This is a genomic window from Nonomuraea sp. NPDC049421 (genome assembly GCF_040677005.1).
GTDB classification, from domain to species: domain Bacteria; phylum Actinomycetota; class Actinomycetes; order Streptosporangiales; family Streptosporangiaceae; genus Nonomuraea; species Nonomuraea salmonea.
The window spans coordinates 54704-111211 of record NZ_JBFAQA010000033.1; the positions used below are offsets into that span (position 1 = coordinate 54704).

Below are 56508 nucleotides of genomic sequence, written 5' to 3' on the forward strand. Positions count from 1 at the left end.
GGACTCTCGTCGAGCAGCCCCCACCCCAGCCGATCAAAGGCGTGAGCGCCCTCGACCAGGTGTCGGCCTGGCTGCAGAACCCGCGGCGCGAGCTTTTCACGGTCCGCACCACGTCCGACGCGAACCTGCGCCTGGCCGTACTCGACCGGTTCGACGGCGTGAGCTGGACGTCCAGCGCCGGTTTCCTCCCCACCGGCGGACGCGTCCCCGGCGCGGACGACGCCGCACGCGACACCGTGGAGCAGCGGTTCACCGTGCAGAAGCTGCCGGGGCCCTGGCTGCCCGCCGCCGACCGGCCGCTCGCGGCGACCGGTACGGGCCTCGTGGTCGACCCCGGCACCGGCATGCTGGCCAGCACGCGCACGAGGGAGGGGCTGACGTACCAGGTGACGTCAGGAGTCCGGACATATCCGGCGGCGGAGCTGCGACAGGCGTCACCTGCCGACGACCCGGAACAGCGGCGGCTGCCCGACGGCCCCGACGGCCGTACCCCGCCCCAGCGTGCCCGCCTCGGCGAGATCGCCCGCCGCGCCACCGCCGGCGCCCGCAGCCCGAGCCAGCAGGCCGCCAAACTGGCCGCCTACCTGCGCAAACTCGCCGTTAACGACGTCAACGCGCCGCCCGGGCACGGCTACCGCAGCATCGAGTTCTTCCTGACCGAGTCGAAGCGGGGGACGACCGAGCAGTTCGCGGCGTCGTTCGCGCTGCTGGGGCGGGCGATCGGGCTGCCGACCAGGATCGTCGTCGGGTTCCGTCCGGGGGAGAAGCGGGGCGGCGTCCGGCAGGTGCGCGGCGGGGACGTGCTGGCGTGGGCGGAGGTCGAGTTCGACGGCATCGGGTGGGTGCCGTTCTATCCGACGCCGTCCCGTACGCGCTCCGGCGAGGGCGGGGACGTCGCCGAGGGCGCGCCCAAGCAGGCCAAGGAGATCGAGCAGGCCATCAACGAGGACGCCACCCCGCCCAAGCCCACCAAGACCCCCACCAAGCGCCCCACCCCACCTTCGACCTCCGACAAGGACGCCTCGACCGGGCCGTGGGTGTGGGCTGCGGTGGCCGGCGGCTTGGTGACGGCCTATGTGCTCGCCGCCGCCCTCGTCCCTCTGGTACGCCGGACGCGCCGCCGCCGCGCCGCCGTACCGGCCGCCCGCGTCATCGGAGCCTGGCAGCAGACCCTCACCCGCCTCCGCACCGCCGGCCTCCCCGTCACCTCGGGGACGCTGACGGCGGGCGAGGTGGCCTCCCTGGCCGAACGCTCCCTGGGCCCCGCCGCCCGCGCGCCGCTGACGTCCCTCGCCGCCCTCGCCAATGCGGCCACCTTCGGCGACACCCCCGTGAACGCGGACGACGCCGACCTCGCCTGGCAGCACCACACGACGGTGGACACGCTGGTCAGGCAGAGGGTGGGCCTCCTGCGCCGGGCCGCCGGCCGGCTGTCACCCCTGTCACTGATCGGCTGAGGCCGGCCCGGCGGCCAGGCCGGTCGGTTGGAGGCAATGAGGTCGGGGCTCGTTGGCGTGACGGGTGGAGTCAGCCGGTCGGCGGGGTGACCAGGGGGAGCACGATCGGGGGCTGGACGTCGTCCTCCGCGCCGGTCTCTGCGGCACCTCTGATGCACAGCGCCGACGACCAGGCCACCGAGGACGGACGGCCGAGCGCGACCACCGCGCCGACCTTGAAGCAGTAGCCGGTGCCCGGGTCGAGCTTGCCGACCGTGTACGTGGTGCTGCCGACCGGGGCCGACATCAGGCGGTCGTCGGGGGCCTGCTGAACGATCACCGGGTACTCGGTCTTGCGTGCCGTCTTCCAGGACAACGTCACCGTGGTGCCGTTGTCGGCGACCAGCTTGAGGCTCTTGGGGCGGTAGGCGGTGAGGGTGGCCGGGTCGGGGGTCCTGAGCGTGGCCGGCGGTGAGGTCGCGGGGTCGGCCGTGCTCTGTTCGGGGGCCAGCGACGGCTCGGGCTGCGAACGGTCACCGGTGGCCTGCGCGTCAGGCTGATGGGTCTGAGGCCGCCCGTCCTGAACCTGGCCATCCTGCGGTTGCCCGTCCTGGGCCCGCCCGTCATTGGGGCTGTTCTGCGTGTCGCCCTCGCCAGGCTGTCCGTCCTGCACGCCCGTGTCCGGGGGTTGGGTGCCGGCCGCCTGGTGGTCGGCGGTCAGCGTGACGCCCTGGTCACCGCTCATCGCCAGCGCCACACTGCCCGCACCGGCCAGCACGGCCAGCGCCGACACGCCCGCCACGACCAGCGGCATCCGCCCCCGCCGCCCGCCCTCCGTGGCTGCCGGTGCCTGGGCACCCGGTGCCCGGACGGACGAGCCGGGCTCGGGCGGCGTCGGCAGGAACGGCTGAGGCCCCGCCGGCGGCCTGACCCGAGACCGCTCGGAGCCCACGGTCCACACCAGCTCCCTCGGCCCCGACAGCTCCTGGTTTCCCGGTGACCCGGAGGCGGGGAGGCGCGCCGTGCGGGGAAGTTGAAGACCGGGCTCCGGCAGAGGACCGGGCCCCGAAAGCCGGGCAGTGCGCGGTTGATCCGCCGCCGCTCCAAGCACAGGCCCGCTCGTGAGACCGGCCGAGGGCGCGGCTGTTCCGCCGAACGGGGGAGGCGCCACTGGCGAGCGGCCGGAGGCATCGACGCCGACACGCTGGTCGGCGGCAGAGCCGGCGGGGGCGGCCTGCTGGGCGTGGGGACCGGTCGCGGTGCCCTTCGCAGCAGCGGGAGCGCCCGTGGTGCCCTTTCCGGTGGCGGGAGCGCCGGGGGTGTGAGGACCGCTGGCGAAACGGTGGGCGGTGGTGGCGAGGGTGGTGGCTGTGGGGCGGGTGGTGGGGTCCTTGGAGAGGGCCTGGGTGAGGAGGGCGGCCAGGGGCTCAGGGACTGTGGGAGGTAGGGGTGGGGGTGGCTCGGTCAGGACGGCCAGGGTGAATCTGGCGGTGTTGGTGGCGTCTTCCAGGGGGAAGGCGGGGCGGCCGGTCAGGAGTTCGTAGGTCGTTGAGGCCAGGGTGTAGACGTCGGAGGCGGCTACCGGCGGGCGGCCCTCCAGCTCCTCGGGGGAGGCGTGGACCGACGGTGGGGTGCCGTCCGGGAGTTCGGTGATCGACATCAGGGCCGACATCGCGAAGCCGGTCAGCATCACGCCGTTCGGGGTCATGACGACGTTCGAGGGCGTGACGCGTCCGTGTACGCCGCCCGCCGCATGAGTCGCCGCGACGGCGCCCGCCACCGCGGCCAGCAGGCCGGCGGCCTGCTCCACCGGCATGGGACGGTCGCGGTCCGGGCGTTCCGCGAGGGGGAGGCCGCCGTGGGGAGGCGTCACCAGGTACGGCCGCCCGTCCCCGGTCGCGCCCACCTCCAGGACGGGGATCACCCCGCCGTGCGCGGCCAGCTCATCGGGAAAGGCGAACCCGCGGATGATGCGCTTGAGCGCCCGCTTGTCCACGCGGTGGCAGGCCAGCGTCTTGACCAGGACGTCCGCCATGCTGGCCACTGAGCGCGCCCGATACAGGATCCAGGGGCCGTCCTGACCGGCAGGCCCGAGCAACTGGTAGCCGCGAACCCGTTCGGCGGACCTGAACAAGTGCGGGCCGCGGGTCTGGTGGGCGGGCGTGTGCGGGCCGCGGGCCTGTTGGGTGGGTGGGGGCGGCTGGTTGTCACCGGCTTGTCGGGCAGGCGCGGGCGGCTGGATGTCACCAGCCTGGTGAGCGGGTCCGGGTGGGCGGGTGCCAGGGACCTGTCCGGGTAGGCCAGGGGCCCGGTCGGTGGGTGGGGTCATGTGATCAGGGGCGGGCCGCCCAGGTCATCGCTGTCGAACGGGTCGTACTCGGTGAGCGGCATCTTCATGCGTTCCCGCTCGCGTTCCTGCCCGGCACCCCCGGCGCCGCCCATCGGCGGCATCATGCCCATCGGCCCGCCCGGCAGGCCGCCCGCGCCCGGCAGGCCGCCCGCGCCCGGCGCGCCAGGACCGACCGGCGCGCCGCCGAGCTGGGTGGCCGCGGCGCTGCCGGGGAGCATCGAGGGGCCTGCGCCGGTGGGCGTCCCGGGGACGATCGACTGGGTGGTCGGCACCTGAGGGGTGGGGTAGCTGGACAGGTGCGTGGCCGGGTTCCGCAGGTCGGGCCGGTCGAGCGACGGGTTCTCCAGGGACGGGTTCCGCAGTGCCGGGTCCTGCAGGGACGGGTTCTGCAGCGAGGGGTTCTGCAGCGAGGGGTTCTGCAGGGACGGGTCCTGCAACGAGGGGTCCTGCAACGAGGGGTCCTGCAGTGAGGGGTTCTGCAGTGAGGGGTCCTGCGCCGACGGGTCCGGGGCGGAGGGGTCGCGCAGGGACGGGTCCTGGAGGGACGGGTCGTCGAGGCGCGGCAGGTCCGGCCCGCCGGACCCGGGCAGTCCTGGGCCGTCGAAGCCGGGAGCCGAGCCGAAGCCTCCGTACGGGTCGGCGGTCAGCCCACTCGGCAGCCCCAGCCGCGGATCGAACGACGGGTCGGTGAGCGAGGTCTGCGGCGCCGTGGTCCGCTGCTCCACGTGGTCGTCGATGGAGTGGTAGACGGCCTGGATGAAGCGGTTGAGCTGCTGAAGGTGGTGCCGGGCGAGCGCGTGGGCGTTGGTGTCGGTGCCCACGACGTCGCCCATCCAGTCGTCGAGGTCCACGCTGCCCGTCCTGGGCACGTTGTGGTGGAACCAGGGCAGCACCTCGGCCCCGTACCAGACGAGCGGCTGACCCACGGACCTGGCGGCGAAGCTGAGGCGGGCGAGGTCGCGCTGGAGCTCCCCGATCGTGTCGAAGATGCCGTCGAGCGACTCCCCGCCCAGCGTCTGGGCGATGCGCGCGGCCTCGGTGTGCAGCACCTCCACCGACGTGGCGCACATCTCGGCGATCTCGGTGTACCGGCGTCCCGCCTCGGCCACCTTCTCCGGCTTGGTGGACTGGATGAGGTCGGAGATGCCGTCGCTGCTCTCGGCGTCGCCGCCCAGCGGCTGGGTGCCGTCGATCTGCGGCTCCCGGCTGTCCTTGAGCGTTCCGACCCAGTAGTCGGTCAACGGGCCTCCGTCACTTCTTGACGCCGCCCGCGATGGACCGGTCGGCGTTCTTCGCGGTCTTGACGGTCTCGTCCAGTGCCTGCACCACGGCCTCGTACGCCTGCGTGACGCGCGTGATGACCTGGTCGAGGGTGGTCTGTGCCTGGTCGGTGGTGTATTTGAGGTCGGTGGCGGCCTGCCAGGCGCCGAGGTCCTGTTCGCTGAGTCTGGCCCGCAGGAGGCGGACCTTGAGGCTCTCGCCGGCCGCGCCCTGGAGGCGTTCGAGGTCCTGGCGCAGCCGCTCGATCGGCGACGTCGGCAGCGGCCTGCCGGACGCCGGGTCCTCGTACTCGCCGATCTTGACGAACATCGTCCTGCTCGTCGTCCCCGGGTCCACGCGGTTGGCCGCGAGCAGCTCGTCGAGCTGCGCCTGCGTCGGGGCGGGCGGCGGCTCCGGCGGGTAGTCGCCGTTGCGGTGGTCGTGGATGTGGTCGGCGTAGGCGTCCTCGACGCCGCGCGCCTCTATGTGCTCCTCGTGGGAGGAGATGGCGTCCTCATGGCCGACGGTACTCGTCGGCCGCTGCAGCCGCGACAGCCCGATGCCCGGCCTGGGGTTGCCGTGGGCGTCGCCACCCTCGGCGGCAGGTACGGTCATGCTCACTCTCCGTGGGCCATAGCGCTGGACATGCCAGCACATGCCTACCTGCCGTTACGCCGCGCGCAGCGCCATTTCAAGATATTTCTAAGAGAGCGGCGAAAGCCGGGAATGTCGGCGAGACTCCGTTTTCGTGCCTTTCCTTTGGTACGGCGCCGCCCTCCTCCTGGCGCTGACCCCCGCCCCGGTGACCCCGGCGCCGACGACCAACACGGCCCGTGCGGTCACCTGCGACCCCGAGCCCGGCGTCGCCGAGGTCACCGGCACGCCGTGGCCGCAGGAACGCCTGCGGTTCACCCAGGTGTGGCGGCTCACCAGAGGAGAAGGCGTGCGGGTCGCGGTCGTGGACAGCGGTGTGGACGCCACCCACCCGCAGCTCAGAGGCGTGGTCACCGGCCAGGTGGACCTCACGGGCACGGACGCGCGCGACTGCGTCGGCCACGGCACCGCGGTCGCCGGCATCATCGCCGGCCAGGACCTCACCGGGCGCGGCGTCCCGGTGATGGGCGTGGCCCCGGCCGCGCGGATCCTGTCGATCAAGCAGACCGAGGGACGGTCGGGCGACGTGTCGCGGCTCGCGGCCGGCATCCGGCGGGCCGCCGACCTGGGCGCCGACGTGATCAACGTGTCCGTGCAGGCCCACGACGCGCCCGAGCTGAAGGCGGCGGTGGCGTACGCGCAGGAGAAGGACGTGGTGATCGTGGCCGCCGCCGGCAACGTCGAGCAAGACGGCGGGGCGGCCTCACCGGCGTACCCGGCCGAGTATCCGGGCGTGATCGCGGTCGGCGCGGCGGCCCCCGACGGCGAGAAGCCGGGCTTCTCCAACGGCGCCACCCGCATCTCCGTCACCGCGCCAGGCGCCGGGATCACGAGCGCGTGGACGGGCGGCGGCTACCGTACGGGGCTCGACGGCACCAGCTTCGCCGCCCCCTTCGTCTCCGGCGTCGCCGCCCTGGTCAGAGCCCGGTACCCGGACCTCGACCACTGGCAGGTCAAGCGCCGCCTGGAGCAGACCGCCGAGGGCGGCGGCGCGGCGGGCACCGGCGCCGGACTGGTCAACCCGCTGCAGGCGGTCACCTCGGTGCTGCCCGCGGCCACCATGAGCGCCGCCGGCGCGCCACCCGTCGTGCTGGCCAGGGCGCCCGTACCGGACGAGCGGACGCGGGCGATCGCCGTCGGCATCACCGCGGGAGCTGCCGGGGTGACGGCGCTGGTGGTGTTCGCGGCGCTCATGCTGCCCAGAGCCAGACGCCGGCGTCAGGACGGCGCCAGGACATTTACAGGAAAGTTGAAATCGTAGCCTCGCCCACCAGGGCCCGCCTACGTTGATGCGGGAAAAGCCCGCCGGAAGGAGCAGCGTGGTCAATCAACCGACGACTTATACCGAGGGCAGCCAGCATAGTGCCGCAGAACGCGCACAGCTCGCCGTCGCCAACATCGAGCAGATCTACAACCGGCTCACGCAGATCCCCGAGACGCTCGGCAGCGCCTGGCAGGGCGAGGCGGCCACCGTTTACCGGCAGGTGCTCACGGAGTGGACGCCGCAGTTCAGAAAGGTCATCGACGCGCTCAACACGATCGGCGAGAACCTGAAGGCCACCGGCATCCAGTACAGCGACGCCAACACCCAGGCGAGCGACGTCGCGGTGAAACTCCGGGCCGCGCTCGCCGGCGGTGAACACTCCGGGCCCGTTTCCTAAAAGGAGCCGACTTGACATCCTCCCCCTCGTCAACGAGAGGGAAACCACCGGTCCACGACCAGCAACTAGCGCCGGTACCACCGGGCCTTGTACTGCAGCATGCCGCGCATCTGGCGCCAGGAGGCGTCGGAGATGGCGCGGGCCAGGCTGTGGTTCTTCACCGTGGTGCGAACGGTGAGGTCCTCGATCGCGACCGTTTGGTTTTCACGGACGAGACGAGTGGTGAGCTTGTGCAGAAAATCGGTACGCCGGTCGGTGATGCGGGCATGGACGCGGGCGACCTTCAGCCGGGCCTTGGCCCGGTTCGCGCTGCCCTTGGCCTTGCGTGCCAGGGCGCGCTGGGCTTTGGCCAGCTTGCGGCGGCCGGCGCGCTCATGCTTGGGGTTGACGATCTTCTCGCCGGTCGAGAGCGCCGCCAGTGCGGTGATGCCCGCGTCCACACCGACGCTCCGCCCGGCAGGCGGCAGCGGGCTGATCTTCTCCTCGACCAGGAGGGACACGAACCAGCGTCCCGCGCTGTCACGGGAGACGGTGACCGTGGACGGCCGCGCACCCTCCGGCAGCGGACGCGACCACACGATATCGAGCGGTGTGTCCATCTTCGCCAGCGTCAAGGTGCCCTCACGCCAGCGGAACGCCGAGCGGGTGTACTCCGCCGACGCCCGGGACTTCTTGCGGGACTTGAACGCCGGGTAGTTGGCGCGCTTGGCGAAGAAGTTCGCGTACGCCGCCTGAAGATGCCGCAACGCCTGCTGAAGAGGGACCGACGACACCTCGAACAGGAAGTCGAACTCGCCGCTGCGCTTCCACTCCGTCAGCCGCGCGGAGGACTCCACGTAGGAGACACGGCGGCCTTCCAGCCGGTAGGCGCGGGTGCGCTCCTCGAGTGCCTTGTTGTAGACGAGACGGACGCAGCCGAACGTCCGGGCAAGCTCGCCGGCCTGCTCGGGGGTCGGGGAGAAGCGGTACTTGTAGGCCCGCTTCACGATCTGCGCCACAACCCACAACCTACCGCCGATCACCAACAGGTCGCATGCGTGTTCGATGAATACGGTTCGCCTGACGGCGAACCGGCAGCCCCTGTCCTGCTCCGCAGGGATCCGATTCCTCCCCCGCCTGAAGGCGGGGGTTGCCACGGAGGTATCTGATGAATGACATCATCGTCGCCAATTTCGACGAGATGGAAGAGATCGCGGCCGAGCTGGGCCGCGCGTACACCAATCTCGTCGGCGAGCTGACGGACCTGGAGGCCGATTTCAAGGTGCTGGAGACCTGGGACGGCGCCGCGAAGGGCGTCTACCTCGAGGCCAAGCGCCAGTGGAACGAGGCCGTCGTCACCATGGGCGACACCATGCAGCGCTTCGGGCCGTCACTCCAGGAGGCCACCGGCATCATGCGCGAGGCCGAACACGTCAACATCCGCCGCTGGACCACCTGACCCCGGGTGAACGAGCCGCTCATCGACCCGGCCGCCGCCGGGGACCAGGTCACCTGCCGCCCTGACGCGCTCCTCGACGTGGCGGGCAAGCTGCAGCGGGAGCTGCTGCCGTGCTTGGAGGCGGCGCGGTTCCAGGTGCCCGACCTCACCCCGGGCGCCGCCGGGACGTGGGACGTCGCCCAGGGGTACGCGGACACCGTGCGCAGCGCCCGCGAGGCCACGGGGGAGTCGCTGCAGTTCGTGCTGGAGCAGGTCCAGCGGGTCATCGGCGACCTGGCCGACACCGCGGCCACCGTGCGCGACGCCGACCAGCGGGCCGCGGGCGTGGCGGGACGTACGGACAGATAGAGGAACGCGTGCCGGAACCGAAACCGATCAAGACCGGCTGCCTCCAGGGCGGCGACCCGCAGGGGTACGGCGGACGTGACGCGATCAGGACGTTGGTCATGTCCACCGGACCAGAGGAGTTCGGGCCGGTCGCGGCGGCGTACCGGCAGACGGCCGAGCTGCTCACCACCACGATCAGCACGCTCGGCGACGGCGCGGCCCGCCTGGTGGCCGACGGGAACTGGGGCGGGGAGTCGGCCCGCGCCATGCTCACCCGGATGAACCGGCTCCAGACCTACCTTCAGGCGCTGCGGGACCGGCTGGAGGAAGTCCCGCCCTCGCTGGAGGGCGTCGCCAAGGAGCTGACCACGGCCAAGGAACGTTTCGACCAGGCCACCAAGCCGCAGACCCACTACGCGATGGGCTCGGGCTCGACCGACCCCGCCCATCCCACCAACGACCCCGACGGCGCGGCGCGGGCGTTCATCGCCCGGCTCAACACCGCCTTCCACACCGCGCACACGGCCCTGCCCGACCGGTTGCCGTGGGACGCGGAGCTGGCCTCGCCCGCGCCGTACCTGCCGCCGCCCGGCGAGGCGGGCACGCCGCCGGCCCGGCCCGGCACGTCGCTGGCCGGCACGCCGGGCACCACGGCCGGCACCGCGCCGGGGACTCCGACCTCGCCCGGCCCCACGATGGGACCCGGCGGAACGGCCCTGCCGGGGACCGTCCCACAGCCCGGCACCGCCGGCTTCACGGGCACCGGCCTCGCGGGCACCACCCCCCACCCCGGCGCTACCGGCTCCTTGACCCGCCCCGGCTCACCGGCCATGACCGGTTCGTCGGGGGTGACAGGTACATCCGGCTTGACGGGTATGTCAGGCGTAATGGGTGCCACGGCGCAGCCGGGCACGACGGAGCGCGGCCGCCCCACAGACGCGGGCCGCCCCACAGACGCGGGCCGCCCCACAGACGCGGGCCGCCCCACAGACGCGGGCCGCTCGACAGACCCCGGCCGGTCGACAGGCCCCGGCGAACCGGGAGGCTCGGGCAGACCGGCAGACGTCGGCCGGCCGGCGGAGATCGGCGCGCCGTCGGCGACCCGTCCGGCCGACGTCGGTCCCATCGGCGTCGGTCCCATCGGCGTCGGTCCCACCGGGGTCCTGCCCGAGACCGTCGCTCCGACCCGTGCCGACCCCGGCCCCGTCCCGCACGGCCGGGACACCGCCACCGCCCAGGGTCCCTCCGTGCGGCCGGGCAGCGTCCCGGTGGTGGGCGGGCCGGCGGCGGCGATGGGACCGCCGGGCGGCCTCGGCGGCGAGCCGGGCGCGACCGGGATGGCCGGTGCGGGCGCGGCCGGGATGGCCGGTGCGGGCGGCGTGCCGTTCATGCCGATGGGCGCGGGAGCGGCGGCGGACCGCCAGAGCACCCGCCGCCCCGGCACCCGCCCCGCCGACGACGACTTCTTCCGCCCGTCCGTGGACACGCCACCACCGGTGGTGAGCTGATGACAACGAGAGGGACACCGGGCATGGACGCCGACGCCGTCGCCGTGGTGGCGGACTCCGTCAGGGAGATGGGCCGCGACCTCGCCGACACGCCCATGCGGGACCTGGAGGAGATGACCAGGGCCGTCGCCCGGGTACGGCTCTCCTCCGGCGCGTACGGAGCCTTCGGCCTGCTGGGCGGCGCCCTGGGACGCTCGTTCGACGAGGTCAACGAGGCCGCGCAACGGTACCTGCTGGCCAAGCGCGACCAGGTCGCCGAGCTGCACGACCGGGCGTACGACACCGCCAACGGCTACGTGGACGGCAATGCCGCCTCCGCCTCCGTCGCCGCGACCATGGGGGCGCCGCGATGATGGAGCAGCCGCAGTCCGTCATCGAGGGCTCGGCCATGGCGGCGACCGGCTCCATGCTGCTCGGCTTCCGTCGCGCCCACTACGCGATGCTGATCCTGCCCCTCATGTACGGCGACACCGCCGAGCAGCGGCGGGCCGCCGAGGGCTACGAGACGTTGGCGGCGGGCCTGCGCCGCCACCCCGAGGTCGTGGACACCGCCACCAAGGGCGTCACCTGGACCGCCGCCAGCGCGGAGCTCGCCATGGGCGCCGTGGCGGACTACGCGTCCGACGCCGAGGAGAAGGCCGCGCTGCCTGCGGCGTCCGCCCGCACGCTCAACGTCACCGCCGACGTGTACGACGCCGCGGGCAAGGCCGTCTTCCTCACCGGCGCGAGCATCCTCACGGCCGGCGTGATGCACAAGGTCGCCCAGCTCAACCCGTTCACCAGGGTCGCCTCCGAGGTGGCGGCCACGCAGTTCGGCATCAGGGCCGACCGGCAGGCCGGGGCGATCGCGTCCCGGGTGCGGCAGTTCGTGACGGGCGGGCAGGGCGTGCTCGGCAAGGTGGCCGGGCGGCTCGCCCAGGTCTCGCCGGGCAAGCTGGCGCTCGGCGGGGGAGCGGCGGCGGCAGGCGGCGGGATGCTGGGCCAGCAGGCGGTGGCCGACCGCTTCAGCGCCACGAAGCTGCAACAGACCCCGCCGGGCCAGGCGCCACCCGGCCTGACACCGCAGGGCCTGACACCGCAGGGCCTGACACCGCAGGGCCTGACACCGCAGGGCCCGGCACCGCAGGGCTCGACACCGTTCGACGGTCAGCTGCCCACGACCCACGACCCGAGCACGGAGACGGAGAGATGACGGCTATGTCCGACGAAGGCGCCCTGGACCGGCTGATCGCCCGTTCCCAGCACCCCGCCGACGGGCTGGACGACCTCTACCAGCAGGTCCTGGCCGCCAAGGGCACCGCGAGCGACCCCGACGACCTGGTCAGGGTGGAGTGCTCGGCGGAGGGCGTGACCGGCCTGGACATCGATCCCAGGGCCATGCGGTGGGGCTCGCAGCGCCTGTCGGAGACGATCCTCGGCCTGATCGCCGAGGCGCTCGCCGACCTGCAGACCCGCTCGGCCGAGCTGCTGCGCGACGTGGTGGGCGACGGCCCGCTTGACCTGTCCGCCCAGGACAACCCGGCCGACCTCCGGATGCGCGAGGCGCGGGAGGCGTACGAGTCCGCGATGGACCAGGCGATGGCCGAGCTGTCCCGGATAGAACGCGGCCTGTAGGAAGCACCGCGCAGAGGGCCTGAAAGGCGGCCGGCAGCGCGGGCGTGGCTCTGGACCGGCAGAAGCGGGCGGGGCGCAGGACGGCGGAAGCGGGCGGGGCTCAGGCCGGCGGAAGCGGGCGGGGCTCAGGACGGCAGGTAGGCGGTCTGGATGAGTTTCTCGCCCGCCCGCCGATCCACGTGAACCCCTCGCCCGGCAGGCAGCACACGAGGCCGGACGTTCCCGAAGAGCTGGCCCTCGTCGCGCGGCCCCGACAGCAGCACGGCGGGCGTGTTCATCTCCTTCAGCCGCCGCACCACGGGATCCAGCATGGCCCGCCCCGCCCCGCCCATCGCGCGCGCGAGCACGAGGTGCAGGCCGATGTCGCGGGCCTGGGGGAGCAGCTCGCCGAGCACGGACAGGGGGTTGGCGGAGGTGGCGACGAGGTCGTAGTCGTCCACGATGACGTACAGGTCCTGCCCGGTCCACCAGCTCCGGGTGCGGAGCTGCTCGGAGGTGAGGTCGGGCGGCGGCAGCCGGTCCTGGAGCACCTCCTGCACGCCCTTGAGCAGGGTCGCGGCGGCGGTGCTCGAAGCGGCGTACCCGATGCGGTGCTCGGTGTCGGTGGCGTCGAGCAGCGTACGGCGGTAGTCGATGACGATGAAGCGGGCCTGCAGCGGCGTGCGGGCGGCGGCGATGCCGCGCGCGATCACCTTCAGCAGGTTGCTCTTGCCGCTCTCGGTGTCGCCGAACACCACGAAGTGCGGGTCGGTGTCGAAGTCCAGCAGGACGGGCGCGAGCGCCGCCTCGTCGATGCCGACCGGCACGCGGGTGCCGTCGCCGGGCGGCACGGGCAGCGTGTGGGCGGGCAGCAGGGCGGGCAGCAGCCGTACGGGCGGCGCCCCCTGCTCGGGCCAGGCCGCAGCGGCCGCCTCGACCAGGGCGGACACGCCGTCGGCGAGGTCGTCCACGGTGCCGCGGCCGTCGATGCGCGGCAGCGCGGCGAGGAAGTGCAGCGCCTCGCGGGTGAGGCCGCGGCCCGGGGCACGTTCCGGCACGTTGGCGGCGGCCCGCCGGTCGATCTCGGAGTCGAAGGCGTCGCCGAGCCGCAGTTCGAGCCGGGTGCCGAGCAGGTCGCGCACGCCGGCGCGGAACTCCAGCCACCGGTTGGCGGTGCCGACGACGTGCACGCCGAAGCCGAGCCCGCGCGTGACGAGGTCGCCGAGGTCGGGTTCGAGCTGCTCGTACTCCTGGCGCAGCGTCGCCCAGCCGTCCACGACGAGGAACACGTCGCCCCAGCCGTCGCCCTCGTACCCGCCGGAGGCGACCATGCGCCGGTAGGTGGCCATGGAGTCGATGCCCCGCTCCACGAACAGCCGCTCGCGCCGCTCCAGCACGCCCCGCACCTCGGCGACGGTTCTGCGGACCGCGTCGGCGTCCAGCCGGGTGGCCACGCCGCCGACGTGCGGCAGCCCGGCCAGCGCCGAGAGCGTGCCGCCACCGAAGTCCAGGCAGTAGAACTGCACCTCCCGGGGCGTGTGGGTGAGCGCGAGCGAGGCGATGAGCGTGCGCAGCAGCGTGCTCTTGCCGGTCTGCGGCGCCCCGACGATCGCGACGTTGCCCGCCGCGCCGGACAGATCCAGCCAGTACGGATCCCGCCGCTGGTCGAACGGGCTGTCCACGATCCCCGCGACGGCGTGCAGCCGCCCGGGACGCTCCTGCGCGGTCCCGGCGGCGGTGAGCCCGTGGCGGGGCGTGGCCTCGATGCGGGGCAGCAGCCGGTCGAGCGAGGCGGGCTCCTTCAGCGGCGGCAGCCAGATCCGGTGCGCCGCGGGCCCCTGGCCGGCCAGCCGGGACACCACGATGTCGAGCAGGCTGTCCTGTTTGCCCTTGTCCTCGACGACGGGCGGCGTGTCGGCCACGGGCGGCAGCGGCACGCGTTCCGGGCCGTACCAGACGATCTTCCCGCGGTGGCCCGCGCGGGCCGACGTGGCAGGGCTCTGCGCCGCCGCCTGGTAGGGCCCCGACACGTACGCCGCCTTGAACCGCGTCATCCCGGTCGTCTCGAACATCAGGTACGCGTTGCCCGGCTCGGGCGGCAGCGAGTACGCGTCCGCCACCCCCAGCACGGCCCGGCTCTCGGCGGCGGAGAAGGTGCGCAGCCCGATCCGGTACGACAGGTGCGTGTCCAGCCCGCGCAGCCGCCCCGCCTCCAGCCGCTGGGAGGCCAGCAGCAGATGCACCCCGAGCGAACGGCCGAGCCGCCCGATCATCACGAACAGCTCGACGAACTCGGGCTTGGCCGACAGCAGCTCGCTGAACTCGTCGAGCACGATGAACAGCGTCGGCAGCGGGCTCAGCTCCGCGCCCTGCTCGCGGGCCTGCTCGTAGTCGCGCAGCGAGGCGAAGTTCCCGGCCGCGCGCAGCAGCTCCTGGCGGCGTACCAGCTCGCCGTGCAGCGCGTCGTGCATGCGGTCGACCAGCGGCAGCTCGTCCTCCAGGTTGGTGATGACGGCCGAGACGTGCGGCAGCGCGTCGAGCCCGAGGAAGGTGGCGCCGCCCTTGAAGTCGACCAGCACGAAGTTCAGCGTCTCGGACGAGTGGGTGATCGCCAGCGCGAGGACGAGCGTGCGCAGCAGCTCCGACTTGCCCGAGCCGGTCGCGCCGACCACGAGGCCGTGCGGGCCCATGCCGCCCTGGGCGGCCTCCTTGATGTCCAGCTCGACGGGCCTGCCGTCGGCGCCGAGCCCGATCGGCACCCGCAGCCGGTTGCGCACCGGGCGTGGCTGCCAGGTGGCGGCGGTGGACAGGCGGCGGGCGTCGCCGAGCCGGAGCAGGTCGGTGAGCGTGGTGTTCGTGGCGAACACGTCACGCTCCTCCTCTGGTCCGCCGGTGCCGGTCCGCATCGGCGCGAGCTGCCTGGCCAGCGCGGCGAACGCGGGCGCCGCCAGCCGGTCGGGCCGGCCCAGCGGCGTCCTGACCTCCTTGCCCAGCTCGTCCTCCGCGACCCTGACCACCTCGTCCTGAGTGACTTCCAGGCGCAGCGTGAGCTGGGCGGGCGCCTGCGGCACCCCGCCGCCCAGGTCGATCACGGTGACGCCCTCGATGACGTCGAGGCCGAGCTGGCTGCCCGGCGGCACCGTCCCTCCGTCCACCACGACCACGTGGTACGGCACCGCGTCCGCCGACATGCCCTTGCTGAAGCGCGGCCGGTCCTTCAGCTCGAACCCCAGCAGGTCGTCCAGCTCGCCCAGGTCGCCCGCCACCAGCCGCACCGGCCCCGCGCCGTCCTCCTCGGAAGGGTGCAGCGCGTGCGGCAGCCACTTGACCGGCTCCCACTCCCCGGCCCGCTCGCGGCCCGCGCACACCGAGATCCGCAGGTCGTCGGGCGCGTGCAGGGCCGCGGCCTGGGCCAGCGCGGCGCGTACGAGGTCGCGGGCCGCCACCGGATCCCCGGACACCACGACCCTGGCGAACGAGTGCAGCGCCAGCGCCACCGGCAGCCCCGGCACGGTCGCGTGCGTGCGGACGAACCGGCGCAGCGCCCCCGCCGTCAGCGGGTCGAGGTCCTCGACGGGACGGGTCTCCGGCGGGATGAGCGGCAGCGCCAGCCGCTGCGCCGAGGTGGCGATCCTGACCTGCGCGAAGTCGTCGTCGCGGGGCCGGCGCTCCCAGAGCCTGCTGGTCATCACCAGCGACCACAGCGCGGCCGGGTCGGGGTGGCTCCAGGTCATGGCGCGGCGCTGCTGCGCGGCGGCCGTACGGACGCGTTTCCTGACCTGCTCCAGGTAGCGGTAGTAGTCGCGGCGCAGGCCGTTGAGCTGGTTGCGCCGCTCGCCGGCGTTGCGCATGATCTGGCCGACGCTCATGCCGATCATGGAGACCGCGAACAGGCCGCCGGAGACCAGCATGATCGGGTTGCTCGCCGACCCGCCGGTGAACATCAGCGCCATCGCGCCCGCCCCGGCGATCATCGGCAGGTACGTCAGCAGCTGCGTCAGCCCGCCGCCCGTGACCGTCTCGGGGATCTCCGGCGGTGGCTCCAGGAGCACCTCGCCCCCCGGAGGCTCCGGCGGCCTGCGCCGCTCGGGCCTGCGTACCACGATCAGGCTCCCGCTCACCGGCCCCATGAAAGCCCCTGACGTAGGGATATGTCGGATATTTCAAAATTCCTAGACGTGTCACGGCCGCCGCCGGAGAAGTCCGCTCCCTACACTCGTCCGGGTGAGCGCCACCGGAACCGACCTGTGCCGGGTCACCGTCGTGACCCCGCGCGGCTTCCTGGACCTCGGCCTGCCGCCGGACATCCCGCTCGGCAACCTGCTGCCGACCGTGCTGCGCATCGCCGGCGACGGGCTGGCCGAGGCGGGCCTCGCGCACGGCGGCTGGGCGCTGCAGCGGCTCGGCGGGCCGCCGTTCGACCCCGGCGTCACCCTCGCGGAGCTGCAGGTCCACGACGGCGAGTTGCTGCACCTGCGCCCGCGCGGCCACGAGCTGCCCGAGCCCGTCTTCGACGACGTGGCCGACGCCGTCGCCACCGGCGTCATCGAGCGCACCGGGCGCTGGCAGCCCGCCGTCACCAGGACCTACGGCCTGCGCGCCGCCGCCTGCCTGCTCGCGCTCGGCGCCGCCGCGCCGCCGCTCGCGGGGCCGCCGTGGACGCCCGCCGCCCTGGTCGCGGGCGTCGTCGCGGTGCTGCTGCTGGTGGTGGCCGTGGCGCTGTCGCGCGCGCTGGGCGACCACCGGTCAGGCGCGGTCATCGGGTACGCCGCCCTGCCCTACGGCTTCGTCGCCGGCCTGGTCGCGCCCGCCTCGGGCCCGTCCGTGCTGCAGCCGGACAACCTGCTGGCCGCCTGCGGCGTGACGCTCATGCTGGCCACCGCCACCGGGTTCGCGGTGGCGCAGGGGCTGCCCGGCTTCCTCGGCATCGCCGCCGCCGCGCTCTGCGGGCTGCTCGGCTGCGGGGTCGTCATGGCGTTCGGACTGCCCGCGGCGGGATTGGCGGCGGTGCTGGCCGCGCTCGCCGTGGGGCTCACCACGGTCATCCCCTCGCTGTCGTTCCGGCTGGCCGGCATGCCGCTGCCCGCGCTGCCCACCACGCCGGAGGAGCTGCGGCGCGAGAGCGGCGACCTCGACGGTGAGCTCGTCATCGACAAGACCGTGGCCGCCGACCGCTTCTGCGCCGGCCTGCTCGGCACGGTGGCGCTGGTCGTGCTCGGCGCGCAGGCGCTGCTGGTGCTGGAGGGCACGTGGGCGGCGCTGGTGATGAGCGGCGCGCTGTCGCTGTCGCTGCTCATGCGGGCCCGCGTCTTCGAGGGACGCGGCCAGCGGGCCTGGCTGCTGTCGGCGACCCTGGCCGGCGTCGCGCTGCCCGCCGCAGGAGCCGTGCTGACCGCCGGTGACGCCCTGCTGCTGTACGGGATCGTCCCCGGCCTGGCGGTGCTGGCCCTCGGGGTGACCGGCACGGCGCTGTGGCTGGCCACCGCGCGGCCGTCGCCGTTCTGGGGGCGGGTGGGCGACATCTTCGACATCCTGCTGATGATCGCCCTCATCCCGCTCGCGCTGGCCGTCATGGACCTGTACGAGACCATCCGCGGCCTGGTCAGCTGACCCCCGCCGAACGATCAGAGGAGCGTCTGGAACATGTACTGGCGGTGTGCGCTCCTAGTCCGGGTGCGGCGCCCGGACACCGGGAAGCAGTTCGAGCCGCAGGTCGTCGCCCGGCGTGAGGACGAAGGTGCGGCTCTCCCCGTTCCGCACCTGCTCCTTGGTCACGACCGGCAGCAGGTAGTAGCGGTCCTCGCGGCTGAGCAGCAGGCGGAGGCCGGTGTAGAGGTAGCGGTACTTGCCGGATTTGATCGCCTGGCGCGTCACCCCCGGGGCGTTCAGCGCGAGCGCGTCCTTGGCGTAGAGCGCCACCTGGGTCCGGTAGGGCAGGTTGGCGGCCATCTCCTCCGCCTTCCGCCTGCCCTGCTCCTGGGCGTACACGAAGACCCCCCAGAGCAGGCAGAACGCCGAGGCGACTACGCCGACCGCGAAGGTGATGCCGCTTCCCCTCCTCCTGCGGGCCGGCCAGGTCAGCAGCAGAGGACCCGCGACGGCCGGGGCGAGGACCAGATAGATGCCGATCTGGTGCCGGGTCAGAGCGACGACGGCGAGGACCAGCCCCGCGAGAGTGAGCACGGCGCCGGCGAACCTGGCGTCGGTCGCGACCCGCACGACCCTCCTGCGCCGCAGCCGGCCGATCCCGTGCCGGACCCGCCGGGGCAGCAGCCGCGCGAGCTCGGCGCGGTGAACGACGGCGGCGAACGCGAGAGGAGCGAGCACCAGCCACGGCAGCAGATCGGCCGAGAAGACACTCAGGCTGTGCAGGATGTACTCGTCGGCGCCGAATCGCACGTCGGTCGGCCGCACGTCGAACGTCGTCAGGAAGCCGTCGAGGTAGGCCCACCCCATGTAGAGGAGCACGGCGGCGCTGATCGTGAGCAGCATGGTGATCAGGCTGATGACGTCGACGGGGCGCGGTCCTGGGCCGCTCCCTTCCACCGGTTCCGGCATGCGCGACCGTCAGGGGCCGGAGGTCTCGGGCGGCGGCTCGGGAGCCGGCTCCGACGGCGGCGGCTCCGGACCGCGCTCCGACGGCGGCGGCTCAGAACCGGGGTCCGGGCCGGGGTCGGTGGCCGTGGGCTCAGGCACCGGGAGCGTGGGACCACCGCGTGGCGACCTGCGCACCGGAGGGCAGGCGGCCGGCGCGTCGTCTCCACCGCCCGTGGGGCACGGCCGGCTCCCGGAGCCAGGGGGTTCGCCCGTGGACCGGTCTGGGCCATCGCTCCCGGAATCCTCAGAGGAGTCCGTGCCGTCCACGGTCGCGGGACCGCTGGCGGGCGGGCTCGCGGGAGCGTCCCCGCCGGTGGTCGCGCACGCGCAGAGCGCCCACGTCAGGAGCCCGGCCAGCAGCGGCGCACGCAGCCCGCCGGACGCCTTCCTCGATGCATCCACTCAGCCGACGATAGACAACCATGAGTATGCGAACCACCACAGTACGTTCGTGCGGCACTATTCACCTCGTAATCGGCCGATTCATGCTGCTGTGGGGGGCGTGAGTGCACAGCCAGCGTGACCTTTACCAGGCGTATCGCCTCACCGTGCAGCGCATCGGCCTGGCGCTGCTGCGTGCCCAGCCCAACCAGCCGGAGTGGCCGCTGCGCCGCCAGACCATCGGGTTCCTCGCCGGGATCATGGTGGCGGTGCTGCTCTGCGTCGGCTTCGCCGTGTACGGGCTGCTGCGGCCCGGGGGCACCAAGTCCCTGGAGGAGCCCGGCACGCTGATCATCGAGCGCGAGACCGGCGCCCGCTACGTCTACAGCCACGACCAGCGCCGCCTCGTCCCCGTCGCCAACTACGCCTCCGCCCGGCTCGTCCTGGCGGCCGGGCAGGTCAAGGAGCGGGTCGTGGCGCGCGAGGCACTCACCGCGTACGAGCGGGGCGTGCCCATCGGCATCCCCGGCGCGCCCGACTCGCTGCCCGACCCCGCGCACCTGGCCCGCGGCCCCTGGTCGGCCTGCGTGCAGGAGCGGGCCGAGCCGACCGGGCGCAAGCCGTACATGACGCTCGTCGCCGGGCGTGACGTCGGCGGCACGCCGGTCGCCGAGGGGAGCGCGCTGCTGGTGGACGTCGGCGGGCAGCGGTGGGCCGTCTGGCGCGGCACCCGCATGCGCGTGCCCGCCGGCATCGCCCGCGGGCTCACCGCCGCCGACCCCGCGCCCGTCCCGGTGACCTGGCTGAACGCGCTGCCCGAAGGCCCTGACCTGGCCGCCCCCGCGATCAGCGGGCGCGGCCGGCCGGTCACCGGGCCCGGCGGTGAGGCCGCCGCCGTGGGGCAGGTGTTCCGCGCGGGCGCCGTCGCGGGCGGCCAGGCCCGCTGGTACGTCCAGCTCGGCGACGGCCTCGCCCCCGTCACCCAGGCCCAGGCGGCGCTGCTGCTCAGCGACCCGGCCAGCAGGGCCGCGTACGGGGGCGGCGCGGTCAGGGAGATCCCCGTGGACGCCGCCACCGCCAACGCCGCGCCCCGCTCCCGCACCACCTTGCCCGCCGACGGGCTGCCCGCCACGATGCCGGAGATGACGGCGTACGACCCCGCTCGCCCGCTCTGCGTGGTCTACGCGGAGACGGCCACCGGCTCCACCCGCGTCCGCCTCACCACCGGCGCCCGGCTCCCCGCGCCGCGCGGCGACGCCACCGATCTCGTCCGCCTCCCGCCGGGCCGTGCCGTGCTGGCCGGTGTGCTGCCCGGCGACGGCCAGCTCGGGGCCGTGCGCTCCTACTACCTGATCACCCAGGAGGGCCGCCGCTACGCCGTGCCGGGCAAGGAGGCGCTGAGCAAGCTCGGCTACGCCACCACGCAGGCCACCCCGGTGCCCCTGAACCTGCTCCAGCTCATCCCGGAGGGCCCGGTCCTGGATCCGGCCCGCGCCGCCAGGCCGGCCCTCGAAGACCCTCATTAGCCACCGCGGCTCGCCGCCCCTCAACGGCTCCGTCGGCCCCCGTCGGCCCCCGCCGGCCCCCGAACGGTCCCGTGGGTCAGTAGCCGCGGTACCCGGTGCCGGTCTTCATGCCGACGACGCCGGGGACGTTCGAGACCGAGCCGTAGCGGTCGATGGCGTAGCGGACGCCGGCGATGATGTTGTCCACCGGGTTGTAGATGTCGTCGTGGCCGGGCAGCTTGTGGCGCTGGAAGGTCGGGTCGATCGTCTGCATGAGCCCCTTGGACGGGGTGCCCTTGGCGGCGTTGGAGTCCCAGTTGTTGATGGCGTGGGGGTTCCCGCCCGACTCGTGCTTGATGATCATATAGATGTCGTTCGGGTGCATCTTGTCGGCCGGATAGCCGTGCGCCTTGAGGATCTCGACGGCCTGGTTGATCCAGCCGGCCACCTGACCCTGGGGCGCGGGGCCGCCGCCGGGCGGTGGCGGGCCGCTGGGGCCGTAGCCGCCGAACCCGCCCGTGGTGCCGCCGTGCCCCCCTGCGCCGGTGCCGTGCCCGGCGAGCGAGGTGCCGCCTCCGTCGCCGCGCGACGCCGGTGACCAGCCGAGCGGCTGCCCGGCGCGGGGCGCGAACGGCTGGGCGTCCGGCTCCGGCACGGTCGCGGCCACGTCGGGGATCCCCGCGGTGGCGGTGGTGATCTTGCCCGCCAGGCTCGACAGCGTGGACCCGGTCTCGGTGACCAGCCGCTGCAGGATGCCGCGGGCCTCGTTCAGCGCGGGGGCGGCGCTCCGCGTCAGCTGCTCCTCCGTGGGCGGCGGGGTGGCGGCGCGCAGCTCTCGTACGGCGGAGGCGTACCCCTGGCAGACCTCCAGCGCCTGTGACTCGGCCGTGCGCAGCGTCTCGGCGGCCGAGTCGAGGTGACCGGCGGCCTCCTCCAGCGCCTGCGCCACCCGGTCACCGGCGCGCGTCAGCGTGCTCATGTACCCGGCGAACGCCTCGGCGCTGCCGCCCTGCCAGGCCGTCCGCACGTCACCGGCGGCGGTGGCCAGCGCACCGGTGTGCTGCCGCGCCGTACTCGCCGCCGCCCGCCACGCACCGGCCGCCGCGGCGACAGCCCCCGGATCTCCGATGAGCCGCTCCGCCAGCCCGGCCAGCTCAGCCCCGCCCGGCACCGACCTGACCTCGTCGAGCACGCTCACCTTCTGACCGCCTGGGCGTCGGCGGCGGTGTAGGTGCGGTCGATGGCGTCCAGGGTGCGGTCCATCGCCTCCAGGCGGCTGCCCAGCGTCCTGCTCGCCTGCTCGGCGGCGCCGCGCAGGCCGGCGGTCGCCGTCGCGAGCGCCTCCGAGCCGGAGACGGCGCCGAAGGCCGCCGCCCCGGGGACGGCCGCGCCGACCAGGCCGGAGAAGGCCCCCGAGGCCGACTTCGCCGCCGCGCCGCAGCCCTCCAGCGCCTCGCGGTGGAACGTGAGCGCCATCGGTTCCCTCCTTCCTCAGCGCCGGAACAGCTCCAGCAGCTCCTCGGCCCGGTGGGTGCGGGCGATCCACACCTCGCGCCCCCGGCGCTCCCTCGTGATCAGCCGTCCGGCGCGCAGCCGGTCGCAGTGGTACGTCAGCCCGCTGGGCGCGATCTTCATGTCGGTCGCCAGCATGGACATGGTCATGGGCTGGTCCAGCGCGCAGAGCAGGTCGGCGCGGACCGGCCCGACCAGCGCGGACAGCTCGTCCACCGCGGGCGCGACGGGCCGCCGCCACAGCGAGTCGGCCCCGGGCAGCGGGTAGGCGATCCAGACGGCGTCGGGGTCGTCCAGGCCGATGATGAGCGCGTCCCGTCCGGCCAGCATCGGCACCAGCACGATCCGCCGGTCGCCCAGCTCGTACGTGCCGGCGCCCACGTCGGAGACGACCAGCCCGCGCTCGCCGTACACCATGCGGTCGCTGATCGCGCCGAGCAGCAGTTCAGGCCCGCCGCGCACGGTCGTCACCCCGACCCGCTCGACCTCCCTGTCCAGCAGCGGGCGGGCCCGCTTCCACAGGGGTTCCGTGGCGTTCCAGACGTCGGCCAGGGCGCTGGCGTACCCGCGCAGCCAGTGGCCGGGCCGGTCGGCGGCCGCGCGCCAGTGCGGGGGCGGCGCGCCGGGCCCGTACGTGCGCTCCAGGTCCTTGACCAGGGCGTCGGGCGGCAGGTCCTGCAGGGCGGTGATCTGGGCCTGCACGGAGACGTCGCCGCCGGCGGGGGAGCGCGGCACCAGGCTGTCGGGCGCGAGCGTGGTCCCGGGAGCGGACAGGGGACGTACGGCCTCGTGGCCGAGCGGGCCGACCCGCGCGCCGACCGCCCGCCGCCAGAGCTCGGGCAGGCCGCGGCGGCGGCCGGCGAGCGCGTCGGCGATCATGGCGAGCGCGGTGAGGTTGGTCGAGATCGAGATGGAGAGCTGCGGTGCGGAGCCGATGATCAGCTCGCTCCGCACATTGGTCCTTGTTACTTGGGCCCCCACAGGTAGGAACTGTAGACAGGGAAGACATCGCCGGAGGAATGCTTCAACGAAGCTCGAAACATCAATAAAGCGGGCGATTCACGGGACTAAGTGCCGCTCGTTCCGGCGGCGTCCGACCAGTGGTCAAATGATCTTCATCGGGTGCTCTCTCGCAAAGGCGGCTTATTCGCTGCGCGAAACTACGCCCCCTCGCTAACTGCTGCCTTAAAAGTGGCTTACAACCCCCGTTGCGGCATACGTCCCATAGGCTGCGGGCGCCTCCTCACACTCCGGACGCACCGGCGGAACGCGTTTCTTGCACCGAGACCAAAAGACCGACCACCGCGTGATGCCTTTTTCCACCGCCACCCGGCAGGCTGGTGGCAGCGGGCACCGCAGGGATGGAAGGCTTCCGGCAACCGCCCCGGTCCTCCTGCGAACGGGCGGCCGGGGCGGAGCCCGCATCGCACCGAGAGGAGTGCTGCAGATGACACAAGACGCCGGCCGCGTCGCGGCGAAGCGCATCAACGACCACGTGGAGGTCATCCACGTGGATCACCCGGACGTGGTCCTGGAAGTACCTCGCCGCGACTGGGAGGCGTTCACCGCGGCCGTCAAGTCGGGGGCGTACGACCTCGACGTGCTCCCCCGAGTGGCCGAGGAGAGCGCGGCCTGACCTTCCGCAGCACGACGGCGCCCGCTCCCACCAGGGGGGCGGGCGCTCCGCTGTCAGTGGCGGCCGGTCCAGTACGCCTTCGCGCGCTCCCAGGCCGCCGCGCCGACCGCCCGGCCGAGCGCCCGGCCCTCGAAGTGGATGCCGCCGTACCGGCGCGACAGGCCGGCCTCCTCGGCGGCGGCGCTGAACGTGCTCCAGCGCAGCGTCACGTCACTGGCGGGCGTCACCCCGGGCTCCACCAGCGACGACCCGGCGGCGACCACCGCCCGCCCGCCGAAGGAGGCGACCCGGCCCCAGTGCGGCGCCAGGAACGGCGGCGTCACCAGGTTGCCTGCCGCGTTGACGTAGGTGAGCGGCGCCCACCGGCCGGGCTGGGCGAGCGTGGTCAGCGGCTCGACGGGTCGACCGCCCGCGCCACCATGGGCGGGCCGAGCGTGCGTAAGCGTCTGAGCATCAGGAGACGATCCCGTGTTCGAACATGTATTCGAGCTGTCTTCGGGGTGGCATCGCCCTATCCCGGAACGGCTCAGGGCAGCTGCAGCTCGGCGAACACGCCGCGATGGTCGGTCCCGGGAACGTCCAGCACCTCGAAGTCGCGCACCGCCACCCGCCGGTCCGCCACGACGTGGTCGATGGCGATGATCGGCGGCATCGGCCGGAAGTTCGGCCACGTGGGCGTGAGCCCCTGGCCGAGCTGGTCGGCGGCGTCCACGTACCCCCTGGCCAGCAGCTCGCGGAAGGGGCGGTGGTCCAGGCCGGCGTTGAAGTCGCCGGCCAGCACCCGCACCACCGACGGCGAGGGGCCGGGCAGGGCGCGCAGGGACGCCTTCCACTCCTGCTCCTTGCGGCCCAGCGGCGGGTTGGGGTGCACGGAGACGACTTCCAGGCGGCTGCCGCCGGGCAGCGTCAGGGCGGCGGCCGGCATGTTGTGGCCGATCGGCGTGAACAGGCCGGTCAGCTCCGTGACCGGATGCCGGGCGTAGATGCCGCTGCCGCTCACGTCGGCCTCCGCCTGCAGCACCCGGTACGGCAGGAGCCCGCGCAGCCCGGCCGTGTCGAGCCGGTCCGCCTCGGCGTGGGTCAGCTCGGGGGCACTGAAGACGTCCACGTCGTAGCGGCGGACGGCGTCCACCACGGCGGCGGCGTCCGCCCGGCCGAACAGGTTGATCGACAGCACCCGCAGCGTCGCGCCCCTGGCGGGCGGCTGCTCGGCGGCCACCGTACGCGGCGCCACCAGCGCGATCATCGTCACGCACGCCAGCGCGGCCACCAGCGCCGCCCACCGGTTGCGGCGCAGCAGCGCCACGGCCGCGGTCAGCGCAGCCAGAACCACGCCGTACGGGGTGACGGTCATGAGCTGCGCCTCGAACGAGCCGCGCTCCCACCCGAAGGTACGGACGAGCGCCCACAACGCCAGCAGCACGGCCGCCGTCCACGTCATCCACCTGCGGCGCCGCCGCGGCGCCGGCAGTTCGTCGGCCGCGGGCGGCTCGGCGGTGACCGTCGTCCTCACGTCGTCGTCAGCGCTTGCGGCCGACCCCGGCGTACATCCAGGCCGGCTCGTCGGGGAAGAGCGGCGTCTCGCGCCACTTCGACACCGCCACCAGCCCGGGCTCCAGCAGGTCGAACCCGTCGAAGTAGCGGGAGATCTGCTCGCCGGTGCGCGGCGTCCTGTGCATGGCCTGCGAGCTCGTGGCGGCCACGTAGTCGTCGGCCGTCCGCTTGTCGATCAGGTCGAGCGTCAGGTGGCTCAGCACCAGGTAGCTGCCCGCCGGCAGCGCCTGCGTGTACGCCTTGACCAGGCCCTCAGGGTCGTCGGCGTCGGAGATGTGCATGAGGATCGCCACCATGACGAGCGCGACCGGCTGGGTGAAGTCGAGTGTGGCCAGCGTGTCGGGGTGCTCCAGGATCGTGCGCGGCTCGCGGACGTCGGCCTCGAGGTAGGCCGTGCGCCCCTCGGGCGTGCTGGTCAGCAGCGCCCTGGCGTGCGCCATCACGATGGGGTCGTTGTCGACGTAGACCACCCTCGACTCGGGCGCCTCCGCCTGCGCGATCTCGTGCGTGTTGCCCTGGCTGGGGATGCCCGTGCCCAGGTCGAGGAACTGCCGGACGCCGAGACCGCTGAGATGGCGCACGGCCCGGCCGAGGAAGGCCCGGTTGTTCCTGGCGCTCTCGCGGATGCCCGGCACGGCGGCCATCGTCTGCTCGGCCACCCGGCGATCGGCCTCGAAGTTGTCCTTGCCGCCGAGCCAATAGTCGTAGACCCGGGCGGAGTGAGGGATGTTCGGGTTGATGCCGTGTGGTGCGCTCACATGGACGATCTTACGGGCATACCCGGCCTTCCCGGCGTTCAGGCCGTCACGAACTCCGCGATGATCACCGTGGCGTCGTCCTTGGGCTCCTGAGCGGCCATCTCGTCGTAGATGCGGTCCAGGCAGGACGCCGGCGACGCGCCCGCCGCGAACAGCACCTTCAGCCGCTCCGCCCCCAGCGCGTCGAGCGCCCCCTCGCTCGCGATCGCCACCCGGTCGCCCGGCCGCAGCGCCACCGTGCCCACCTGCGGGCCGAACGGGCCAGGCATGCCGACGCGGCACTCGCCGTACGCGGGGGTCGTCAGCAGCCGCGCCTGCCCGCCCTTCTGGCAGTGCCAGATCGTGCCGCCCCCGGCGTGCACGAACCGCAGCCGCGGCGTCTCCGTACGGTCGAGCACCACCAGGTCCAGGGCGCCGGACAGGCCGTCGCCCGACGCCCGCACCGCGCGGTGGGCGGCCTGCGCGCACTCGTCCAGGTCCTCCTCGCACACTCCGCCGTGCTGCGGCCGGGCCGCCACCACCGTGCCGAGGGTCAGCGCGGCCGCCGTGTGCGCCCCGCCGCCCATGCCGCGGGCCGCGGCGATCATCCGCTCCTGCACGACGTACGCGTCGGACGGGCTCGCCTGCCCGCCCTCGTACGTGCCGCCCACCGCCACCAGCCGCGACCGCGACACCGGCATCCCCGCCGGCCAGTTGCCCTGCCTGCCCCTGACCGTCATCACCGAGAGGCAGCCCAGCAGGAACGTGATCACGAAAACCGTCATGAGGTCCCCTCCCCCTGCCGCGATCACCGCGGCACACCGATCCCAGTGAACGCTTTTTACGCGCGCGGCAACTGACGGCCGATCGACCGTCATGTCGTGACGTCCGGACGGGGACAGATTTCGGGGTGAGGGCCGACACCACGCAGGACACCGCGGCCACCCCGGTGACGAGGATGACACACACATGCCACCCATCACGCGCGACCCCACCGCGTACCCGGCGACCCCTCCGGGAGCGGGCGGGATCTTGACAAGGCCGGAAACCCTGGTGACAACAGGATTTGACGCCTTATGGAGCATCATGCCCTGCGTTATCGTGAGTCCCGTCTTGTGCCCATCTCGCGTGCGGACGGCTCATGGCTCACTCCGGCTCCACGAGATACGACTCGGCCACCAGGCAGCTGGAGAAGGCGGTCGCCCGCACGGCCTCCGGCGCACGCAGCGCGGTCGGGGTGGTGGCGGTGGTCGCCGCGCTGTTCGGCGCCGTACCTCCGGTCTCGCTCGGCTGGCTCGTGCCGATGCTGCTCGTCCACCTGGCCTGGACCGCGCTGCACCTGCGGGTCTTCCTGCGCGCGCTGCCGCTGCCGCACTGGCTGGTGGCCGGTGATGTGGCCGCCACCGTCGCGCTCTGCCTGGCCCAGGTCCACCTGGTGCCGTCTGAGGCGCTCAACACCGGGTCGAGCTTCGTCTCGGGGCTGGTCACGATGACCATCGTCCTGGCCGGCGCCCGATGGCGTCCCCGTCTGGCCGTGCCCGCCGGGCTCGTGGTGGCCGTGTCGTTCGCGGCCGGCGTCCGCATCGCCTCGCCCACGCACGACGTGACGGGCCCGTTCGGGGTCAACATCGTGCAGCTGCTCGCCATCGCGCTGCTGATGGCGCTGCTGCGCCGCTCGGCCGCATCCGCCGACGCCTTCCTGCGGCAGAGCGCCCAGGCCGAGATCGCCCGCATCGTCGAACGCCTGCGCCGCGAGGACGAGCTGCGCCAGGTCAGCAGCATCCACGAGACCGCGCTGCACACGCTCACCATGGTCGGGCTCGGCACGTACGACAAGCCGTCCGCCACCCTGCGCGCCCAGGCCGGCACCGACCTCACCGCGCTGGAGAAGCTGCGCGATCAGCCGACCGCGGACCCCGCGCCCATCGCGCTCGACGCGCTGCTCGACGAGGTCGCCGGGCGCGCCGACGGCCTCCAGGTACGCCGCGACCTCACCCCCGAGACCGTCCCAGGCGAGGTCGCCGAGCGCTTCGCCCGCGCCGTCACCGAGGCGCTCGCCAACGTCGCGCTGCACGCCGGCGTCCGCGAGGCCGAGCTGGTCTGCGGCCGGCGCGACGGCACGATCAGGGTCGAGGTGGCCGACCACGGGCGCGGCTTCGACCAGCACCGCCTGCCGCCCGACCGGTTCGGCGTCCGCGGCTCCATCCTCGACACCATGCGCTCCCTGCCGAACGGCGGCGCCGCCATCACCTCCGGCGACCGCGGCACCCGCGTCAGCCTGTGGTGGCGGCCATGACCGAGGAGATCGAGCAGGTAGCCCAGCGCTACGCCCGCTACACCGCGCTCGGCGCGGTCGTCATCGCCGCCGTCTGGCACCTCGGCTACGACCTCACGGTCACTCTCACCGGCTGGAGCTCCTTCCGCTGGCCGATCGTCGTGCTCGTCGCCTGGGTCGTCTACTCCGTGATCCTGGTGATCGGCGCGCTCGCCCTGGCGCGTACCTCCAGCGGCCCCGCGCGCATCCGCGAGCTCGCCGTCGCCGCGCTCGCCGTGGACGTCGCCGTCATCCTCGCCTGCCGCCCCGGCGAGCTGCTCGGCATCAGCGACTGGGGATGGGGCTCGGTCGGCTGGCTCGCCGTCATGCTGAGCTGGAACCGGCCCCGCTGGAAGGCCGAGATGATCGCCTTCCTGAGCGCCAACGCCGGCATCATGCTCCTCGCCATGGCGCTCTCCGGCTCGCTCGACCGCGTCTCCATCGCCAAATACCTCGTCGTCATCGCCGGCGGCGTCACCATGCAGCTCGGCTACATGGCCGGCTGCCACATGCTGCGCGCCCGCGCCGAGGAGACCGTGCTGCTGGCCCGCAGGCTCGCCGCCGACGACGCCTGGCGCGAGTCCGCCCAGCGCATCCACGCCGACCGGCTGCGCCGCTACGAGGCCATCCGCGACGTCGCCGAGAACCTGCTCCACCAGCTCGCCGACGGCGCCGACCCCGGCGACCCGCGCGTCCGCGAGGACTGCACCGCCGGCGCCGCCCGGCTGCGCCGCCTCATCACCGAACGCGAGGACGTGCCCGACGAGCTGGTGTCCGTGCTGCGCGAGCGCATCGACGCCGCCGAGCGCCGCCAGGTCCTCGTCACCGCGCCGCCCTTCGGCGAACGGCTGCCCGAGCTGCCGGACGGCGTCCGCGAGGACCTGCTCAGGGCGCCCGTCCGCGCGCTCGACGGCGCGAGGTCGCGGGCCAGGGTGACCGTGTCGGCCATGTCCACGATGGTCAGCGTCGCCGTCGTCGCCGACAACGAGGACCTGCCCGTCAGCCCCAGCCCCGTACGCGAGGCCAGCGGGGTCGTCGTCAGCTACCAGCGGCAGGGAGGTGAGGTGTGGGTCAACAGCATCTGGGAGGGCCGGTGACCGTCGCGCTGGTGGAGGACCACCAAGTGGTGGTGGACGGCGTACGGTCGTGGTTCGGCCCGCCTGGTCCCGTCACGCTCGTCGCCCAGGGGCCCACCATCGAGTCGGTCGGCGGCGTCGCCGCCGACGTGCTGCTGCTCGACCTCAACCTCAACGGCACGATGGTCATGGACCGCATCGCCGGGTTATGCGCGGGCGGGCAGCGCGTCATCGTCTTCTCCGAGCACGAGGAGCCGGAGATCGTCCGGGCCGCGCTCGACGCCGGCGCCTCGGCCTTCATCGGCAAGGGCCGCGCCACCCGCGAGTCGTGCCTGGAGACCATCATGGAGGTCGCCGCCGACCGGCCCAGCGTCACGCCTCCCATGGCCCAGGCCATCGCCACCGACGAGGGCCCGCACCGTCCGCAGCTGTCCGACAAGGAGCGGATGGCGCTGCTCTACTGGTTCCAGTCGATGTCGAAGGCGTCGGTGGCGGCCCGCATGGGGATCAAGGAACGTACGGTGCGGCAGTACATCGACCGCGCCCGCGTCAAGTACGCCGCCGCCGGCCGCCCCGCACCCACCAAGGAGAAACTCCTCATCTGCGCCATCCAGGACGGCCTGGTCCAGCCGGACGAGGTCACCGTCTACACCTCCCTGGCCGCGAAAACCTCACGGGAAGAGGGATGAGAACCCTGGACCCCGGCCACTCCCGGCAGGAGGGGGCCGGCAGACCCGGGGCCAGGCACATCTCCTGCGTCGGAGGGTTCAGCGGTGCTCGGCGCTGAGCACGACGGGATCGAAGGCGAGCGGGAAGGGCGCCGTCAGGTGAGCGACCGTGCCTGCCTTGTGAATGGCGGGCTCGCCATATCCGTCGCCGTCGAGCCGGTAGGTGTAGAGAGCAGGTCCTTCGTCGGGCTCGATGCGCCAGTAGTGAGGGATGCCTGCCCGGGCGTACGCGAAGGGTTTGATGCTTTGATCATGGGTGGTGGTGCTCGGGCTGCCCACCTCCACAGCGAGGAGCAGGTGACGGGGCGCGAACATCAACTCCACATTGCTAGCCGCTTCCGCGCGGACCACGACTAGGTCGGGGATGTAGAAGTTGCTGTCGGTCACCCGCAGATTGACAGTCGCCAGTGGCTCCAGCCCGGGCGGTGCCGCATCATCGAGCAACCGCTGCAGGCGGTAGATGATGCGCTGGTGCAGGGGCGTAGGGGCTGGACTCACCAGTAGGCTCCCGTTAAGAAGCTCGTAGCGGTTCCCATCGTCAGGGAAGCCGAGCAGGTCGTCGACAGTGAACGGCGGCTTGCCGGGGAGAACGGTTCGCTCAGTCCCGGCCGGCTCGATCGTTGCCATTGCGGTCACCCACTCAGTATCGAGATTCTCGCCCTCGGCCACATGCTACTTACCCGTATTTCATCACTCTTAGTTTTGGCGCCGTTACAGCTCGCCCTCTTGAAAGTTTCAAGTCTCTGAGCAATGTCGGGAAAGCCCTTTCCGCAGCTCAACCCCCGATGCGGGACCACCCTCCGCGGAGCTGACAGCGGGCATCACTTGGCCGGACCACGGCCGTCAGATACCGTCCCCCCACCAGGAGCGCTCCTCATCACCGGCAACCCCCGACCGGAACACGGAGACCGCACATGCCCCAAGCACCGCACCGCCGCAGGGCGCCGCGCGCCCTGGTCCTGCTCTTCTCCATCGCGATGATCCTGCTCGTGCCGTTGACCGGCACCGCATCGGCGCACGGTTCCGTCGTCGACCCGGCCTCCCGCAACTACGGCTGCTGGCTGCGCTGGGGCAGCGACTTCCAGAACCCCGCCATGGCGCAGCAGGACCCGATGTGCTGGCAGGCGTGGCAGGACAACACCAACGCCATGTGGAACTGGAACGGCCTCTACCGTGACAACGTCGGCGGCAACCACCAGGCCGCCGTGCCCAACGGCCAGCTCTGCAGCGCCGGCCGCACCCAGGACGGCCGCTACCGCTCCATGGACACGCCTGGCGCGTGGAAGACGACGAGCCTCGGCGGCACGTTCAACATCCGCCTGACCGACCAGGCCCACCACGGCGCCGACTACATCAGGGTCTACATCACCAGGCAGGGCTACGACGCCACGACGACGGCCCTCGGCTGGAACCACCTGGAACTGATCAGAGAGACCCCCAGGTACGCCCCCGGCGGCGAGTACATGATCACCGGCCTCAACAAGGGCTCCCGCACCGGCCGCCACATCGTCTACACGATCTGGAAGGCCTCCCACATGGACCAGACGTACTACTTCTGCAGCGACGTCACCTTCAGCTGAAAGAGCCCGAAGACCTCCCGGCCGAGGGAACTCCACGCAGACGCTTCCTTCGTCGTGGTTGCGGACCGGCATCCCCCGACCTGACGACCGGCCGGTCGTGGAAGGCTCTCCCCGTCTCCCTCCACAGGGGAGGCGGGGAGAGCCTTCCGTCATGTCGGGGTCAGATCGCGCCGATACCGTCCGCGAGCCGGGCGCATGGTGAGAGCGTGAGGCCGGCCTGCCGCCACGGGCGGAGGATGGTGGAGGTGCGGAGGCCAGGAGGACGCCGGTGCCCGAGGCGTTCAGCAGCGGCGCCACCTCCGTGGCCGCGCCGGTGGGGGCGCAGATCAAGGCGTCCATGGGCGTAGCCAGCAACGCGCGGGAGCCGTCCTGGGAGCCGACGCCCGCCTCACGGGAGAGGTTCCGCGCCCTGCTGGCCGGGGTAGTGGCCTTCCGCGTGCACGTACGGTCGGTACAGGCCATGTTCAAGCTGAGCCAGGACATCGACGCCGAACGGTACGAGCGCGTCCGCGCCGACTTCGCCGCCGACAATCCGCGGCTCGCCGATTTGATGGACAAGTGATGACTTTTCCTACTTTCTCGTCCAGCCAGACCGAACCCCGGCTCCGCGGCAAGGAACTCGGCACCCACCTGCGCAAGCACATCGCCGCCAACTACGCCGGCTACACCGACCTGTTCGCCGTGGCCGGCGCCACCTCCGCGCAGGTGCGCGCGTGGGGCGAGCGGGCCCTTGACCGCAGCGCCGACTGGGCGCCGAACCTGGCGGAGGAGATGGCCGGGATCGCCGCGGGCGCCGGTCTGGAGCCGTGGCAGGTCGCCGTCGTCAACGCGCGTACGGAGATCCTGGCCGCCATCGACGCGATCGGGCATGGCGAGTGCTCGACCTCGGTGGTGCTGCCCGAGAGCGGCCCGCCGCGTACGGTGCAGACGTGGGACTGGCACGACCACCTGCGCGACGCGCCCATCCTGTGGGAGCTGGAGCCGCGCCCAGGGCACGTCGTGCGCACGTTCACCGAGGCAGGGGCGCTGGCCAAGATCGGGATCGGCACCGCAGGGCTGGGCGTGCACTTCAACATCCTGCGCCACGAGTCCGACACCGCCGACCTCGGCGTGCCCGTGCACCTGATCGCCCGCCGCATCCTCGACGAGGCGGCCTCAGTCGAGGAGGCGGCCGAGATCGCCCGCTCGGCCCGGGTGTCGGCCTCGACCGTGATCACGGTGGTGACGGAGTCGGACGCGGGATCCATCGAGATCTCCCCGGCCGGCGTGGCCGTCATCCCGCCGGGGCCCGACGGCGTCCTGCTGCACTGCAACCACTTCCTGGACGCGGACCTCGCGGCGGGGGAGCGGCACGCCACCCAGCGGCCCGGCACCTACGACCGGTTCCGCCACCTGAGCGACCACGTCGAGGGGCTGAGCCAGGACGATCAGAACGCGCGGGCGCTCGCCATGCTCAGCCACGCTCCCGCCGCGCCCGTCTGCGCGCATCCCGACCTCACCCAGCCGCTCAACCAGCGGTGGGAGACGCTCGCCATGATCGGGCTCGACCTGCCCGCCGGGCGGCTGCGGGTGCACCAGGGCGGGCCCTGCCAGGTCACCGAGGCGACCTGGCAGACGTTCTGAGCCCTCACGTGAAGGCGGCGATGCCGGTCAGCGCCTTGCCGATGACCAGTTGGTGGACCTCGGAGGTGCCCTCGCAGGTCAGCACCGACTCCAGGTTCACCGCGTGCCTGATCACCGGGTATTCGAGGGTGACGCCGTTCGCGCCGAGCAGCGTGCGGCACGGATCAGCGCAAAGTCACCGACGACAGCGGCCGGCCGTTGTGGTCGAGCAGTTCGGCCTCCACGCCTTCGCGGGCGGGCCACCAGGCCAGCGCCTGCAGGCCGTGCTCGGGCACCACGACGTCGCGCGCGTCGATCCGCACGCTGCCGACCTCGGCCGACAGGCGCAGGATGCCGTACGCCGCCCACCGGAACGGCCGCCGCAGCCAGGGCACCCGGCTGACGTTGAACCGGGAGCCGCGCCCGGCGGGCGCGTGCCCGTGCAGCACGTCGGCCGCCGGGCGCGGGCGCAGCACATCCTCGTCGCCCGGGTCGGCCGGGGTGGTGCTGCCGGTGCGCAGCTGCCAGCGGCCCCTGCGCGGCGACAGCAGCCACACGTCCAGCCAGAACAGGCCGACGCCGTCGAGCCTGGCGAAGGCCGCCGCGGCCAGCCGGGCGCCGACGTGCAGGGAGAGCGGGGTGAAGCGGTGGCGGCCCCCGAGCGTCTCCGGCAGCTCCTTGGGCAGCCCGTGTGCGATGAGCCTGCGGCTCTCGGTGTCGGGCGTGTATCCCAGGTAATCGGCGCGGTCGACGGGGGTCATCGCGGCCACGGCCAGACGTAAGGCGGTCACCAGCGGATCGTACGGCGGCGTGCGGGGCCTGACGATGCCGCCGGGGATACATCCGCTCTAGCCCGGCCGGCTCGCCAGATCGAGCACGGCGTCGATCAGGGCGGGGCCGTTCAGCATCTCCAGGTCGTTGTGGCCGGCCCCGTCCATCTCCACGACCGTGGCGCCGGCGGCCTCGGCGACCGTGCGGCTCAGGCGGGCGGGGACGATCGTGTCGGCGGTGCCGTACACGACGACGACCGGCGCGCGGACCCGGCGGATCTGCTCGGCGACGGGGAAGCGGTCCCGCAGGAGGGGGCGTACCGGGAGGAAGGGGTAGTTGACCTGGCCGGCCGCCGCCAGGTCGGTGAACGGCGAGCGCAGCAGCAGCCCGTGCGGCGGGCGCTCGATGGCGAGGCGGGTCGCGACCGCCGCGCCCAGGCTCTCGCCGAAGTACACCACCCGGCGCTCGCCCAGCCAGTCGCGGGCCGCCAGCGCGTCGCGGAACAGGCCCTCCTCGTCCGGGTCGCCGGGGTTGCCGCCGTAGCCGCGGTAGTCCATGAGCAGCACCCCGAGACCGTGCGCCGCCAGCGCGCTCGCCAGCGGCGCCCGGTGCAGCCGGTTGCCCGCGTTGCCGCCCATCACCAGCACGGTCACGTCACGCCGGCCGGGGACGTGCCAGGCGGCGAGCTCGAGCCCGTCCCGGGTGGTGAACGTGACGTCGCGCGCCCCCGGCACGACCGTCCCGGCCGGCGGCGGGGCGGCGCGGTCGGGCAGGTAGATCAGCCGCCGCTGGAACACCCACAGCAGGGCGATGAGCAGGACCGCCACCGCGGCGACGACCAGGGCGGCACGCACGAGCGTCGGCACGCCCCTCACGGTACGCACCCGCCCGTCGGCCCGCACCCTCCAGGTCAGACCACCGTGCCCGACTGGACGACGTGGCGGATGTGCTTCGGGTCGGCGAGGACGCCGATGTCCTCCAGCGGGTCGCCGTCGAGCACCAGCAGGTCGGCGTGGGCACCCAAGGCGAGCGTGCCGAGCTCGCCGGTCAGCCCGACCAGCTCCGCCGCCCCCGTGGTGGCCGCGCGCAGCACGTCGAGGGGCGACTGCACCTCGGCCCGCAGCCGGAACTCCTGGTTCTGGTGCCGGTGCATGCCGCCGAGCAGGTCCGTCCCGTACGCCAGCCGCACCCCGCCACGCGCGGCCCGTTCCAGCGCGACGATGCCCGCTTCGAGCACCTCGTCCACCTTGCGCCAGCTGCTCTCCGGCAGCCCGAAGTCGCGGCCCTCCTCCTTCAGCGCCCAGTAGGTGACCAGCGTCGGCACGAGGAACGCGTCGTGCCGCAGGAACAGCTCCACGCTGGAGTCGTCGATGAGGTTGCCGTGCTCGATGGAGCGCACCCCGGCCTCAAGGGCCCGGTTGACGGCGCGGGCGGTGTAGGCGTGGGCGGCGACGTACCGGTTGGCGGCCTCGGCCTCCTCGACGGCGGCGCGCAGCTCGTCCATGGAGTACTGGGTCGAGTCGATGCGGTCGGTGGGGGAGGCGACTCCGCCCGAGGCCATCACCTTGATGTGATGGGCGCCCTTGCGCAGCTCGTCGCGGGCCGCGGCGCGCACGGCGTCCACCCCGTCGGCCACCCGCCCGACGCCCGCGCAGCACGGATGCTCGTCGGTGAGGTGCTCGCCCCGGCCGCGGAAGTCGGCGTGGCCGCCGGTCTGGCTCAGCCCCTTGCCGCAGAACAGCAGCCGCGGACCCCGGATCAGCCCCTCGGCCTGTGCGTCGGCCAGGCCGAAGTCGGCGCCGGACGCGTCGCGCACGGTGGTGAAGCCGCGGCTCAGCATGTCGCCCATGATGCGGGCGGTGTGGGCGGTGACGTACGACGGGGGCATCGAGCGCAGCGAGCCGAGGTCCGCGCTGGAGGCGGTGACGTGCACGTGCGCGTCGATCAGGCCGGGCACGACCCGCGCGCCCGCCACGTCGATCACCCGCGTGCCGTCGGGCGCGCCGAGCCCGCGCCCGGTCTCGGCGATCTGGCCGTCGGCGCAGCGCAGGTCGGCCTCGGCGTACTCGCCGGTCTCGACGTCGAGCAGCAGCGCGTTGCGCAGCAGCAGGCTCATGCGGCACCTCCGAACGTGAACTCCTTGGCGATCGCCTGGGCGGCGGCCACCGATGCGTCGTCGTAGGCGCCCTCGGCGTCGAGGATGTTGAGCACCCCGGCGACCTCGCCGTCCCGGCCGAGCACGGGCACGTTGATGATCGAGCCGCAGCCGAGGCTCTCGATCAGCTCGTGGTCGGCGAAGATCTCCCGTACGGCGGCCTTGTCGCGGCCGAAGTACGGCTCGCGCCCCTCGATGCAGGTGCTCAGCCACTGCTGGGCCACCTCGACGGTCTTCTCGCCGCCCACGGGGTACTCGGCCGGGTGGCTGCTGTGCACGCGGCGCAGGGCCCGGCGTTCCGGCACCCAGGCGAGGACGGTGAACAGCCGCACGCCCACCTCCTCGCGGACCCGCCGCTCCAGCTCGTCCAGGTCGTTCACTTGGTCGCCTCCTCTGTGGTGGATCCGGTGGTGGATTCGGTCAGCTCTTCCAGGGATCGGCCCGCGGTGGCCAGGCCGAACACCATCACGCAGATCACGCCGGCCGCCAGCACCGCCGTGGTCAGCCCGAACACCCCGGCGAAGCCGAGGCTCGCGGCCGACCAGCCGATGATCGCCGGGGCCATGATGCTGCCGACCCGGCCGAACGCGCTGGACAGGCCGGTGCCGGTGGCGCGGATCCACGTCGGGAAGACCTCGGGGGTGTAGGAGTAGACGCCGGCGTACGTGCCGTTCAGGAAGAACGACAGCACCGCGCCCGCGAGCGTGATCGTGACGGGCGAGTCCATCTGCGACAGCCAGAACGCGCTGACCGCCGAGCCCGCGAGGTAGATGGCGATGGTGTTCTTGCGGTCGAGCCGCTCGGACAGCCAGGCCGCGGAGAAGTAGCCGGGGATCTGCGCCAGGTAGATGATGATCGAGAACTCGAAGCTCTTGGTGACCGTGATGCCGCGCTGCACGAGCAGCGTGGGGATCCAGGAGAAGAACCCGTAGTACGAGAACGTGATCACGAACCAGATCAGCCAGATGACCGCCGTCCGCCTGGCCATGGCCTTGCTCCACAGGAAGCGCAGGGCGCTGAGCAGGTTCACCTTGGGGGTCTCGGCGGCCGGCGCGGTCGCGGACTCGGGCACCGGCGGGAGCGGGGCTCCGGTGGCGCGCTCGACGCGGCGCTCCAGGTCGGCGACCACCTGCTCGGCCTCGCCCGTACGGCCCTGCTGGAGCAGGTACCTGGGCGACTCGGGCAGCGAGCGGCGCCACCACAGCAGCATGAGGATCGGCAGCGCGGTGACGACTTGCGCGATCCGCCAGCCCTCGTCGAACGTCGGCACCACGAACCGGCCGATCAGCGCCGCCGCCACGAAGCCGAACGAGAAGAACCCGGACAGCGCGCCGACGAACCAGCCGCGCCGCTTGGCCGGCACGAACTCCGACAGGAACGGCGCGATGATCGCGCTCTCGGCGCCGGCGCCGGCTCCGGCCAGCACGCGGGCGCCCAGGAAGATCTCATAGTTGGGGGCGAAGGCGGCGACCACCGAGAAGACGGCGTAGAAGGCGAGCGCGTACATCATGACCTTCTTGCGCCCGATCCGGTCGCCCAGCAGCCCGGCCGCCGTCGCGCCGAACAGGAACCCGAACGGCGTCGCCGACCCGATGATGCCGAGCTGGCCGTTCGACAGGCCCCAGGCCTCCTGGGCGCTCGGCAGCAGGAACGCGACGACGGCGGAGTCCATGCCGTCGAAGGTGTAGCCGAGGCCGCCGATCAGGAGGAGGAGGTAGTGGGGACGGCTCAGCGGGAGCCGGTCCAGACGGGCCAACAAGGTCATCGAACACACCTTTCCCCAGGTCTTGGCCCTGCAGGTCGAATGCGAAGCAACATATAGTGCGTTTCGCTGAAATTGCAATATTCTTTGCAAGTCCTGCTCGGCTGGAGCACGTACCATGGCTCCCGCCGGATGCCCGCGAAGGGCCTCAAGGAGCCGGGCGAGGAGAGGGATGACGGGCACCGACAGCTTCGAGGAATGGCTGCGCGACCGGCTGCCGGCGCGCGGGCTGCGCGGCAAGTCGGCCGCCCTGCTCGAAGTGCTGCTCTCCCAGCCGCGCCGGGCCTCGTTCGGGTCGGCGCAGGAACTGGCCCAGCTCGCCGGGGTCAACGTGGCGACCGTCACCCGTACGGCGCAGGCCCTCGGCTTCGCCGGCTGGCCCGCGCTCCAGCAGGAGCTGCGCGCCCGCTACCTGTCCTCACTCAGCGCAGGACAGGTCGCCGCCGAGCACCGCGGCAGCGGCTCGCCCAGCGCCCGCTCGCTGCGCCGCGACCTCGACAGTCTGGCATTGCTCAACCGCCGCCTCGACGAGCGCGTGCTGGTGACGATCGCCGAGGCCGTCGCGGCGGCCCGGCGTACGGTGATCGTCGCCGACGGCAGCTACGCCGCCGTCGGCATCGCCCTCGCCCACAACGCCCGCCTGGCCGGCTACCCGGTCACCGCCGTCACCGGAGGAGACGCGGAGCTCGCCAACACCATGGCCGCCAGCGCCGCGGGCGACGTCCTGATCGCGATCAGTTTCTGGCGCCTGTACGAGAGCACCGTCCTCGCCGCCGACGAGGCCAGGGCGCGCGGCGTACGCGTCTTCGCCGTCACCGACGCCGCCAGCCCCGCCCTGGCAGGGGCCGCCGAGGAGGTCGTCATGGTGCCGGCGGAGGGCGAGGCGTTCTTCCCTTCGCTGACGGCCGGCATCGCCGTCGCCCAGGCCCTGGTCACCCAGCTCGCCGCCGTGGACCCGGCGCGTACGGGGGCCTCCATCGAGGCGGCGGAGGCCATGTGGGGGAAGTTCTCCCTCCTCCACCGCCGCCCCAGCACCTCCTCGGGGGACCGCTGACCTACGGGGGTGTCACAACCAGCTGGCCCGCACGCTGGTGGCCACCTCGGCGCCTTCGGGCACGGGTGCGGACCGGGTGACGTCGAGCAGCCGAGCCACCGTCTCCACGATCTCCGGCGCCCGATCGCGCAACCCCACCACATCGGCCTCCGACACCGTGTCCCGAGGCTCGCCGGCCTTGTCCAGCACGTCTTCGAGGTCCGACAGCCGCAGCAGCAGCCACTTCAGCGGCTCCTGCGACAGTCCTTTGTCGAACACCCGCTGCCCCGGCTCCCAGCCGTCCACGCCAGGATGGTGATGCGTGCGATCGAAGCTGCCCGGCTTCCCCGAGACCGACTCCAGCAGGTCCACCCGCCAGATCGGCCGGTCGACGGTGATCGGCCGGGCCGAGTAGATCGACCCCTTCAGCTCACCCGTCTCCAGCCGGCGCAGCTCCAGCCGCACGCCGCGCTCGGCCCCCTCCTGCCCCTTCATGGGGTGGGGATCGACGAAGAAGATGTCGCTGACGGCCACGCCGATGCGATCGAAGCCGAAGAGGTAGAGCACGGAAGACCACGTCCTTCGCCGGGTGTGTGGGGCACCGCCTGCCCCTTCAACGTAACACCCCATTCCGGGCGATCAAGGGCGGTTGGTGACGCGATGGGCGATTCGCTGGATGACCTTAGGACACTCGCGGAAGGGCCGGCCGGGCAGTTGCCGCACCGGAAGTAGTCAGCGGGGCGGCAGGTGCTCGTGGGCCCACTGGGAGATCTGCTCCAGGGCCGGCATGAGCGCCTGGCCGGCCTCGGTCAGCTCGTACGACACGGCGACCGGCGGGCCCTCGTCGACCTTGCGGACGATCAGCCCTTCTTTGGTCAGCGCGGACAGCCGGTCGGACAGCACGGAGTCGCTGACTCCTTCGATGGCCCGTGACAGCTCGCGGAACCCGGCGGGCCCCATGCGCAGGCTCGCCAGCACGACGCCGACCCAGCGCTTGCCGAGCAGGGTGAACGCGCGGGTCAGCGCCTCGTCGCGGCGCACGCAGGCTTCCACGGTGTGCGGTGTCGGTGCCGGCATGCCTCCCAAACTAGCAGAAAAACTGCCGCTTTGATTTTCGTAGTGAGTATGTATAACGTAGCCGCATCTCGATACCTAGTGAGGAGATGCGTGATGAGTGAGAACACCGCGGGCACCCGCCCGTCCGTCATGGTGCTCGGTGGCGGCTACGGCGGCCACAAGGTGGCCAAGCTGCTCGACGGCGTCGCCGACGTGACGCTCGTGGACCCGTCCGACGCCTTCGTGCACAACGTGGCCGCATGGCGGGCGCTGGTGGAGCCCGAGTGGCTCGACCGGATCTTCCTGCCCTACCGGCGGCTGCTGGAGCACGGCCGGTTCCTGCGTGACAGCGCGGTGGCCGTGGACGGCCGCCGCGTGACGCTGGCGTCGGGGACCACGCTGGAGCCCGACTACCTGGTGCTGGCCACGGGCTCGGCGTACGCGTTCCCCGCCAAGATCGACACCACGGACGCCGACGCCGCCAAGGCCCAGGTGCGCGCCGCGCACGACGCGCTCAAGGAGGCGGGACGGGTGCTGCTCGTCGGCGCCGGGCCCGTGGGGCTCGAACTGGCGGGAGAGATCAAGGCGGCCTTCCCCGGCAAGCACGTCACGCTGGCCGACGTGTCCGACGACATCCTGCCCGGCCCGTTCGAGCCGTCGCTGCGGGACGAGCTGCGCCGCCAGCTCGCCGAGATCGGCGTCGAGCTCAAGCTCGGCAGCGCGCTGCGGGAGCTGCCGGCCGCCGAGCCCGCCACCGTGGCGCCCATCGCGATCGCCACCGAGGCGGGGGACAAGCTGGTCGCCGACATGTGGTTCCGCTGCTTCGGGGCGCGGCTGCGGACCGGCTACCTGCGCGGCGAGCTGGCCGCCGCCCTCGACGAGCGCGGCTACGTCCAGGTGGACGAGCTGCTGCGGGTGCGCGGGCAGGAGCGGGTGTTCGCGATCGGCGACATCGCCGACGCCGACCGCGACATGGCCGGGTACGCGTCGCGGCAGGGCGAGCTGCTGGCCGCCAACCTGCGTGCGATCATCACCGGCGAGGGCGAGCCGGTCCCGTACGAGCGGCAGCCGGCGGTCATCGTCGTCCCCCTCGGCCCGGAGGGCGGCGCGGGCCAGCTGCCCGGCCAGGGCGTCGTCGGCGCGGACGCGGCCGCCGAGATCAAGGGCCGCGACATGCTCGCCACCTACGCGAGCGCCGCCTTCGACGTCCCGGAGAAGAACGCCTGACCCGCTTCAGGCCCGGAGCGCGGCCCGTCCCGAAGGCGCCCGTCAGGGGTCCGGCAGGCCCGTGCGGGAACCGCTGGTCAGGGTTCGACGAGGCCCGTGCGGGAAGCGCCGGTCAGGGTTCGACGAGGCCCGTGCGGGAAGCGCCGGTCAGGGTTCGACGAGGCCCGCGCGGATGGCGTAGCGGGTGAGTTCGAGGCGGTCGCGCATGCCGAGCTTCTGCAGGATGTTCGCCCGGTGCCGATCGACCGTCTTCACGCTGATGACCAGCGTCTCCGCGATCTCCTTGGCGGAGTTGCCCTCCGCGATCAGCTTGACGATCTCCTCCTCCCGCGGCGTCAGGATGCTCTCGGGGATGCGCTCGCCCTCCCGGTCGCGCTGCAGGTAGTCGCGGATGAGCGCGGTGATCGCCCCCGGGTAGAGGAACGGCTCGCCCCGCATGGTGGCCCGGCACGCCTCCAGCAGGTCCTGGTCGGCGACGGACTTGAGCACGTAGCCGGACGCCCCGACCTTGAGCGACTCGAAGAAGTACTGCTCGTTGTCGTACATCGACAGGATCAGGATGCGGATGCCGGGCGCCCGGCGGGAGATCTCCCTGGCCGCCTGCAGCCCGGTCATGCGGGGCATCGCGATGTCGAGGATGGCGAGGTCCACCTCGCTCTCGTCGGCCGCCGCCACCGCCTCGGCGCCGTCGGCGGCCTCGGCGACCACCTCGAGGTCGGGCTCGGCGTCGAGGATCAGGCGCAGCCCCCGCCGTACGAGGGCGTGGTCGTCGGCCAGCAGGATCCGGGTCTTGTTCACGAGGTTGCGCTCCGATTCGCGGGATCCGGGATGTCCAGGCGTACGCACGTGCCCACGCCTGGCGGGGAGTCGACGCTCAGCCGGGCGCCGATCAGCAGGGCGCGCTCGCGCATGCCGCGGATCCCGGAGCCGTCCTGGCGCGCGCCGCCCTGCCCGTCGTCGGCGATCCGCAGCACGAGCCGGCCGTCCTCGGCCTGCAGCGACAGCTCGGCGTGCTCGGCGTGGGCGTGCCTGGCGATGTTGGTCAGGCTCTCCTGCGCGATCCGGTACAGCACCAGCTCGACGTCGGAGCCGAGCGGCGGCAGGTCGGGCTGGACGGAGCGCAGCACCTTCACGCCGCTCATCTGCGACACGTCCGCGGCGAGGGCGTTGAGCGCGCTGTGCAGCCCGAGGTCCTCCAGGACGCCGGGCCGCAGCCGACGGGCGACCTGGCGGACCTCGTCGAGGCTCGCGCGTACGGTCTCCTGCACGCCGTGCAGCTCCTCCCGCAGATCGCCGGGCGCGCGGTCCACCACCCGCTTCAGCCCGAGCAGCACCACGGTCAGGCTCTGGCCGATCTCGTCGTGCAACTCGCGGGCGATGCGCCGCCGCTCGCCCTCCTGCGCCGCGAGGGCGTGGGCGCTGCTCGCGCTGCGCTCGGCCTCCAGCCGGTCGAGCATCGAGTTGAACGTCCCGATGAGGTACGTCAGGTCGCTGTTGCCTCCGTCGGACAGGCGGTCACCGGTGCGCAGCAGGTCGACCCGCTGCATGAGGGCCGTCAGCGCGTCGAGCGGCGCCAGGCTGCGGCGCAGCAGCAGCGCGTTCGCCCCCAGCATCACGGCCAGCCCGATCAGCAGCACCGGCACCTCGGCCAGCACGATCGGTGCGGAGATGGTGGCGGGGGAGAACGCCAGCACCAGCGTGCCTATCGTGAAGACCAGCCCGTTGATCAGCACCAGCCGCCGGAACAGCGCCTGAGCTGGAGTGCGCGGCAGGTGCACCGCCCGCTGCGCCGCCCCGCCGGCCACACGGTCGTCCATGGTCATCAGCCTCTTCGTCCGAGGGCGTCGTTGTCCATCCGGGCTGACTCTCATCCCGTGCCCACGCCTACATGTTGTATCCCCGCGGAGATGGGTGACGGACCCGATGGTTCGCGACCCCTCTCCGCCGCGAGACTTGAGCAGAGCCGGATTGGAGAGATAGCGGATGCCATGCATGCCAGCGATATCGCCGTGAGTTTGCCGACCGTCACCGCCGACGACCCCGTCACCAAGGCGGTCCGCCTCATGGCCCTGGGCCGCATGCCCGGCCTGATCGTGGTGGACGGGCGCGGGCGGCCCGCCAGCGTCCTGCCGGGGACGCAGGTGCTGCGGCTGGCGGTGCCGGGGGCGTACCAGGAGGATCCGGCGCTGTGCCGGACGATCGACGAGGCCCACGCCGACGTGTTCTGGGGGGAACTGGGCGAGCGGACGGTCGGTGACTGCCTGCCCCGGCACCCGGTCACCCCGGCGACCGTCCGCATGGAGGCGACGCTGCTGGAGGTGGCCGCGCTGATGGCGCGGCTGCGCAGCCCGATCGTCGCCGTCGTCGGCCGGGACGGCGTGCTCGCCGGCGCCATCACCCTCGAACGGCTGCTCACCAGTCTGGCCCTGGCCCCCGACGACTGACAGAACCAGGCCCGCCGGGCGTGTGCCGCGCGGCCACGCCCCGACCTTTCGGGCGCGGGCCGCCGGCACCGCCGCGGCGGCTCCTCTATCGCGAAAGGTCATCGCCGTGTTCGCCCTTCACTTTGCGCTGCCGTCATGCCCCGGACGGCTGCTGTGTCGTTACGTGCCCGTTGAACGCGGGCTCTCCGCCGACGGGCAGGCCGGCCCGCCGGGGCAGAGCGGATGAGCGCGATACTCGCACTGGCCATCTTCATCGTGGCGTTCTTCTTCATCGCCACGGAGAAGGCCAACAAGGTCAAAGTCGTACTCATCGCCGCGGGTCTGATGGCCGTGCTCGGCCTGATCCCCGGTGCCGAGGTGTTCTTCTCCGAGCACGAGGGCATCGACTGGAACGTCATCTTCCTGCTGCTCGGGATGATGATCATCGTCGGCATCATCAAGCAGACGGGCGTCTTCGATTACCTGGCCATCTGGGCGGCCAAACGCTCGAAAGGGCGGCCGTACCGGCTGATGGTCATGCTCATGGGCATCACCGCCGTCGCCTCGCCGTTCCTCGACAACGTCACCACCATCATGCTGGTGGCGCCGGTCACGATCGTGGTGTGCAACCGGCTGCGGATCGCGGCGCAGCCGTACCTGATCGCCGAGGTGCTGGCGTCCAACATCGGTGGCGCGGCCACGCTCATCGGCGACCCGCCCAACATCATCATCGGCAGCCGCGCGGGGCTGACGTTCAACGACTTCCTCGTGCACATGGCGCCGATCGTGGTGGTCATCTTCGCGGTGTTCGTGCTGTTCACGCGGGTGCTGTTCCGCAAGTCGTTCCAGTACAACGCCGAGCACGTCGCCGAGGTGATGGCGCTGCAGGAGCGGCGGGCGATCACCGACATGCGGCTGCTGGTGCGCTGCCTGATCGTGCTGGCCGCGGTGGTGACGGGGTTCGGGCTGCACGCGGTGGTGCACGTCGAGCCCTCGATCGTGGCGCTCGTCGGCGCCGGCGTGATGCTGCTGGTGTCCCGTGCGAACGTCGACGAGGTGCTGCGCGAGGTCGAGTGGCCGACGCTGGTGTTCTTCACGGGGCTCTTCGTCATGGTGGCGGGGCTCGTGCACACCGGTGTGATCGCGGCCATCGGCACCTGGGCGCTGGACGCCCTGGGCGACAACTACCTGGTCGCCGCGACGGCGCTGCTGTTCGGCTCCAGCGCGCTCGGCGCGTTCTTCGACAACATCCCGTACGTCGCCACGACCGCCCCCATCGTCGAAGGCGTCGTCGACGCCGCGCCCGACCCGCAGACCGGTCAGGCGCTGTGGTGGGCGTTCGCGCTCGGTGCCGACTTCGGCGGCAACGGCACCGCGGTCGCGGCCAGTCCGAACGTGGTCGCCCTCGGCATCGCCGCGCGCAACGGCCACAAGATCACCTTCTGGCAGTTCACCCGGTACGGCATCGTCGTCACCGTGCTGAGCACCGCGCTCGCCTGGCTGTACGTCTGGCTGCGCTACTTCACCTGACCCGGCGCCCCTGGTGTCCTCAGGGATGAATCAGGGGCGATCACCGATGATCCGGCCGGGCGGCAGCGGGCATTGTGGCCCGTATGAACCCCGCAAGCCGCCTGGCCCAGATCTCCTTCACCGCCGGCCCCGCCGCCCTGCTCGCCGGCTGGTTCCTTCTGCGTCCCGTTCACGGCGACGCGCAGCCGGGGCTGTGGTGGACGGCGGCGCACCTCGCCTGGTTCGGCGGCTTCGTGATGTTCGGGCTGATGACGCTGGCCATGCGGGGCCTCGCCCAGCCGGTCTCCGGCGGCCGCCGGGTGGTGGTGGAGGCGGCGACCGGGGTCGCGCTGTTCGGCGTGGCGGCCAACCTGACGCAGCTCGTCATCGACCTGCACGCCGGGTTCGTCGCGTCCGACGGGGCCGGGCTGCGGGCGCTGCTGACGCAGGCGCGCGGCTATCCGGGGGTCGAGCTGGTCGTCTACACGCCGGGGGCGCAGCTGTTCTTCGGCGCGGTGCTCGCGCTGGCGGCCGTGCTCGCCGTGCTGCGCCGCGTCACCCCGGTCAGCGCCGCCGTCACCGCCGGCGGGGTGATCCTGCTGGGCGCCGCCACCCTCCAGGAGGGCAAGGCGACGGCGCTGGCCGCCGTCGGCATGGCGGTCATGTGGCTCGGGACGCTGCTCCTGGGCCGGGGGCCGTCCGGCGACGGTCTCCCCGCCGCCACCCCGACCCGGGTCTGACGCGCGGGTCAGCGGGCGACGGGCGGGCAGACCGGTTCGTACGCGCGCTCCGGCAGGTGGCGGTGCCACTCGGCGGCCGTCAGGGTGCGGCCGGCCCGGATGCAGACGGTCTCGGTCAGCGCCTCGACCGTGGTCGGCAGGCGGGTCAGGCGGCCGCCCCTGCCGACGGCCAGCACCTCGGCGGCGCCGGCGGTGAAGGCGACCGATCGGGCGCTGCCGGTGAGCCCGACCGGCGGGCCGATCCGCCGTCCCTGGCGGACGTCCCACAGACTGAGCGTGTTGTCCTGGGAGGCGTAGGCGAACAGCCGTCCGTCCGGCGAGAGCGCCGCGTCCCACGGCGCGCCCTCCACCCGCATCCAGCCGCCCAGCTGCGCGCCCGTCGCGGTGTCCCAGACGCCGACCTTGCCGGCGAAGTTCACCGCGACCAGGTCGAGCCGGGCGCCGAACCACACGTCGTCGGCCCTCCCCGGCAGCGGCAGCCGGGCGCCGAACGGCGTGTCCGTCTCCAGATCCACCAGCCGCCGGCGGACCGTGTCGAGGCCGACGAGCCGGCCGTCGGCGGTGGCCGTCCAGCCGAGCAGCCGTTCCGGCCGCGGCACCTGCTTGAGCCGCCGCCCGCCGGGCAGCCCCCATAGCGTGAACGTCCGCTCGCCCGCCGTCCACAGGCCCTTTGAGGTGGGCAGCACCGACGCCGCCTCGCTCTCGTCGGCGAACCTCGGGGTGAGCGCGGCCAGCTCCCGCCAGGAGGCGACGTCGCGGACCGTGACGTGGTCGCCGCGCCGGACGGCCAGCAGCCGGTCGTCGGGGCTGAACGCCAGTTCGCTGTCGTAGTCGTCGAAGGCGCCGGTCTCGCGGCGGCGGCCGTTCAGGGTGATCTCGGTGCTGCCGAGCGCGTGCATGGCGACCGTGCGGCCGTCGCCGCTCAGCCGTACGGTGTCCATAGGCTCGTCGGACGGCGGGGCGGGCACGAGCGTCACCACCGTGTCGTCGCTGAGGTAGCGCAGGCCGTCGGGGCCGAATGCGGCGGCCGTCACCGGATCGGGCGGGCGGCGCTCCAGCAGCAGCGGCTCGTCGGCGCCCGGCCGCCACACCGTGATCTTCGCGCCGACGCCCGCGACCAGTTCGCCGTCCTGGCTGAACACCGGGATCGCGTGGTCCTCCCAGCCGTGCAGGACGGCCAGCTCCTCGCGGGTGCGGGTGTCGTACACGGTCAGGCCGTCGTCGTCGCTGATCGCCACCCGCGTGCCGTCGGGGCTGAACGCGGCGGCGCTGTCGCAGTCGGCGCAGACGCCCGGATAGCCGGGGCGGCGCCTGCCCGACGGCAGCAGGTAGCGGTCGGGGCCGGCGACCGCGTACCCGCCGTGGGGGTGCACGGCCGGCCGCCGCAGCGCGGGCAGCGGGGTCGTCGTCCCGGTGCGCCAGTCGTGGACCTGCGTCCCCTGCCCGATCGTCACCAGCAGCCGGTCCCCGCTGAACGCCACCGACACGTCCACGGCGCCGGGCGCCGCGATCCGCCGCCCGACCGGCCGCCCGGTGGCCACCTCCCAGATCCCGATCCCGGAGTCGTCGGCCACCGCCACCACCGTCCCGTCGGGGCTGACCGCCACCTCCCGCAACCTCCCGCCTTGGGGGGTTCCGGTTTGGGCGACGCTCCGGACTCCTGCCTCCGCGCCGGAGCCGGGCAGGGTGGTGATGGGGGCGGTGAAGTTCCTCGTGCGGTGGCCGGTGGCGACGTCCCAGACCGTCACCTCGTCCGGGGTGACGCTGATCAGGGAGCGGCCGTCGGCGGTCAGGGTGCGGACGACGTCCGGGCCCGTCGCCGGGTCGCGGAAGGAGGTGGTGGCCGGGTCGGACGCGGCGGCCAGCAGGCTCGACCTGGCCTCGGCGGTGGGGGAGAGCTTGCCTGAGGCGGCGGCGAGCAGCATGCCGAGCACCGGGTCGCGGCCCCGTACGGCGTCCGAGGCGGCGGCCAGCCTCGCCGAGTCGGCGGCGTCGCGCTGCCCGGCCAGGGTGGCGCTCTGCCGCCAGGCCAGGCCGCCCGCCCCGACGGCGAGGGCGAGCAGGGCGGCCAGGCCGACGGTCAGGAGCCTGATGCGACGGGAGCGACGGCGGGTGAGGGTGGCGGAGGAGGCCAGGAAGTCGCGCTCCACCGGGGTGAGCGTGAGGTGCTTGCGGTCGGCGGCGGCCCAGCGCAGCGCGTCGTCCAGGGTGCTGCCGTGGAACAGGTCGGCGTCCCTGCGGCCGTGCTCCTGCCAGCGGCCGGTCGCCACGGTGATGCGGCGGTGCACGGCCAGGCCGTCGCGGTCGGCCTCGATCCACTCGCGCAGCCGGGGCCAGGCGAGCGGGAGCGCGGGGCGCAGCAGGCGTACGGGGTCGCCGCAGGACACCAGGTACGTGAACGCCCTCAGCACCCGGTCCGTCCCGTCGGACAGCTCCGACCTGCGGGGCGCGCGCAGCGCCAGCTCGCCCGCGTCGGTCACGGTCACCAGCCGCAGGAACAACTCGGGCACGAGCAGCCGGTCCTCGGGTGAGAGCGACGCATAGGCGTCCTCGGCGATCACCCCGAGCGCGGGGTCGGCCTTCGCGCCGAACGCGGCCCCGATCCGGCCCCCGTCACCGGCCCCGAGGGCGAGCAACTGCGCCGTGTCGATGGCGCCTGGTCCGGCGACGGTGGCCTGGCCACGGCGACCGCGATCGGCGGTGCTTCTCACGAGGACGTGGGCGGCGGGGTCGGTGCCGGTCAGGAGGGAGAGCAGGAGGTCGCGGGAGGACGGCCGGAGGTCAGGGTCCTTGGACAGGGCGGCCTTGACCGGGCGGTGCAGGGAGGCGGGCAGCACCGACAGGTCCGGGTCGTGGGTCAGGACCCGGTGCATGATCGCGCCCACCGAGTCGCCGGTGAACGGGTCCTCGCCGGTGGCGGCGTACAGGACGACGGCGGCCCAGGCGAAGACGTCGGCGGCGGGGCCGGCGCGCAGGCCGGAGAGGACCTCGGGCGCGAGGTAGCCGGGCGTGCCGGTCACGTCGCCGGTGGAGCTGAGCGTCATCTCCCGCGTACGGGCCACGCCGAAGTCGATGACCCGCGGCCCGTCGGGCCCGAGCAGCACGTTGCCCGGCTTGAGGTCGCGGTGCACGACACCGGCGTCGTGCACCGCGGTGAGCGCCGTGGCGATCGCGGTGGCCAGGCGGTGCAGGTCGTCACCGCCGAACGTCCGCCCGGCATCCCGCAGGCTGGGCCCCTCCACGTACGCGCTGACGATGTACGGCCTGGGCCCGTCGAGGTCGGCGCCCAGCACCCGGGCGGTACAGAACGGGGCGACCCGCCGCGCGGCGGCGGCCTCCTTGGCCAGCCGCTCGCGCAGCCGCGGCGCCCCGGCCGGGTCACCGCGCAGCACCTTGACGGCGACCCGCGTGCCGTCCTGGTCATAGCCCTCGTAGACGACTCCCTGGCCGCCCTCGCCGAGCCGGCCGGCCAGCCAGTAGCCGCCGAGCCGCTGCGGGTCCCCGTCGATCAGTGGACTGCTCATGCCTGGTTGGACGGCGGTGGTGACGCAGAGGTTGGGTAAAGGTCACACCCTGTGTCCGTTGACCCGGACGTTACGCAGCTCGAACCCGGTCACGTCGGTCACCACGTCGGCCTCGGTCATGTTCTCGAACACGCTGGTGCTCACTTTCACACCCCTGATCGGGTTGCCGGGGTTGCCGATGAGGTTGAAGGCCCTGGGTGCGGTCCCGGCCCGCAGCCGGGTGATCTCGATGCCGCCGACGTCGGGGAAGTAGGGGCCGGTGTGCTTGTTCTCGTAGTTGAGCGCGACCTCGATGACCGCGTCGGCGGCCTGCCCGACCTTGACGTCCTTGACGTGCACGTCCCTGACGTAGCCGCCGCGCTCGGGGTTGGTCTTGATGCGGATCGCGCGTTCCAGGTGGGGGCTGCTCATCTCGCAGTTCCAGGCGAACACCCAGCGCACCCCGCCGGTCGTCTCGCTGCCGACGGTCACGCCGCCGTTGCCGTCGCGCATGACGCAGCCGGTGACGAGGACGTTGAGGCAGGGCTCGTTCACCCGGCGGCCGTCGGCGTTCTTGCCCGCCTTGAGCGCCACGCAGTCGTCGCCGGTGTCGAACGTGCAGTTCTCGATGAGCACGTCCACGCAGGACTCGGGGTCGCAGCCGTCGTTGTTGGGGCCGCGCGGGCTGTCCACGGTGACGCCCCTGATCGTGACGTTCCTGCACAGGACGGGATGGATGTTCCACATTGGGGAGTCCTTGACCGTCACGCCCTCGATGAGCACGTTGCGGCAGCGGTAGAGCTGGATGAGGTTGGGCCGCAGGTAGTGGCCCTCGCCGAAGACCCGCTCGGCGACCGGCACGCCCTCCTCCGCCAGTTGCGCCAGCAGCCGCTTGTCCGGGCCCTCGGAGGGCGGCGGGTCGTTCGGCCAGTCCCACCAGTGCGTGGCGTCGGCCTGGCCGTCGATCACGCCCGAGCCGGTGATGGCGACGTTGGTACGGCCGTGGGCGTAGATGAACGGGGAGTAGTTCATCAGCTCGACGCCCTCGTACCGGGTGGCCACGACGGGCAGGTAGTCGGCCGGGTCGCGGCTGAAGCGGATGGTGGCGCCCGCCTCCAGGTGCAGCTCGACGTCGTCGGCCAGGTGGATCGCGCCGGTCAGGTACGTCCCCGCCGGCACCAGCACCCGGCCGCCGCCCGCCGCCGCGCACGCCTCGACGGTCCGGCGAAACGCCTCGGTGCACGGGGTGACGCCGTCGCCGGTGGCGCCGTACCGGGTGATGGGGAACGTGCGGGCGGGGAAGCGCGGCGGCCTGATGCGCCGCCTGATGGCGGGCACCCGGCTCCACGCGGTGCCCGCCTCAGTGGCCGCCTCAGTGGGCCCGGCCAGGGCCGGCGCGATGACCAAGCCGCCGAGCGCGGCGCCCAGGAACGTCCTGCGGGAGTGCTGCATCGATGTCCTCCGGATCGAAGCGGGGGGTTCAGCCCTTCACGCCGGTGAGCGTGATGCCCTGGATGAAGGTGCGCTGGGCCAGGAAGAACAGCACGATGACCGGGATGAGGATGACCGTGCTCGCCGCCATCAGCGGCCCGAACTGGGTGGAGTACTGGGTCGAGTAGTAGGTCAGGCCCAGCGAGAGCGTGTACATGTCGGAGTCGGACAGGTAGATCAGCGGCCCGAGCAGGTCGCCCCAGGCCGCGAGGAACTGGAACAGCGCGACCGCCGCCAGCGCCGGCTTGGCCAGCGGCAGCACGATCCGCGCGTAGATGCGCAGCTCGCCGGCGCCGTCCACGCGGGCGGCGTCGAGCAGGTCGCGGGGGATGCCGCGGAAGAACTGGCGCAGCAGGAAGACGAACAGCGGCCCGCCGAAGAAGTGCGGCACGATCAGCGGCAGGTACGTGTTCGTCCACCCCATCTCGCGGAACAGCGAGAACAGCGGCACCATCGTCACGTAGAACGGGATCATCATGGTCGCCAGCAGCGCGCCGAAGACGACGTTGCGGCCCGGCCACTCGATGCAGGCCAGCCCGTACGCGATGAACGAGCTCGACAGCACCGCCCCCACCATCGAGAACGCGCAGACGACCATGGTGTTGACGAAGTAGCGCACGAACGGGAAGACCTGCAGGCCGTCCAGGTAGTTCGAGAACGTGATCTTGTCGGGGAACCAGACGACGGGGAAGGCGTTGAGCACGTCCACCGTCTTCAGCGAGGCCGTCACCATCCACACGAACGGCAGCAGGAACACGATGCTCAGCGTGATCAGGACGGCGTGCTTGGCCATCCCCTGGAGCAGCCGCGGGTACATCATCGGCCTCCGTAGTAGACGCGGCGGCCCACCAGCCGGAACGTGGCGACGGTGAGGGCGGCGACGATCGCGAAGAGCACCCACGCGATCGCCGACGCGTAGCCGACCTTGAAGTATTGGAACGCGTTCTGGTACAGGTACAGGCCCGACACCAGGGTCGAGCCCGCCGGGTTGCCGGTGCCGCCCGTCATGACGTACACCGGCGTGAAGAACTGGAACCCGCCGATCAGCCCCGTGACCAGCGCGAACAGCATGTGCGGGCTGAGGTAGGGCAGCGTGACGTGCCGGAACCTGGCGAGCAGGCCCGCGCCGTCGGTGGCGGCCTGCTCGGTGAGCGCGGCCGGCACGTCCTGGAGCCCGGCGAGCATGATGACCATGAGGTTGCCGACGCCCCACGCGCTCATCACGATCAGCGCCGGCTTGGCCCAGCCGGGGTCGGACAGCCAGCCGGGGCCGGTGACGCCGACCTTGGCCAGGGCGTCGTTCAGCAGGCCGTACTGCGGATCGAAGATGTACATCCAGAGCACCGCCGAGGCCACCGCGGGCACGATCGTCGGCAGGTAGAACACGGTCCGGTAGACCGGCTGCCCGCCGACGCCGAGGTTCAGCAGCAGCGCGAGGCCGAGCGCCACGACGATGCCGAGCGGCACCGACCACAGCACGATGACCAGCGTGTTCCACAGCGACGACCACCACACCTGGTCGGTCAGCAGGTCGCCGTAGTTGGCCAGGCCGATCCACTCGGGCGGGTTGACCATCGTGTACGACGTGAAGCTGTAGTACAGGGAGGCCAGCACCGGATAGGCGGTGAACCAGAGCAACCCGATGATCGCGGGAGAGGTGAACACCAGCCCCCACAGGACGTTTCTGCGCATGGTCCTACAGCCCCATCTGGTTCTTGAAGCGGGCGGCCTCCCTGCGGGTGTTCTCCTTCACCGTCCGCAGCGCCTCCAGCGCGGAGACCTCGCCGTACACCGCGCGGGCCACGTGGATCTCCAGCTGCTGGCTGAAGTAGTTGGTCTCCGGCAGCGACGGCTTGATGTTGGTCGCGGCGAGCATCGCGTCGTAGGAGGGCCGCAGGATCGGGTCGGCCCGCATCTTCTCCAGCGCGGGCGAGCCGAGGTAGCCGGGCGGGTAGTTCACGGTGTCGAACTCGGCCTGGGTGCCCTCCGGCGTGGCGGCGAACCAGCGCAGGAACTCCCACGCCGCCTCCGGGTTGCGCGCCTCCGACGGGATGAACGCGCCCCACCCGCCGATCCACGTGCCGGTGCCCGGCTTCGTGGCGCCGGGCGGCTGGTACGGCAGCAGCGTGGAGCCGTACGAGAAGTCCGGCACCGCCTCCAGGATCTGGCTGACGCTGCGCGGCCCGAGCGCGGCCATGCCCATGTGCCCGTACCCGAACGGGTTCATCTGCAGGGTCGGTGGCGCGACGTTGAGCCGGTCGGCGCCGCCCAGCGACTTCGCGTAGCGGGCCATCCACTCGACGGCGGCCACGATGTGCTCGTCGTCGGGCGTCACCTGGCCGCTCGCCGGGTCCACGAACTCCCCGCCGAAGGCGAACCCCCAGGTGAAGGCGGCGTTGGCGAACCCGGCCACCTGCCACGGCACGGTCCCGACGCGGGAGGCGCCCGCCCCGCCGACCTGGTTGATGGCCCGGGAGAACTCGTCCACCTCGGAGATCGTGCGCGGCGGTCGCTCGGGGTCGAGCCCGCACTGCTCGAACAGCTGCTTGTTCCAGTAGAAGGGGAAGTTCGGGTCGACGTCCCACTGGAGCTGCCAGATCCGGTCGTCCCACCGCATGCCGCGCCAGACGGCCGGCAGGAAGTCCTTCTCGCCCAGCCCGGCCTGGTGGACGAGGTCGGTGAGGTCGGTCATGATGCCCAGCTCGGCCCACTGCGGCACCTGAAACGGGATCACCTGCGCGAGGTCGGGCGGGTCGCCGGCGGCGATCGAGACCAGCAGCTTCTGCTGCTCGCCCTGGCCGGTCGTGGGCGCGTAGACGACCTCGACTCCGATCTCGTCCTGCACCGACTCGAACCGGGTGGCCAGCTCCACCCAGCCCTGCCCGTCCACGCCGCCGAACAGGTTGTAGAAGGTGATGTTCGTGCGCCGGCCGGGGGCGGGCTTCTTGCTGAGGCCCTGCGTGTTCGGCGGCGGGCCGCCGTCCACCACGGTGCAGCCGGTCAGCGCGGCGAGCCCGGCCGCGCCGAGCGTCCTGAGCGCCGCGCGCCTGCTCATGCCCATGCCGCGCCGACCCCCCTGTGCTCGGTCATGCGGTGCTCGCCCACCAGGTACGGCTCCGCCCGCCGCACCGCCGTGTAGAAGTGGTGCAGGCGACCGTCATGGGCCACGACGGCGGGCTTGTGCGCGTACGTGTCGTCCACGCTGCCGGGCGGGCCCACGTCCACGAGGATCTCGGAGCCCTTCTCCCAGGTCCGCAGGTCGCGCGAGACCGCGTACCCCTCGCGGGCGTGCCCGTCGAAGGAGAGCCCGAAGTAGAACATCACCCACCAGCCGCCGTCGCGCAGCACGCACGGGTCGGAGGCGAAGCGCTCGTCGAACGCGCCCTGGCCGCCGTTCGGCACCACCGGCAGCGGGCTGGGGCGCTCCCAGCGCCGGAGGTCGGGGGAGACGGCGTAGCCGATCTGCTCGCGCCAGCCGTCATAGGTGCGGTTCTTGGCGTTGTAGAAGCAGTAGTAGAGGCCGTCGTGGCGGAGCAGCCACGACTTGTACAGGCCGCCCCGCTCCCACGCCCCGCCGTCCTGCGGCCGCAGCACCGACCCCGCGTCCTTCCAGGTGCGCAGGTCGTCGCTGACCACGAACCCGATGATCGCCGCGCCCGACTCCATGCCCGCCTCCGGGTAGGCGTGGTAGGTGCCCACGGCCTGCCCGTCCTGCCAGGTGACCTGCCCGTCGGAGCCGAGCCTGTTGTCGCGCACGATCGAGGTGAGCGCGGAGTTGTAGCGGCGATAGGGGTGATCGGGGTCGCGGGGGAACACCACCTCGCCCGGAGTCCACGTCGTGAGGTCGCGCGAGCGGCTCAGCGCGGTCTGGTAGCCGGTGCCGTCGAAGCCGACGTACGTCATGAGGTACTCGCCGCCGTCGGAGCAGACGAACGGGCAGTCCACGAACAACGCGTCGAACGCGCCCGGAACGCCCGACGGGCCGATGAGCAGCCGGTCCGCCTTGTACGGGGTGCGCAGCCGGCTTCCGTCATATCCGGTCATCGCCGTGCCCCGAACGTCCACCGGCCCGCCGGGACCTCCCAGGCGCGCTCGCCGACAGCCTGGGCGGCGTCGGGCGCCCGCGCCGCGCCGAGATCGGGCAGCCGCACCTCGGCCGTCGAGCCCGGCGGCACCTCGACCTCCAGGTCGTACGCGCCGTCCGCCCGCTGCCAGGCCACGCCGACCTCTCCGTACGGGGTCGCGGTCCGGGCGGTCACGGACGCCAGGTCGCCGGGTGCGGCCGGCGCGATCAGCAGCTTCCGGAACCCGGCCGAGCCCGGCGCCTGCCCGATGCCGCCGAGCCCCCGGTAGAACCACGCGTCGATGGCGCCCAGCATGTAGTGGTTCTGCGACAGGCCGCGGGTCGGGCCGTCCCACGCCTCGGTGAGCGCGGTGGCCCCGTTGCGCACCTGGTAGCCGTAGCTCGGGTGGCTGGTCGAGGTGGCGAACCCGTAGAGCGCGTCGTGCCGGCCCGCCCTGGTCAGCACCTGGTAGAGCGCGGGCAGCGCGACCTCGCCGACCGTGATCTCGCCCGCCCGCACGGCCGCGCTCAGCTCGTCCAGCGCGCCCGGCACCAGCTCGGCCGGGACGACGCCCATGTCCAGCGCGAACACCTGCGAGGCCTGCCCGCCGCCGCCGAACCGCCCGTCCTTGAGGAACGCGCCGGTGAACGCGGCCGAGATCGCATCCGTCAGCGCCTTGTACCGCTTGGCGTCGTCGTCGCGGCCCAGCACCTCGGCCGCCCGCGCCAGCGTGCCCGCCGCCCGCCAGTAGCCCCACGTGGACACCAGCGGCACCTGCGTGGTGTCGTCCAGGCCGAACCAGTCGCCCAGCCCGTGCCGCAGGATGCCGTCGTCGGCCTTGCCCGTCAGGTAGCCGATGTAGCGGGCCATCGCGTCGTAGTGCCGCTCCAGCGCGGAGGTGTCGCCGTACCAGCGGTACATCTGCCACGGGATGCGCACCATCGCGCCGCCCCAGTTCGGGTCGTCCCTGAAGGCACCGTCGAAGACGAGGTACTCAGGCGCGATGTCCGGCACCAGGCCATCGGACGTCTGCGCCTCGGCGATGGTGACCAGCAGCTCACGCAGGTACGCGGCCACGTCGTAGTTGTAGGCCACCACGTCGAACAGCAGGTGGGTCTGCTCCAGCCAGCCCAGCTTCTCCCGGTGCGGGCAGTCGGTCAGGACGCTGTACATGTTGCCGCGCACCGCGCGGTCGATGATCCGGTGGATGTCGTCGAGCAGCGGGTCGGAGGTCTCGAACCGGCCGATCACGTCGTTGTCCGCGCGCAGCACCAGCCCCGCCAGCGCCTCGCGGCCCACCTCCTCGGGCAGGCCCTGCACCTCGA

Annotated in this window: 52 protein-coding genes and 2 pseudogenes (2 of these 54 only partly in view); 23 read left to right on the forward strand and 31 right to left on the reverse strand. The window is 72.8% G+C overall.

Annotation, left to right across the window (positions count from 1 at the left end; translation table 11 throughout):
• Positions 1–1457, forward strand: partial view of a transglutaminaseTgpA domain-containing protein gene (locus AB0K18_RS40665; protein ID WP_364925950.1) — the 3' portion only. 700 nt of this gene lie to the left of the window's left edge; 1457 of the gene's 2157 nt are visible here — the last part of the coding sequence; the start codon falls outside the window, past its left edge; its stop codon occupies positions 1455–1457.
• A gap of 70 nt (positions 1458–1527) precedes the next feature.
• Here the strand turns inward: AB0K18_RS40665 and AB0K18_RS40670 are convergent, their stop codons facing one another.
• From AB0K18_RS40670 to AB0K18_RS40680, 3 genes are read right to left on the reverse strand one after another with little or no spacing between them, the layout of a single operon-like run.
• Positions 1528–3765 (reverse strand): protein kinase, encoded by a 2238-nt coding sequence (locus AB0K18_RS40670; protein WP_364925952.1) that lies wholly within the window; start codon positions 3763–3765, stop codon positions 1528–1530.
• Complete coding sequence (locus AB0K18_RS40675; RefSeq protein ID WP_364925954.1) at positions 3762–5027, reverse strand: hypothetical protein; 1266 nt, start codon at positions 5025–5027, stop codon at positions 3762–3764. The genes AB0K18_RS40670 and AB0K18_RS40675 overlap by 4 nt, the downstream gene beginning before the upstream one ends.
• Before the next feature lie 10 nt (positions 5028–5037).
• Entirely contained in the window at positions 5038–5661 is a 624-nt protein-coding gene (locus AB0K18_RS40680) for a hypothetical protein (protein WP_364925955.1), read from the reverse strand.
• Between the two features lie 133 nt (positions 5662–5794).
• Here AB0K18_RS40680 and mycP point away from each other — a divergent pair, with 133 nt between their 5' ends.
• The gene (gene mycP, locus AB0K18_RS40685; RefSeq protein ID WP_364925957.1) at positions 5795–6961 is read left to right on the forward strand and encodes a type VII secretion-associated serine protease mycosin; all 1167 of its coding nucleotides are present in this window, start codon (positions 5795–5797) and stop codon (positions 6959–6961) included.
• A 58-nt stretch (positions 6962–7019) separates the two neighbouring features.
• Positions 7020–7361: a WXG100 family type VII secretion target gene (locus tag AB0K18_RS40690; protein ID WP_364925959.1), complete on the forward strand. Its 342-nt coding sequence runs from the start codon at positions 7020–7022 to the stop codon at positions 7359–7361.
• 68 nt (positions 7362–7429) lie between these two features.
• On the opposite strand, the pseudogene AB0K18_RS40695 reads toward AB0K18_RS40690, so the two are convergent.
• Positions 7430–8359 (reverse strand): annotated as a pseudogene (locus tag AB0K18_RS40695) (RNA-guided endonuclease TnpB family protein); the annotation flags it as partial.
• A gap of 149 nt (positions 8360–8508) precedes the next feature.
• Here AB0K18_RS40695 and AB0K18_RS40700 point away from each other — a divergent pair.
• Genes AB0K18_RS40700 through AB0K18_RS40725 form a run of 6 tightly spaced genes read left to right on the forward strand, consistent with a single transcriptional unit; the run spans position 8509 to position 12248 of the window.
• The gene (locus tag AB0K18_RS40700) at positions 8509–8799 is read left to right on the forward strand and encodes a WXG100 family type VII secretion target (protein WP_345399826.1); all 291 of its coding nucleotides are present in this window, start codon (positions 8509–8511) and stop codon (positions 8797–8799) included.
• 6 nt (positions 8800–8805) lie between these two features.
• Positions 8806–9147, forward strand: a complete 342-nt coding sequence (locus AB0K18_RS40705; RefSeq protein WP_364925961.1) for a hypothetical protein — start codon at positions 8806–8808, stop codon at positions 9145–9147.
• Between the two features lie 8 nt (positions 9148–9155).
• Complete coding sequence (locus AB0K18_RS40710) at positions 9156–10634, forward strand: hypothetical protein (protein ID WP_364925962.1); 1479 nt, start codon at positions 9156–9158, stop codon at positions 10632–10634.
• Entirely contained in the window at positions 10634–10987 is a 354-nt protein-coding gene (locus AB0K18_RS40715) for a hypothetical protein (protein ID WP_364925964.1), read from the forward strand. The genes AB0K18_RS40710 and AB0K18_RS40715 overlap by 1 nt, the downstream gene beginning before the upstream one ends.
• Positions 10984–11826 carry a hypothetical protein gene (locus tag AB0K18_RS40720; RefSeq protein WP_364925966.1) on the forward strand — a complete coding sequence of 281 codons (843 nt, stop codon included), beginning with the start codon at positions 10984–10986 and terminating at the stop codon, positions 11824–11826. Before AB0K18_RS40715 ends, AB0K18_RS40720 begins: the two co-directional genes overlap by 4 nt.
• A 5-nt stretch (positions 11827–11831) precedes the next feature.
• Entirely contained in the window at positions 11832–12248 is a 417-nt protein-coding gene (locus tag AB0K18_RS40725; RefSeq protein ID WP_364925968.1) for a hypothetical protein, read from the forward strand.
• 125 nt (positions 12249–12373) lie between these two features.
• Here the strand turns inward: AB0K18_RS40725 and eccCa are convergent, their stop codons facing one another.
• Positions 12374–16348, reverse strand: a complete 3975-nt coding sequence (eccCa, locus tag AB0K18_RS40730) for a type VII secretion protein EccCa (RefSeq protein WP_364925970.1) — start codon at positions 16346–16348, stop codon at positions 12374–12376.
• Between the two features lie 103 nt (positions 16349–16451).
• On the opposite strand from eccCa, the gene eccD reads away from it, so the two are divergent.
• On the forward strand, positions 16452–17837 hold the full coding sequence (gene eccD, locus AB0K18_RS40735) for a type VII secretion integral membrane protein EccD (RefSeq protein WP_364925973.1): 1386 nt from the start codon (positions 16452–16454) through the stop codon (positions 17835–17837).
• A gap of 54 nt (positions 17838–17891) precedes the next feature.
• Here eccD and AB0K18_RS40740 read toward each other — a convergent pair whose 3' ends face one another.
• Positions 17892–18785, reverse strand: coding sequence for a hypothetical protein (locus tag AB0K18_RS40740; RefSeq protein ID WP_364925975.1), 894 nt, complete (start codon positions 18783–18785; stop codon positions 17892–17894).
• Between the two features lie 545 nt (positions 18786–19330).
• On the opposite strand from AB0K18_RS40740, the gene eccB reads away from it, so the two are divergent.
• Positions 19331–20731: a type VII secretion protein EccB gene (gene eccB / locus AB0K18_RS40745; RefSeq protein WP_364925977.1), complete on the forward strand. Its 1401-nt coding sequence runs from the start codon at positions 19331–19333 to the stop codon at positions 20729–20731.
• Positions 20732–20807: 76 nt separating this feature from the next.
• Here the strand turns inward: eccB and AB0K18_RS40750 are convergent, their stop codons facing one another.
• Genes AB0K18_RS40750 through AB0K18_RS40760 form a run of 3 tightly spaced genes read right to left on the reverse strand, consistent with a single transcriptional unit; the run spans position 20808 to position 23176 of the window.
• Entirely contained in the window at positions 20808–21908 is a 1101-nt protein-coding gene (locus AB0K18_RS40750) for a transglycosylase SLT domain-containing protein (protein WP_364925979.1), read from the reverse strand.
• Positions 21905–22186, reverse strand: a complete 282-nt coding sequence (locus AB0K18_RS40755; protein ID WP_364925981.1) for a hypothetical protein — start codon at positions 22184–22186, stop codon at positions 21905–21907. The genes AB0K18_RS40750 and AB0K18_RS40755 overlap by 4 nt, the downstream gene beginning before the upstream one ends.
• Positions 22187–22201: 15 nt before the next feature.
• Positions 22202–23176, reverse strand: coding sequence for a winged helix-turn-helix domain-containing protein (locus AB0K18_RS40760; protein ID WP_364925983.1), 975 nt, complete (start codon positions 23174–23176; stop codon positions 22202–22204).
• Positions 23177–23669: 493 nt separating this feature from the next.
• Between AB0K18_RS40760 and AB0K18_RS40765 the strand changes: the two genes are divergently transcribed.
• Positions 23670–23858: a hypothetical protein gene (locus tag AB0K18_RS40765; RefSeq protein ID WP_355418876.1), complete on the forward strand. Its 189-nt coding sequence runs from the start codon at positions 23670–23672 to the stop codon at positions 23856–23858.
• A gap of 53 nt (positions 23859–23911) precedes the next feature.
• Here AB0K18_RS40765 and AB0K18_RS40770 read toward each other — a convergent pair whose 3' ends face one another.
• The 4 genes from AB0K18_RS40770 to AB0K18_RS40785 all read right to left on the reverse strand — a co-directional run bounded on the left by AB0K18_RS40770 (position 23912) and on the right by AB0K18_RS40785 (position 26934).
• Positions 23912–24181, reverse strand: coding sequence for a hypothetical protein (locus tag AB0K18_RS40770; protein ID WP_364925985.1), 270 nt, complete (start codon positions 24179–24181; stop codon positions 23912–23914).
• Between the two features lie 203 nt (positions 24182–24384).
• Positions 24385–25371 carry an endonuclease/exonuclease/phosphatase family protein gene (locus tag AB0K18_RS40775; RefSeq protein ID WP_364925988.1) on the reverse strand — a complete coding sequence of 329 codons (987 nt, stop codon included), beginning with the start codon at positions 25369–25371 and terminating at the stop codon, positions 24385–24387.
• Between the two features lie 7 nt (positions 25372–25378).
• Positions 25379–26170, reverse strand: a complete 792-nt coding sequence (locus AB0K18_RS40780; RefSeq protein ID WP_364925990.1) for an SAM-dependent methyltransferase — start codon at positions 26168–26170, stop codon at positions 25379–25381.
• A gap of 38 nt (positions 26171–26208) precedes the next feature.
• A complete protein-coding gene (locus tag AB0K18_RS40785) occupies positions 26209–26934 on the reverse strand; it encodes a SpoIIE family protein phosphatase (RefSeq protein WP_364925991.1) in 726 nt (241 codons plus the stop codon).
• 356 nt (positions 26935–27290) lie between these two features.
• Here AB0K18_RS40785 and AB0K18_RS40790 point away from each other — a divergent pair, with 356 nt between their 5' ends.
• The 3 genes from AB0K18_RS40790 to AB0K18_RS40800 are packed head-to-tail and all read left to right on the forward strand — an operon-like array spanning position 27291 to position 30228.
• Entirely contained in the window at positions 27291–28445 is a 1155-nt protein-coding gene (locus AB0K18_RS40790) for an ATP-binding protein (RefSeq protein ID WP_364925993.1), read from the forward strand.
• Positions 28442–29560 carry a hypothetical protein gene (locus AB0K18_RS40795; protein WP_364925995.1) on the forward strand — a complete coding sequence of 373 codons (1119 nt, stop codon included), beginning with the start codon at positions 28442–28444 and terminating at the stop codon, positions 29558–29560. Before AB0K18_RS40790 ends, AB0K18_RS40795 begins: the two co-directional genes overlap by 4 nt.
• Complete coding sequence (locus AB0K18_RS40800) at positions 29557–30228, forward strand: response regulator (protein WP_364925997.1); 672 nt, start codon at positions 29557–29559, stop codon at positions 30226–30228. The genes AB0K18_RS40795 and AB0K18_RS40800 overlap by 4 nt, the downstream gene beginning before the upstream one ends.
• A 78-nt stretch (positions 30229–30306) precedes the next feature.
• Here AB0K18_RS40800 and AB0K18_RS40805 read toward each other — a convergent pair whose 3' ends face one another.
• Positions 30307–30894: a Uma2 family endonuclease gene (locus AB0K18_RS40805; RefSeq protein ID WP_364369254.1), complete on the reverse strand. Its 588-nt coding sequence runs from the start codon at positions 30892–30894 to the stop codon at positions 30307–30309.
• Positions 30895–31181: 287 nt separating this feature from the next.
• On the opposite strand from AB0K18_RS40805, the gene AB0K18_RS40810 reads away from it, so the two are divergent.
• The 3 genes from AB0K18_RS40810 (at position 31182) to AB0K18_RS40820 (ending at position 33470) form a co-directional block, all read left to right on the forward strand.
• The gene (locus tag AB0K18_RS40810) at positions 31182–31847 is read left to right on the forward strand and encodes a lytic polysaccharide monooxygenase (protein WP_364926000.1); all 666 of its coding nucleotides are present in this window, start codon (positions 31182–31184) and stop codon (positions 31845–31847) included.
• A gap of 268 nt (positions 31848–32115) precedes the next feature.
• The gene (locus tag AB0K18_RS40815; protein WP_364926002.1) at positions 32116–32409 is read left to right on the forward strand and encodes a hypothetical protein; all 294 of its coding nucleotides are present in this window, start codon (positions 32116–32118) and stop codon (positions 32407–32409) included.
• Positions 32409–33470 (forward strand): C45 family peptidase, encoded by a 1062-nt coding sequence (locus AB0K18_RS40820; protein ID WP_364926004.1) that lies wholly within the window; start codon positions 32409–32411, stop codon positions 33468–33470. The genes AB0K18_RS40815 and AB0K18_RS40820 overlap by 1 nt, the downstream gene beginning before the upstream one ends.
• Positions 33471–33474: 4 nt before the next feature.
• Here AB0K18_RS40820 and AB0K18_RS40825 read toward each other — a convergent pair.
• The 6 genes and pseudogenes from AB0K18_RS40825 to AB0K18_RS40850 form a co-directional block, all read right to left on the reverse strand.
• A pseudogene (locus AB0K18_RS40825) lies at positions 33475–33627 on the reverse strand (acyl-CoA dehydrogenase family protein); the annotation flags it as partial.
• A gap of 7 nt (positions 33628–33634) precedes the next feature.
• The gene (locus AB0K18_RS40830; protein ID WP_364926006.1) at positions 33635–34240 is read right to left on the reverse strand and encodes a hypothetical protein; all 606 of its coding nucleotides are present in this window, start codon (positions 34238–34240) and stop codon (positions 33635–33637) included.
• Between the two features lie 57 nt (positions 34241–34297).
• On the reverse strand, positions 34298–35086 hold the full coding sequence (locus AB0K18_RS40835) for an alpha/beta hydrolase (protein WP_364926008.1): 789 nt from the start codon (positions 35084–35086) through the stop codon (positions 34298–34300).
• 44 nt (positions 35087–35130) lie between these two features.
• Positions 35131–36336, reverse strand: a complete 1206-nt coding sequence (locus AB0K18_RS40840; protein ID WP_364926009.1) for an amidohydrolase family protein — start codon at positions 36334–36336, stop codon at positions 35131–35133.
• Positions 36333–36755: a GAF domain-containing protein gene (locus AB0K18_RS40845; protein ID WP_355418923.1), complete on the reverse strand. Its 423-nt coding sequence runs from the start codon at positions 36753–36755 to the stop codon at positions 36333–36335. Before AB0K18_RS40845 ends, AB0K18_RS40840 begins: the two co-directional genes overlap by 4 nt.
• The gene (locus AB0K18_RS40850; protein ID WP_364926010.1) at positions 36752–38140 is read right to left on the reverse strand and encodes an MFS transporter; all 1389 of its coding nucleotides are present in this window, start codon (positions 38138–38140) and stop codon (positions 36752–36754) included. The genes AB0K18_RS40845 and AB0K18_RS40850 overlap by 4 nt, the downstream gene beginning before the upstream one ends.
• A gap of 169 nt (positions 38141–38309) precedes the next feature.
• Between AB0K18_RS40850 and AB0K18_RS40855 the strand changes: the two genes are divergently transcribed.
• Positions 38310–39191, forward strand: a complete 882-nt coding sequence (locus AB0K18_RS40855; RefSeq protein WP_364926012.1) for a MurR/RpiR family transcriptional regulator — start codon at positions 38310–38312, stop codon at positions 39189–39191.
• Positions 39192–39203: 12 nt separating this feature from the next.
• Here the strand turns inward: AB0K18_RS40855 and AB0K18_RS40860 are convergent, their stop codons facing one another.
• The gene (locus AB0K18_RS40860) at positions 39204–39737 is read right to left on the reverse strand and encodes a hypothetical protein (protein WP_345399917.1); all 534 of its coding nucleotides are present in this window, start codon (positions 39735–39737) and stop codon (positions 39204–39206) included.
• A gap of 165 nt (positions 39738–39902) precedes the next feature.
• Positions 39903–40247 (reverse strand): helix-turn-helix domain-containing protein, encoded by a 345-nt coding sequence (locus AB0K18_RS40865; RefSeq protein ID WP_364926014.1) that lies wholly within the window; start codon positions 40245–40247, stop codon positions 39903–39905.
• A gap of 93 nt (positions 40248–40340) precedes the next feature.
• Here AB0K18_RS40865 and AB0K18_RS40870 point away from each other — a divergent pair, with 93 nt between their 5' ends.
• The gene (locus AB0K18_RS40870; protein WP_364926016.1) at positions 40341–41453 is read left to right on the forward strand and encodes an FAD-dependent oxidoreductase; all 1113 of its coding nucleotides are present in this window, start codon (positions 40341–40343) and stop codon (positions 41451–41453) included.
• 147 nt (positions 41454–41600) lie between these two features.
• Here AB0K18_RS40870 and AB0K18_RS40875 read toward each other — a convergent pair whose 3' ends face one another.
• Together AB0K18_RS40875 and AB0K18_RS40880 are read right to left on the reverse strand one after the other, a co-directional pair.
• Positions 41601–42251: a response regulator transcription factor gene (locus AB0K18_RS40875; protein ID WP_364926018.1), complete on the reverse strand. Its 651-nt coding sequence runs from the start codon at positions 42249–42251 to the stop codon at positions 41601–41603.
• Positions 42248–43270 carry a histidine kinase gene (locus tag AB0K18_RS40880; protein WP_364926020.1) on the reverse strand — a complete coding sequence of 341 codons (1023 nt, stop codon included), beginning with the start codon at positions 43268–43270 and terminating at the stop codon, positions 42248–42250. Before AB0K18_RS40880 ends, AB0K18_RS40875 begins: the two co-directional genes overlap by 4 nt.
• A gap of 192 nt (positions 43271–43462) precedes the next feature.
• On the opposite strand from AB0K18_RS40880, the gene AB0K18_RS40885 reads away from it, so the two are divergent.
• The 3 genes from AB0K18_RS40885 to AB0K18_RS40895 all read left to right on the forward strand — a co-directional run bounded on the left by AB0K18_RS40885 (position 43463) and on the right by AB0K18_RS40895 (position 46125).
• Positions 43463–43897 (forward strand): CBS domain-containing protein, encoded by a 435-nt coding sequence (locus AB0K18_RS40885; protein WP_364926022.1) that lies wholly within the window; start codon positions 43463–43465, stop codon positions 43895–43897.
• 222 nt (positions 43898–44119) lie between these two features.
• A complete protein-coding gene (locus tag AB0K18_RS40890) occupies positions 44120–45406 on the forward strand; it encodes an ArsB/NhaD family transporter (protein WP_364926024.1) in 1287 nt (428 codons plus the stop codon).
• Positions 45407–45489: 83 nt separating this feature from the next.
• Complete coding sequence (locus AB0K18_RS40895; protein ID WP_364926026.1) at positions 45490–46125, forward strand: hypothetical protein; 636 nt, start codon at positions 45490–45492, stop codon at positions 46123–46125.
• 8 nt (positions 46126–46133) lie between these two features.
• Here the strand turns inward: AB0K18_RS40895 and AB0K18_RS40900 are convergent, their stop codons facing one another.
• The 7 genes in view from AB0K18_RS40900 to AB0K18_RS40930 are tightly spaced (at most 42 nt apart) and all read right to left on the reverse strand, a layout consistent with a single transcriptional unit that may run on beyond the window.
• Positions 46134–49649, reverse strand: a complete 3516-nt coding sequence (locus AB0K18_RS40900) for a serine/threonine-protein kinase (RefSeq protein ID WP_364926028.1) — start codon at positions 49647–49649, stop codon at positions 46134–46136.
• A 42-nt stretch (positions 49650–49691) separates the two neighbouring features.
• Positions 49692–51080 carry a glycoside hydrolase family 28 protein gene (locus tag AB0K18_RS40905; RefSeq protein WP_364926029.1) on the reverse strand — a complete coding sequence of 463 codons (1389 nt, stop codon included), beginning with the start codon at positions 51078–51080 and terminating at the stop codon, positions 49692–49694.
• Between the two features lie 28 nt (positions 51081–51108).
• On the reverse strand, positions 51109–51939 hold the full coding sequence (locus AB0K18_RS40910) for a carbohydrate ABC transporter permease (protein WP_355418947.1): 831 nt from the start codon (positions 51937–51939) through the stop codon (positions 51109–51111).
• Positions 51936–52811 carry a sugar ABC transporter permease gene (locus AB0K18_RS40915; protein ID WP_364926032.1) on the reverse strand — a complete coding sequence of 292 codons (876 nt, stop codon included), beginning with the start codon at positions 52809–52811 and terminating at the stop codon, positions 51936–51938. The genes AB0K18_RS40910 and AB0K18_RS40915 overlap by 4 nt, the downstream gene beginning before the upstream one ends.
• Positions 52812–52815: 4 nt before the next feature.
• Positions 52816–54180 carry an extracellular solute-binding protein gene (locus AB0K18_RS40920; RefSeq protein ID WP_364926033.1) on the reverse strand — a complete coding sequence of 455 codons (1365 nt, stop codon included), beginning with the start codon at positions 54178–54180 and terminating at the stop codon, positions 52816–52818.
• A complete protein-coding gene (locus AB0K18_RS40925) occupies positions 54171–55163 on the reverse strand; it encodes a hypothetical protein (protein WP_364926035.1) in 993 nt (330 codons plus the stop codon). Before AB0K18_RS40925 ends, AB0K18_RS40920 begins: the two co-directional genes overlap by 10 nt.
• Positions 55160–56508 carry the 3' portion of a family 78 glycoside hydrolase catalytic domain gene (locus AB0K18_RS40930; protein WP_364926037.1) on the reverse strand. Its footprint extends 1192 nt past the window's final position, so 1349 of the gene's 2541 nt are visible here — the last part of the coding sequence; the start codon falls outside the window, past its right edge — the gene reads right to left on this strand; its stop codon occupies positions 55160–55162. The genes AB0K18_RS40925 and AB0K18_RS40930 overlap by 4 nt, the downstream gene beginning before the upstream one ends.

Coding starts and splice junctions, on each gene's coding strand:
- AB0K18_RS40670 (WP_364925952.1), bottom strand. CDS start 3,765: ATGACCCCACCCACCGACCGGGCCCCTGGCCTACCCGGACAGGTCCCT.
- AB0K18_RS40680 (WP_364925955.1), bottom strand. CDS start 5,661: ATGACCGTACCTGCCGCCGAGGGTGGCGACGCCCACGGCAACCCCAGG.
- AB0K18_RS40700 (WP_345399826.1), top strand. CDS start 8,509: ATGAATGACATCATCGTCGCCAATTTCGACGAGATGGAAGAGATCGCG.
- AB0K18_RS40715 (WP_364925964.1), top strand. CDS start 10,634: ATGACAACGAGAGGGACACCGGGCATGGACGCCGACGCCGTCGCCGTG.
- AB0K18_RS40720 (WP_364925966.1), top strand. CDS start 10,984: ATGATGGAGCAGCCGCAGTCCGTCATCGAGGGCTCGGCCATGGCGGCG.
- AB0K18_RS40725 (WP_364925968.1), top strand. CDS start 11,832: ATGTCCGACGAAGGCGCCCTGGACCGGCTGATCGCCCGTTCCCAGCAC.
- AB0K18_RS40740 (WP_364925975.1), bottom strand. CDS start 18,785: ATGCCGGAACCGGTGGAAGGGAGCGGCCCAGGACCGCGCCCCGTCGAC.
- AB0K18_RS40755 (WP_364925981.1), bottom strand. CDS start 22,186: ATGGCGCTCACGTTCCACCGCGAGGCGCTGGAGGGCTGCGGCGCGGCG.
- AB0K18_RS40765 (WP_355418876.1), top strand. CDS start 23,670: ATGACACAAGACGCCGGCCGCGTCGCGGCGAAGCGCATCAACGACCAC.
- AB0K18_RS40785 (WP_364925991.1), bottom strand. CDS start 26,934: ATGACGGTTTTCGTGATCACGTTCCTGCTGGGCTGCCTCTCGGTGATG.
- AB0K18_RS40790 (WP_364925993.1), top strand. CDS start 27,291: ATGGCTCACTCCGGCTCCACGAGATACGACTCGGCCACCAGGCAGCTG.
- AB0K18_RS40795 (WP_364925995.1), top strand. CDS start 28,442: ATGACCGAGGAGATCGAGCAGGTAGCCCAGCGCTACGCCCGCTACACC.
- AB0K18_RS40805 (WP_364369254.1), bottom strand. CDS start 30,894: ATGGCAACGATCGAGCCGGCCGGGACTGAGCGAACCGTTCTCCCCGGC.
- AB0K18_RS40810 (WP_364926000.1), top strand. CDS start 31,182: ATGCCCCAAGCACCGCACCGCCGCAGGGCGCCGCGCGCCCTGGTCCTG.
- AB0K18_RS40820 (WP_364926004.1), top strand. CDS start 32,409: ATGACTTTTCCTACTTTCTCGTCCAGCCAGACCGAACCCCGGCTCCGC.
- AB0K18_RS40840 (WP_364926009.1), bottom strand. CDS start 36,336: ATGAGCCTGCTGCTGCGCAACGCGCTGCTGCTCGACGTCGAGACCGGC.
- AB0K18_RS40850 (WP_364926010.1), bottom strand. CDS start 38,140: ATGACCTTGTTGGCCCGTCTGGACCGGCTCCCGCTGAGCCGTCCCCAC.
- AB0K18_RS40855 (WP_364926012.1), top strand. CDS start 38,310: ATGACGGGCACCGACAGCTTCGAGGAATGGCTGCGCGACCGGCTGCCG.
- AB0K18_RS40865 (WP_364926014.1), bottom strand. CDS start 40,247: ATGCCGGCACCGACACCGCACACCGTGGAAGCCTGCGTGCGCCGCGAC.
- AB0K18_RS40870 (WP_364926016.1), top strand. CDS start 40,341: ATGAGTGAGAACACCGCGGGCACCCGCCCGTCCGTCATGGTGCTCGGT.
- AB0K18_RS40880 (WP_364926020.1), bottom strand. CDS start 43,270: ATGGACGACCGTGTGGCCGGCGGGGCGGCGCAGCGGGCGGTGCACCTG.
- AB0K18_RS40890 (WP_364926024.1), top strand. CDS start 44,120: ATGAGCGCGATACTCGCACTGGCCATCTTCATCGTGGCGTTCTTCTTC.
- AB0K18_RS40895 (WP_364926026.1), top strand. CDS start 45,490: ATGAACCCCGCAAGCCGCCTGGCCCAGATCTCCTTCACCGCCGGCCCC.
- AB0K18_RS40900 (WP_364926028.1), bottom strand. CDS start 49,649: ATGAGCAGTCCACTGATCGACGGGGACCCGCAGCGGCTCGGCGGCTAC.
- AB0K18_RS40905 (WP_364926029.1), bottom strand. CDS start 51,080: ATGCAGCACTCCCGCAGGACGTTCCTGGGCGCCGCGCTCGGCGGCTTG.
- AB0K18_RS40910 (WP_355418947.1), bottom strand. CDS start 51,939: ATGATGTACCCGCGGCTGCTCCAGGGGATGGCCAAGCACGCCGTCCTG.
- AB0K18_RS40915 (WP_364926032.1), bottom strand. CDS start 52,811: ATGCGCAGAAACGTCCTGTGGGGGCTGGTGTTCACCTCTCCCGCGATC.
- AB0K18_RS40920 (WP_364926033.1), bottom strand. CDS start 54,180: ATGGGCATGAGCAGGCGCGCGGCGCTCAGGACGCTCGGCGCGGCCGGG.
- AB0K18_RS40925 (WP_364926035.1), bottom strand. CDS start 55,163: ATGACCGGATATGACGGAAGCCGGCTGCGCACCCCGTACAAGGCGGAC.